The sequence below is a fragment of the Sandaracinobacter sp. T42 genome, from assembly GCF_059115405.1.
In genome coordinates, this window is record NZ_CM181101.1 from 2,025,200 (window position 1) to 2,080,911 (window position 55,712).

A 55,712-nucleotide genomic window follows, 5' to 3' on the forward strand; every position below is an offset into this window, starting at 1 on the left:
GCAACCACGTCGGCGCCGGCATCCAGCCCTTCCACATCAGCCCCCATGCGCGCCAGCGGCTCTGTCAGAAGGCCGGCGCCGCAGCCGATGTCCAGCGCCTTCAAGCCTGCCAGCGCATGGCGTTTGCGGGGATCCAGCCCGAAATGCCCGGTCAGCCGTTCGCGGACGAAGGCGAGGCGGGTGGGATTGATGCGGTGCAGCAATCGTGATGAGCCATCGGGATCCCACCAGTCCGCCGCGAGCGTGGCGAAAAGGGCGACATTCTCAGGATCGCGGGTGGTAGCTTGCATTTCGTGCAGATAGCCTGCGCGGGGCCCTCAGTCGACCTTCGCGAACAGGCGACGTTCCGCCGCAGCCTGTTGTCTGGGCATGAGACGCCAGCCATGAGGGGTCAGCATTTCGAGCGGGCTGAATCGCCGTTTGTAATCCATGCGCGGACTGCCATCGACCCAGTAGCCGAGATAGACATAGCGCATGCCCACCTGCGCTGCCCGCACGACATGATCCAGGATCATGAAGGTGCCGAGCCCCGGGCGTGCACCCGGCCCGGTTTCATAGAAGCTGTAGACCATGGACAGGCCATCGGACTGCTTGTCCGTAAGGCAGGCACCGATCAGCCGGCCCGGCCGGCCGTCCACGCCAGGCTCCCGATACTCGACCACGACGGTGTCGACCGGTGACGTCTCGATCATCTCGGCAAAGTCATAGCCGTCCATGCCTGCCATGCCGCCTTGCGGGTGGCGATCCTTCAGGTAACGACGCAGCAGATCGAACTGTTCTTCGGTCGCCCAGGCGTCGCAGGCGGCGACATCCAGATCTGCGTTGCGCTTCAGCAGGCGACGATGGGATTGGGAAGGCTGGAACTGGCTGGCCACGATCCGCACGGAGACGCAGGCATTGCAGCCGTCGCAACTGGGGCGATAGACCACATTCTGGCTGCGACGGAATCCGATGCGGCCCAGCCCTTCGCTCATCCGCTGGGCATCAGGCCCGCGGAGTTCCGCAAAGACCTTTCGTTCCGTCCGCCCGGGCAGATAGGGGCAGGGGCTTTCCGCCGTCACGAAGAAGCGAGGGAAGCGGGTCGGTTGTTCCGTCATGCCATTGCCTTGCGGGCAACAGCCTTCTCGCCCGGAATAAACGCCGAACGGCCCGACTGCCGGTTCCAGACGAAGATATCAGTGCCGACCGTCACGACAGGACCGTTCCCGACTCCATCCAACTGCTCCCGATCTGGGTAATGATGCACATTGGGTGGAGTTGAGGCAACGGACAGCAGCACGGAAATGGGGCCTTTGGCCACCATTAACCCTGCCTTTGGCGGTTCCTGCCGTTTCCGACGCGACGGGCCCCGTCCTGATCCGATGCGGCCCCTCCGCCGCTGAGGACAGAGAAGTAGCCGGGATGGATTGCGGTGGACAAGCGGTGGCAGCCGTTGGTGCATCCGGAACGGACCAATCGTCCGGGCCGGATCAGCCCAGTTCCACCTTGGTCACTTCATAGCCGGCGCCGCGCAGGGCTTCGATCAGCCTGTCCAGATGATCGCCGCCGCGCGTCTCGCACTCGATCTCGGTCATCAGGCCCTTGGCGGGCAGGTTGGTGAAGATGCGGTGGTGCGAAACTTCCAGGATGTTCACCTGTTGCTGATCAAAGATGCGCGCCACGCCATAGAGCTGACCGTGCCGGTCCTTCAGCCGGATCCGCAGCCGGGCGAGCCGACCGTTGCGGGCAAGATCGCGCAGCAGCACGTTCGCCAGCAGGCGCGTATCGATGTTGCCGCCCGTCAGCACCATGCCCACGGTGCGCCCGCGGAACCGGCGCGGGTGGGCCAGCAGGGCCGCCAGACCGGCCGCCCCCGCGCCTTCGACCACCGTCTTCTCGATGGAGAGCAGCATGGAAACGGCGCGCTCCATGTCGCGCTCGCCCACCAGAAGCACGTCGGAAACCAGCTTGCGGACGATCGGCACCGTGTTGGTGCCGGGAAACTTCACGGCGATGCCTTCGGCCAGCGTGTCGCCGTCCGCGACGATGGGATCGCCCATCAGCGTCGCCTTCATGCTGGGGTAGAGTTCTGCCTGAACGCCCACGATGTCGCACTTCGGCGCCACGCGGGAAGCCGCAACGGCGCAGCCGGAAATCAGCCCGCCGCCGCCCACAGGCACCACCAGCGTGTCGATGTCGGGTGCATCCTCGAACATCTCCAGCGCAACGGTGCCCTGGCCGGCCATCACCAGCGGATCGTCGAACGGATGTACGAACACAAGTCCCCGCCGCTCGGCGATCATGTGGGCGTGGGCGCTCGATTCCTCCAGCTTCTCGCCATGGAGGACGACTTCGGCGTCGTGGCCCTCGGTCTGCTGCACCTTCACCATCGGCGTGAAGCGCGGCATCACGATGGTGGCGGGAATGCCCAGCCGCCGGGCATGATAGGCCAGGCCCTGCGCATGGTTGCCCGCGCTCATCGCGATCACACCCCGCTGCCGTTCCTCCGGCGTCAGCGCCAGCAGGCGATTCAGCGCCCCACGTTCCTTGTAGGCGGCGGTGAACTGAAGGTTTTCGAACTTCAGGTAAACCTTGGCGCCCGTCAGCTCGCCAAGGGTGCGGCTTTCGAGCGTGGGGGTGCGAACAACCTGTCCCGCAATGCGCGCGGCCGCTGCCTCCACATCTCCGGGTGTGATGGCGAGTGTGTCGGGCAGGTCGGCGGTTGCGGGCAAGGCGGTCATTTCGGTTCCCGTTTCTGGACGTCGCGGCATAGACTTCGCTTTGCGCCCCGGCAAGCTTTGCGCCCGACCGCGAGAATCGCCCTTCCGGCAGGGCGAATGGCGCATTAAGCGCATGGGCCCATGGCACGTATCGCATTCGTCGGACTGGGCGTGATGGGCTGGCCCATGGCGCGTCACCTCGTCACCGCCGGGCATGAGCTCAGGTTGTTCAACCGGACGGCGGAAAAGGCCGTGCGTTTTGCCGCCGCCTATGGCGGCAGCCCGGCCGCCACCGTGGCAGAGGCCGCGGACGGCGCGGACGCGCTGATCACTTGCGTGGGCAACGACACGGATGTGCAGCAGGTGACCGAAGGGCAGGGCGGCGGGTTCGCGACTCTGCCCGACGGTGCGCTGTTCATCGATCACAGCACCGCTTCCGCCGCGCTGGCGCGTGCCCTGGCTGAACGCAATCCGCGGCTGCGCTGCATCGATGCGCCCGTATCCGGCGGCCAGGCCGGTGCGGAAGCCGGGCAGCTGGCGATCATGTGCGGCGGCGGGGCCGACGCGGTCGAGGCCGCGCGGCCGATCCTTTCCTGCTATGGGCGGCGTATCGTCCGGATCGGGCCTTCGGGCCATGGGCAGCTCGCCAAGATGTCGAACCAGATCGCGATCGCGGGCGTGGTGCAGGGGCTTGCCGAGTCGCTGCACTTCGCGATGAAGGCCGGGCTGGATACCGATGCGCTTCTGGATGCGATCGGGCAGGGTGCGGCGCAAAGCTGGCAGATGGACAATCGGGCCCGCACCATGGTGGAGGGGCGCTTCGACTTCGGCTTCGCGGTGGATCTGATGCGCAAGGATCTGGGCCTTGTGCTGGATGAAGCCCGCCGAAACGGCGCGAGCCTGCCTGTCGCGGCGCTGGTGGACCAGTTCTATGGCGATGTGCAGAAGCTTGGCGGCAACCGCGACGATACCAGTTCGCTGATCCGGAGGCTGAAATGAAGCGCCTGCTGTTGGCCGCGACGGCGCTGCTGCTGGCAGGCCCGGCCGATGCCGCCAAGACACTGGTTGTCAACGCCAACGGATATACCCTTGATACAGAAGGGAACATGCGTCGGTTTTCCACCCTGTTCGTGGGGGATGACGGGAAGGTTCTCGCCATTCTGCCCAAGGGGGCTGCGGAACCGAAGCTGGTGGCCGGTGATTTCAAGCTGGATGCCAGGGGTCGCACGCTGATCCCGGGCCTGATCGACGCGCACGGGCATGTGATGGCCCTGGGGCTGGGGTTGCGCCAGCTTGATCTGTCGTCGGCGGGCAGCCTTGCGGAGGCGCAGGCGAAGATCGCGGAGCATGCCGCGCGCGACACATCGACCGGGTGGATCCGTGGCCGTGGCTGGAACCAGGTGAGCTGGGGCCTTGGCCGGATGCCGACTGCGGCCGAACTGGATGCCGCCCATTCCGCCCGCCCCGTGTGGCTGTCGCGCGTGGATGGCCATGCCGGATGGGCCAACAGCGCGGCCCTGAAGGCGGCGGGGATCACGAAGGCGACCAGGGATCCCGCCGGCGGCCGCATCCTGCGCGATGCGGCCGGCAATCCCACTGGCGTGCTGATCGATTCCGCGATGGATCTGGTGGACAAGGTCGCGCCGCCGCCATCCGCCGGAGAGCGGGAGAAGGCGTTCGAAGCCGCGCTGGACCATCTGGCCTCCGTTGGGCTGACGGGCGTACACGACATGGGCACAAGCGCGGACGACTGGGCCCTGTTCCGCACCTTCGGCGACGAGGGGCGGCTGACGCTGCGGATCACCGCCTATGCGGCCGGGATGCCGGCGATGGAGGCGATCAGTCCGCTGCGGCCGACGCCCTGGCTGTATGGCGGGCGCCTGAAGCTGCAGGGGATCAAGCTGTACACCGACGGGGCGCTGGGTAGCCGGGGGGCGTTTCTGCTGAAGCCCTATTCCGACGAATCCGGCACGCGGGGCCTGCAGTTCCTGGATGAGGCCAAGATCAAGAACCTGTTCAGCCGGTCCAACTTCCTTGGCTATCAGGTGGCGGCCCATGCCATCGGCGATGCGGCGAACCGGCAGGCGCTGGACGCCTTTGCCGAAATCCGCCCGGCCTATGGCGACAGGTTCCGCAATCGCATCGAACATGCGCAGGTGATCGACTCCGCCGACATTCCGCGCTTTGCGGACCTGCAGGTCATCGCCTCTGTCCAGCCCACCCATGCCACGTCGGACAAGGCGATGGCAGGCGAGCGGCTGGGCGACTCAAGGCTCGAGGGCGCCTATGCCTGGGTGCGCCTGCGGCAGGCGGGGGTGAAGCTGGCGCTGGGATCCGACTTTCCTGTTGAGCCGGCAAACCCATTCTATGGCCTGCACGCCGCCGTGACCCGGCAGGACCGACAGAACCAGCCGCCCGGCGGCTGGCGACCGCAGGAGGCCCTGACGATGCAGCAGGCCTTCGCCGGCTTCACGACGGACGCTGCATGGGCCGGGGGCATGGAAGGGAAGGTCGGCGTGCTGCAGGAAGGCGCACATGCCGATTTCCTGCTGCTGGATCGTGACCCGTTCGCCATCCCGGCGACCGATCTGCCGCAGGTTTCCGTTGAGGAAACCTGGGTGGATGGACGCCGAGTTTATGTGAAGAAGTCTCGTTAAGAAGCTTCAGAAAAAGAAGATTGACCACTTCTGTCGATGACGAGCCGTGCGCAGCCCGGCGTCAGCTTCGGCAGGGCTTCGGCAATGGCGTCGGCCACGGCTTCCGGGGCCTTCAGCGTCATCGGATCCTCGCCCGGGAACGCCCTTGCGCGCATCTGAGTCCGCGTTCCGCCCGGATCGACGACAAGGGCGTTGACGCCCAGATTGCGCATTTCCGCCGCATAGACGCCAACGAGATTCTCGAGCGCCGCCTTCGATGCGGAATAGGGGCCCCAATAAGCCTCTGCCCGGCCCGCGACCGAGGATGTGACGGCGATCACGGTGCCGCGCCCCAGCCGCAACAGGCCGTCGAAGGCCCGGATCAGCCGCCACTGGGCGGTCACATTCAGGGCCATCACCGCCTCGAACTCCTTCGGAGAGGCGTGGGCAAGGGGAGACAATGTACCCAGCATGGCGGCATTCAGCACCAGCAGGTCGAGCCCCGGCCAGCGGCCGGAAATGGCCGCCGCGAGCCGGTCGATCTCCTCGCCCTTGGTCAGGTCGAGAGGGGCGATCGTCGCGGTTCCGCCGATGGCGTGGATGGCGTCCTCAGTCGCGATCAGGCCCGATTCACCGCGGGCCGTCAGGATCACATGATAGCCTTCCCGCGCGAGGCGGATGGCGGTGGCGGCGCCGATTCCGCGGCTGGCGCCGGTGACCAGGGCGAGTTTTTGCCGGGCTTCGTCCATCAGCCGCGCCTTTCCGAAAGAAGCCCAAACTGGGCAGGGACTTCGGCGGCTTCATGATCGGTCAGGCGGGTCGGATAATCGCCCGTGAAACAGGCGTCGCAGAATTGCGGGGCGTTCGGGATGCGCGCCGTTTCGCCCAGCGCCCGGTAGAGGCCGTCGATGGAGATGAAGGCGAGGCTGTCGCACCCGATGTAGTTGCGCATGGCTTCCACATTCATCTGGGCGGCCAGCAGCTTGTGGCGTTCCGGCGTATCCACGCCATAGAAGCAGCTGTTGGTGGTGGGCGGGCTGGCGATGCGCAGATGCACTTCGGCGGCGCCTGCTTCGCGCAGCATGTGCACGATCTTCACGCTGGTGGTGCCACGCACAACGGAATCGTCAATCAGCACCAGCTTCTTGCCCTGGATCATCGCCCGGTTGGCGTTGTGCTTCAGCTTCACGCCAAGGTGGCGGATCTGGTCGCCCGGCTGGATGAAGGTGCGGCCCACATAATGGCTGCGGATGATCCCCAGTTCGAACGGGATGCCGGCCGCCTGCGCATAGCCGATCGCTGCGGGCGTGCCTGAATCGGGAACCGGCACCACCATGTCGGCGTCCACAGGTGATTCGGCGGCGAGCTCGGCCCCGATCGACTTGCGGACCTGATAGACGGAAAGCCCGTCGGAAAAGCTGTCAGGCCTTGAAAAATAGACCTGCTCGAAGATGCAGGGACGCGACTTGACCGGCGCGAAGGGCTTCAGGCTGCGCAGGCCTTCCTCGTTGATGACGACAAGCTCGCCCGGCTCGATCGAGCGGATGAAGCTGGCGCCCACGATGTCGAGTGCCACGGTTTCCGAAGCGAGAATCCAGGCTTCGCCCAGCTTGCCCAGCACCAGCGGGCGGATGCCCAGCGGGTCGCGGCAGGCGATCAGCCCTTCCTTCGTGAGGCAGATCAGCGAATAGGCGCCTTCAACCTGCTTAAGTGCGTCGATGAAGCGGTCCAGCAGGGTGCGGAAGCTGGAGGTTGCGACCAGGTGGATGATCACTTCCGTATCCGATGTGGACTGGAAGATGGAGCCGCGCCGGATCAGCTCGGCCTTCAGGGTCATCGCATTGGAAAGATTGCCGTTATGGGCAACCGCGAAACCGCCCGCCGCAAGATCGGCATAGAGCGGCTGAACATTCCGCAGCGCGGTCTCGCCGGTGGTGGAATAGCGGTTGTGGCCGATGGCGGCGATTCCCGGCAGCGCGTCGATCACGTCGGGCCGATCGAAGTTGCCGGCCACATGGCCCATGGCGCGGTGGACATGGAACTCCTCGCCGTCGTAGCTGAGGATGCCGGCGGCCTCCTGCCCCCGGTGCTGAAGCGCGTGAAGGCCAAGGGCCACCATCGCCGACGCCTGCGACGCGCCCCAGACGCCGAACACGCCGCACTCCTCGCGCAGCTTGTCGTCGTCGAATGGGTTTGTCGTAAGCTGGCCCGCCCGAATATCGTCAGCCGCCTCTGCCATGGAATCCTGCCTGTCTTGTGAGCCGCTCGCGCGGCCGGCATGTAGGCCCTTCAAACACGTTTGTCGCTACCTCTGTTGTCACCGAAAGGTCATCAAGCATCGCATGGCTGACATGTTCAAACCGAAACTCGACGCAAACGGGCTGCTGACGGCTGTCGTCACCCATGCGGATACGGGCGAAATCCTGATGGTGGCCCATATGAATGAAACCGCGATCGCGCTAACGCGGGAAACGGGCAGGGCGCATTTCTGGTCCCGAAGCCGTCAGTCCCTGTGGCTGAAGGGGGAAACATCGGGCCATTTCCTCAATGTTGCCGAAATCCTGGTCGATTGCGACCAGGACTGCCTGTGGCTGAAAGCGCTGCCCGAAGGTCCTGCCTGCCACACCGGCGCGCCCGGCTGTTTTTTCCGCCGGCTGACAGCGCAAGGGCTGGAGCCGTTGTGAGGATCCTGCTGGCGGGCGCCACGGGCCTTGTAGGCAGCCGGCTGCTGCCGCTGCTGCTGGCAGACGGGCATGAGGTTGTTTCCCTGGGGCGCCGGCCATGCGGTGTTGTCCATCCCGGCCTGCAAGAAATCCGGACGGATTTCGCCGCCATCCCGCCGTTGGGCGTTGCAGATGCCGCGATCTGCGCGCTGGGAACCACGATGGCGAAGGCGGGCAGTCAAACGGCGTTCCGCGCCGTGGATGAGGACGCCGTGCTGGCCTTTGCCCGCGCAGCGTATTCCGCCCCATGTCCGCACTTTCTGGCGGTCAGCGCGGTTGGCGCCGATCCGCGGTCGCGCGCCTTTTACAGCCGGGTGAAGGGGGAAGTCGAAGCCCGGCTTCAGAGGATCGGATTCGATCGGCTCGATCTGCTGCGGCCCGGCCTTATCATCGGGCCCAGGACAGAGCGGCGGCCGATCGAATCGATCGCGCAGAAGCTGGCGCCCGTTCTGGATCTTCTGCTTTTCGGTGGGCTGGCGAAATATGGCTCCATTCCGGCGGGCGAAGTGGCGCTTGCGCTGGCCAGCCTGGTGCGGGCGGAGGGCCAGGGGGTATTTATCCACCACAATCCCCGGATGCGGCGCCTTTCCGCCGCCTGAGCACAGCCGAGGTCACGATTCGTGACTAAACAAATCGGCCGGATTGGCGTATCAGCCGGGCAGGTGGCAGTGCCTGAACGTCGCGCAGGCCATTTCACTTTTTCAGGGTCGGACATCACCGTCCCGCCGCCCATTGGCTGATGGCCTGGGCGGCGGGCGGCAGATGCCTTTGCGACAGCTTGCAGTTCATATCGAATTGACGTGAACGTAAGGGTTAGATATTTGGCGGCCATGGGAACGGGAGGTCTCGATATCGGCCATTCGGCCCTGAAAGACGGCGATTGCGGGCCGGAGCAGGCCGTGTTCACGATCACGGATCTGGCCCGTGAATTCGGGGTCACGCCACGGACCCTCCGCTTCTACGAGGACGAGGGGCTCATCCACCCGAAACGGCGCGGCACAACGCGCCTCTATTCCCGCGCGGACAGGGCACGGCTGGCGTGGATCCTGCGGGGCCGTTCGGTGGGGTTCAGCCTGGCCGACATCCGCGACCTGCTGGACATGTATGCCCCCGGTCCCGCCCGCCGCATCCAGATCGAGGCGACCCTGGCCAAGAGCCGGGAGCGGATCGCCGCGCTGGCCGGTCAGCGCGCCGCGATCGACGCGACCATCGCCGAACTGGAACAATTCTGTCGCACAATCGAGCAAGAGCTCGAGCGCTCTTAAGGAGATTCTGATGCCCGCCACCTATCGCGCCCCGGTGAAGGACACCCAGTATGTCCTGAAGCATGTCGTCGGGCTTGATCGATATCAGGCCCTGCCCGGTTTCGCGGAAGCGACGCCCGACATGGTGAGCGCCATCCTGGAAGAGGGCGCGAAGTTCGTGGAAGGGGTGATCCACCCGCTGAACCAGAGCGGGGACCAGCAGGGCTGCACCCGCAATGCCGATGGCAGCGTGACCGCGCCGGACGGTTTCAAGGCGGCCTACAAGGCCTTCGTGGAGGGCGGCTGGGGAACGCTGATGGCGCCGAAGGAATATGGCGGGCAGGCGCTGCCGCATGTACTGGGGTCCGCCTTCGAGGAGTTCCAGTCCTCCGCCAACATGGCCTTCAGCATGTATCCGGGCCTGACGCAGGGCGCTGTCAGCGCCATCCTGGTGACCGGGTCGGAGGAACAGAAGGCGAAGTATCTGCCCAACATGATCGGTGGCCGCTGGACCGGCACGATGAACCTGACGGAGCCGCACGCCGGCACGGACCTGGGCCTGATCAAGACACGTGCGGAACCGCAGGCCGATGGCAGCTATCGCATCACCGGCACCAAGATCTTCATTTCCGCCGGCGAACATGACCTGTCCGAAAACATCATCCACCTTGTGCTGGCAAAGACGCCGAACGCGCCGGACAGCGTGAAGGGCATTTCGCTGTTCATCGTGCCCAAGTTCCTGGTGAACGAGGACGGCTCGCTTGGCGCACGAAACAGCCTTTCCTGCGGCTCCATCGAGCACAAGATGGGCATTCACGGCAACGCGACCTGCGTGATGAACTATGACGGTGCGACGGGTTACCTGATCGGCGAGGAGATGAAGGGCCTTAGGGCCATGTTCATCATGATGAACGTGGCGCGCCTGGGCGTCGGCGTGCAGGGCCTCGCCCAGTCCGAGATCGCCTATCAGAACGCCGTGGCCTATGCGAAGGACAGGCTGCAGGGCCGGTCGCTGACAGGGCCGAAGAATCCGGAGGGCAAGGCCGATTCCATTCTGGTCCACCCCGATGTGCGCCGCATGCTTCTGAACGCGAAGGCCTTCAACGAAGGCGGGCGGGCGCTGGCGCTTTGGGCGGCGCTGCAGGCGGATCTGTCGCACAAGGCGGAAACGGCCGAAGCGCGCGAACTGGCCGATGACCTGCTGTCACTGCTGACGCCGGTGATCAAGGCCTACTTGACGGACGAGGGCTATGCCCACGCCACCAACGCCCAGCAGGTGTTCGGCGGGCATGGCTATATCGCCGAATGGGGCATGGAACAGTTCGTGCGCGATGCCCGGATCGCGATGATCTACGAAGGCGCAAACGGCATCCAGGCGCTGGATCTGGTGGGGCGCAAGCTGGCGCAGAATGGCGGCAGGGGCCTGCGCGCGTTCCTGGCGCTGCTGGATGAAGGAATCGCGGAGGCGCGCGGCATCGAGGCGTTGAAGCCGCACGCCGATGCGCTGGCGAATGCCAAGGGCGCGCTGGAAGGCGCGACCTTCTGGCTGATGCAGAATGCGATGACCAATCCGGATCATGCGGGCGCCGGCTCGATGGCCTATCTGCGGCTGATGGGGCTGGTGGCGCTGGGTCATTTCTGGCTGCAGATGGCGCGCGCCAGCACGGCGGCGCTTGCGGGCGACCCAAGCGATTTCGGGGCGGATTTCCACCAGGCAAAGCTGATCACGGCGCGCCATTTCTTCGAACGGCAACTGCCGGCCGCCCACACCCATGCCGCCGAAGTGCAGGTGGGGGCCGATACGCTGATGGCGATGCCGGCGGACTGCTTCTGACGCGGGATTATCTGACGATAGCATGAGCTTGCCCCGATATGGGGCGAACGTAACGCAAACGGGTTCCTATCCAAGGAGATTGAAGATGGCCGAAGCCTATATCTACGACGCCGTGCGGACCCCGCGCGGCAAGGGCCGCAAGGACGGCAAGCTGCACGAAATTACGCCCATCCAGCTGGCGACGCAGGTGCTTCAGGCCATTCGCGACCGCAGCGGCATCGACACGAAGGACGTGGACGATGTGGTGCTGGGCTGCGTTTCCCCGGTGGGTGAGCAGGGGGCCGACATCGCCCGCGTCGCCGTGCTGAACGCGGATTATGCGGAAACGACAGCGGGCGTGCAGGTCAACCGCTTCTGCGCGTCCGGCCTTGAGGCCGTGAACATGGCGGCCGCCAAGGTGATCGCGGGCGAAGCCGAATTCGCCATCGGTGGCGGCGTGGAAAGCATGAGCCGCGTGCCGATGGGCTCTGACGGCGGCGCCTGGGCGATGGACCCGGCGGTTGCCTTCAAGGCCTATTTCGCCCCGCAGGGCATCGGCGCGGACCTGATCGCCACGTTGGACGGCTTTTCCCGCGACGATGTGGACGCCTATGCCGTGGAATCTCAGCGCAGGGCCGCAAAGGCCTGGGAAGAAAAGCGGTTTGCGAAATCGATCATCCCCGTCCGCGACGTGATCGGGGAAGTCGTGCTGGGCCATGACGAATATATGCGTCCGCAAACGGACATGCAGTCGCTGGCGTCGCTTCAGCCAAGCTTCCAGGCGATGGGCGAGCAGATGCCGGGTTTCGACGAGATCGCGAAGCTGAAATACCCCGAGATCGAGCGCGTGAACCATGTGCACCATGCCGGCAATTCGTCCGGGATCGTGGACGGCGCCTCAGCCGTTCTGGTCGGCAACAAGGAGATCGGCGTGAAATACGGCCTGAAGCCGCGCGCCCGCATCCGCGGCATGGCCTCCATCGGCTCTGAGCCGCTGATCATGCTGACCGGCCCGACCTATGTGACCCAGAAGCTGCTGAAGCGGCTGGGCATGACGGTGAACGACATCGACCTGTTCGAACTGAACGAGGCGTTCGCGAGCGTCGTGCTGCGCATGATGAAGCATCTGGATATTCCGCACGAGAAGATGAACGTGAACGGCGGCTCGATCGCGATGGGCCACCCGCTGGGCGCCACCGGTGGCATGATCATCGGCACCGCGCTGGACGAGCTGGAGCGCACCGGCAAGCAGACCGCGCTTGTCACCCTGTGCGTCGGCGCCGGCATGGGCACCGCCACCGTCATTGAACGCATCTGATTTTCCGGAGGAACCCATGACTGAACAAGCAATCCGCCAGGAGCTGGATTCCGACGGCATCCTGCTGCTCACCATCGACTGCCCGGGGCTGTCGATGAACGTGATCAACGAAGCCCTCACGCGCGATCTCGTCGCCGCCGTTGAGCGCATCCGCACCGACGAGGCCGTGAAGGGCGCCGTCCTCACCTCCGGCAAGCCCAGCGGCTTTGTCGCGGGCGCTGACCTGAAGGGCATGAACTTTTCCGGGGGCGGCAGCGGCGCCGCATCGGGCAAGTCGAAGATGGCGCAACTGTATGAAGGCGTCTTCACGCTGAACAAGCTGCTGCGGGATCTTGAAACCTGCGGCAAGCCGGTTGCTTCCGCCGTGAACGGCCTGGCCCTTGGCGGCGGGCTGGAGATCGTGCTGGCGACCCACCATCGCGTCATCGCGGACAATCCGAAGATCACGCTGGGCCTTCCCGAAGTGCTGGTGGGCCTGTTCCCCGGCGCGGGCGGCACCCAGCGCCTGCCGCGCCTGATCGGCGTGCAGCCGGCGCTGATGTTCCTGCTGCAGGGCAAGAACATGAGCCCGCAGGAAGCGCTGGGCCTGGGCGTCGCGCAGGCGGTGGTTCCGCTGGACCAGATCGTGGAGACGGCGAAGGCCTGGGTGAAGGCCAATCCGAACGGCGGCGTGCAGCCCTGGGACCAGAAGAACTTCAAGTTCCCCGGCGGCGTGGGCGGCTTCAACCCGGCTTTCGCGCAGACGTTCGTGGGCGGTGTCGCCATGGCGCACAAGCAGACCAACGGCAACATGAACCAGGTGAAGGCCATCCTGTCGGCCGTCTATGAAGGCGCGCAGCTGCCGATGGACACCGCGATCCGGGTGGAATCCAAATATTTCGCCAAGGTCGTTGCCGATCCGCAGGCCGGCAACATGATCCGCTCGCTGTTCGTTTCCAAGCAGGCGGCTGAAAAGGGCGCGCGCCGCCCGGCCAACATTCCGCCGATGAAGACGAAGAAGGTCGGGATGCTGGGCGCCGGCCTGATGGGCGCAGGGATCGCGATGGTTTCGGCGCAGGCCGGGATCGAAGTGGTGCTGCTGGACCGCGACCTGGCCGCAGCCGAGAAGGGCAAGCAATATACCGCCGATCGCCTCGCCAAGAAGCGGATGGCCCCGGAAAAGGCGGCCGAGATCCTGAACCGGATCAAGCCGACGGCGGACTATGCCGACCTGAAGGGTTGCGACCTGATCATCGAAGCCGTGTTCGAAACCCGCGAAATCAAGGCCGACGTGACGAAGGCGACTGAGGCGGTCGTCGGCGCGGACACGATCTTCGGCTCCAACACCTCCACGCTGCCGATCACCGGCCTTGCAGAAGCCTGGAGCAAGCCGGAGAACTTCATCGGCATTCACTTCTTCTCGCCGGTCGAGAAGATGCCGCTGGTCGAAATCATCGTCGGCAAGAAGACTGGCCCGGAAGCCATTGCGAAGGCTCTGGATTATGTCTCCCAGATCCGCAAGACGCCGATCGTCGTCAACGACAGCCGCGGTTTCTACACCAGCCGCTGCTTCGGCACCTATGTGCAGGAAGGCCTGACCCTGCTGGGCGAGGGCGTGAAGCCGGCGCTCATCGAGAATATCGGCAAGCAGATGGGCATGCCCGTGGGCGCGCTGGCGGTGAACGACGAAGTCGGCCTGGACCTTTCCTACAAGGTTGCGCAGCAGACGAAGAAGGACCTGGGCGACGCCTACAAGCCGGGGGCCGGCGAAGCCGTTATCGAGAAGATGATCGAGCTGGGCCGCCATGGCCGCAAGAACGGCAAGGGCTTCTACGCCTATCCGGAGGATGGCAGCCCCAAGCATCTGTGGCCGGAACTGTCCGCCCACTTCCCCGTCGCCGCGCAGCAGCCGACCCCTGCCGAGGTGAAGGAGCGGCTGCTCTATCGCCAGCTGGTGGAAACCGCCCGCTGCTTCGCGGAAGGCGTGCTGGAAACGCCGGAGGACGGCGACCTGGGCGCCATCTTCGGCTGGGGCTTCGCGCCCTTCACCGGCGGTCCGTTCAGCGCGATGGACACCATCGGGATTGCCGATGTGGTCCGGACGCTGGACCGACTGGCGCAGGCCCATGGGGAACGCTTCGCGCCGCCCCAGATGCTGCGTGACATGGCCACGAAGGGCGAGACCTTCTACGGCAACGCCGCGAAGAAGAAGGCCGCCTGACCACAGGGCCAGGCTGAAGGATGGGCGGGCGTTCCGGTCAGGGCGTCCGCCCTCTTCATTTTCGGCATCCTCCCAAAAGCCTAGGTTGTCTGGTTGCTGCCGGCATGGCTTCACGGACCATCACAGAATGAGATTGAGGGACAATTCGATGATCAAGACGCCTCTTTGCGCCCAGCTCGGCGTGGAACATCCGATCATGCTCGCCGGCATGGGCGGCGTTTCCTATGCGGAGGTCGTGGCGGCTGTGTCCAACGCGGGCGGCTTCGGCACGCTGGGGATGGCGGGAACCAGCGCAAAGTTCATCGAAGGCCAGATGCAGAAGGTCCGCGAGCTGACGGACAAGCCCTTCGGTGTCGATCTTCTGTCCGCCCAGCCGGAATCGCTGACGTCCGCCATCGAAGTGATCATCGCGAACGGCGCCAAGGCGTTCGTCGCAGGTCTGGGCGTGCCCTATCCGATCGTGAAGCAGCTGAAGGACGCGGGCGTCCTGGTGTTCGCGGTGATCGGCAAGGTGGATCACGCCATCAAGGCCGAGCAGGCCGGATGCGACGGCGTGATCGCGCAAGGGACCGAGGGCGGCGGCCATACGGGCAGCGTCGCCTCTGTCGCGCTCTGGCCGCAGGTCGTGGATGCGGTGAAGATCCCGGTGGTGGCTGCAGGCGGTCTTTATGATGGCCGGGGCCTAGCCGCCGCGCTCGCCATGGGCTGCCAGGGTGTCTGGATGGGCACGCGGTTCATCGCCTCGAAGGAAGCGCACGCCGGACAGGCCTACAAGGACGCGATCGTGGAAATGTCGGAATCCGATACCACCATCTCGCGCGGGTTCACCGGCAAGACACTTCGGGCGCTGAAGAACGACACCACCGACAAGTATGAGAAGGAGCCCGCCAAGCCCTTCCCGGCGCAAGCGATGGAATCCGCCCAGCTGAACCGTCTGGGTCCGATCGCGGGCGTGACCGACAATCTGGATCGAAACTTCCAGTGCTTTGCCGTGGGGCAGGGCGGCGGCGGCGTGCGCGAGGTGCTGAGCTGCGCGGACATCGTGGCGAACACCGTTGCCGAAGCGGAAGCGACGCTGAAGCGCATCGGCAAGCTGACGGCCTGACCGTGTCAGCCTGAGAGGCAGGGGATGGGCGGGGGCAAGCCCCCGCCAGCTAGTCTGCGAGCTTCAGCAGGCGTCGGGCAGCCGGCGCCAACACCGAAGCAAGGTCGTTGCCGCGCTTCAGGGTCTGCCCCGCTTCCCCGATCAGGCTGTACTGGCCCTGCTTCATCCGCAGGGCCGGGTCCTTGATCAGCCGGAACTCCGGCCGTTCGCTGGCGCGCCGAAACACGGAAAAGACCGCCTGCCGGTTCGAGAAATCAATCGCATAGTCCCGCCATTCGCCGGCAGCCACCATTCGGCCATACAGTTGCAGCACATGCTCCAGTTCAGCCCGGTCGAAGACGATCTGCCCACCGACCGGAAGCGGAATGACGCTCAAGCCGCCTCGCCGCCCGACTTGCGGGTTTCGCGTTCATAGGCATCGAGCCGCGCGCGAAGCGTTTCCATTTCGCACTTCAGAAGCTCGAACTTCTGCGTGGCGGGATCGAACTTGTCGGAGCAGGGGGTGCCATAGGGAACGAAGGCCGGTTCCTCCTTCACCAGCACGGGCACTGGCTTTGCCGGTATACCGATCATGGTCGCGCCGGCGGGCACATCCTTCGTGACGACGGCATTGGCGCCGACCTTTGCGCCTTCCCCCACCAGGATCGGCCCCAGCACGGCGGCACCCAGGGAAATCACCACATTGTCGCCGATGGTCGGGTGCCGTTTCCCGCCGATGCCGTTGGTCGGATTGGTGCCCCCCAGGGTTGCGCCCTGGTAGATCGTCACATTGTCGCCGATCACGGACGTTTCGCCGATCACCACGAATCCATGGTCGATGAACAGGTTGCGGCCGATCTTCGCGCCGGGATGAATGTCGATGGCGGTCAGGAACCGGCTGAAATGATTGACCATTCGGGCCAGCAGGAACAGATCCGCCCGATAGAGCGCATGCGCGATGCGATGGAGGCCGACAGCCCAGACCCCGGGGTAAGTCAGGATTTCCCACCGGCTGCGCGGCGCGGGATCGCGCGCGCGGATGCTGGACAGATAGGAAGTGAGTGTGCCGAACATCCCCTGGCGCGCCTTGTCCTGTTGAACCTGTCACATAATCCCAAGTGCGGCTCAATTCCAGATGGTGCGGCAAGGGCAGCAACGCCCCGGTTTGCACGCCGCGCCAAGGGCGGGCAGAACGGCAGCCGATGGAAATCGATTCCGTTCTGATCCTGTTTGCGCTGGTCGGGTTCGTCGCCCAGCTGATCGACAGCGCGCTGGGCGGCGGGTTCGGGATCATCTCGTCGTCGGTTCTGATCGCTACCGGTGTTCCGCCGGCTTCCGCTTCGGCTGGAATTCATGTTGTGAAGGTGGTGACGGCGCCGATTTCCGGCTTCAGCCACGCGCTGGCCGGCAATGTGGACTGGCGGCTGTTCTGGCGGCTGGCGATCCCCGGCGTGATCGGAGCGGTAGCCGGGGCCTGGCTGCTGACCGGCCTGCCGATCGAGACGGCGAAGCTGCTGATTCAGATCTACCTGGGAATCCTTGGCATGGTGCTCATCCTGCGACGGCCCATGCGACATGGACATCATGGCGATCCGAAAGTCGTCGGGCCGCTCGGGCTGGCCGCCGGCTTCCTCGATTCGGCAGGCGGCGGCGGGTGGGGGCCGATCGCCACGCCCAACCTGATCATCCAGGGGGCCTGGCCTCGCAAGGCGGTCGGCACCGTCAACATGGCGGAATTCCTCGTCGCGCTGGCCAGTTCGATCACCTTTCTAATGGCGCTTGGCTGGGAATCTCTGGGCCGGGCCATCATCGGCCTTCTGGCCGGGGCAGTCGTGGCGGCGCCGCTGGGGGCGCTGCTGGCGCGCAGGCTGTCTCCGGGACTGCTCGTCCGGCTGGTCGGCGGGCTGCTGCTGCTCACGAGCGTTGCCGGTTTCGCACAGGTTATTTTCTAGCTGATAGCTGGAATATTCTCGCGCACAGCCCAGCTTGCTTGCCGATTGGCGTCGGGCCTGCCACCAATCGCGTATGGAACTGGGGCCCGACTTCTTCACCTTCATGATCGTCGGCTTCCTGGCGCAGCTGGTGGACGGCGCGCTGGGCATGGCCTTCGGCGTGATTTCCACCAGCGCGCTGGTTGCTCTCGGCGTGCCGCCGGCCGCCGCTTCGGCAGGCGTGCATGCGGTGGAAACCGTGACGACTGCCGTTTCGGGCACCAGTCACGCCATCGCGCGGAACATCGACTGGAAGCTGTTCGGCCGAATCGCGATTCCCGGCATCATCGGGGCGGTGCTGGGCGCCTATCTCCTCACCAGCATCCCAGCGGACAAGGCCAAGCCCCTGATCCAGGCCTATCTGGGGCTGCTGGGCCTGTGGATCTTCTGGCGCGGATTCCGCCATATCCATGTGGAGCGCGAGCCGAAGGTGGTGGAACCGCTGGGCCTTGCCGGCGGCTTCCTTGATGCCGCCGGCGGCGGAGGGTGGGGCCCGATCGTCACCTCCAACCTGCTGGTGCAGGGGAAATCCCCGCGCCACACCGTGGGAACGGTGAACGCAGCGGAGTTCCTGGTGACGACCAGTGCCGCCATCACCTTCATCTGGCACCTCGGCTGGGAAGTCGTGACGACGGCGACTCTGGGCCTGCTGGCGGGCGGCGTGATCGCGGCCCCCTTCGGTGCGATCCTGGCCAAGCGGCTGAAACCCGACCTGCTGATGACGCTTGTCGGCTCTGTACTGATCCTGACAAGCGCGTTCGGGATCTGGCGCTATTTCGCCTGAGGCGCGCGCCTGAGCGGCGGCATCAGATTGCAGATATCGGCCCCGCCGGCCGGCCTGTTGAAGAAGGCATCCCGCCGGTTGGCGCGCACATCGGCCCATTTCGCAAGGCTTGCGCCGGTCAACACCTGAAACCTCGGCTGGTCGGCCGATGGCAGATCAGTTGCCAGCCGCGCGGACAGCAGCGGGATCTGCTGATTCGGTCGTTCATACAGGCCAAGGGCCGCCGTGCCGCGAGGCAGGGCGGACAGGTTCTCGATCCCTTCCAGCACCCGCCCGGCCAGCGCGATGTTGCGATCCAGATGCCGGGGCCCATGCCCGATCACGACATAGAGTTCCGCCCCCGTACCGGTATCGGGGGCCATGTTGCGCCCCACGCCCAGCATCCCGGGGCAATGCGGAAGCCAGTGGGCCTGCCGATCCGTCGCGACCGGCCAGCCACCCGCATGGCCGACGATCGCGCCATAGGCGTCAGGCCAGGGCAGGGGGCTGAACCCTCCCGGCATGCCGGCCTGTTCATAGCCATCTGCCGGGCGGGCAACGATTTCGCGGGGGATCGGCGCCTTTTCCGTGGGATCTCCCCATTGCGCCACATAATTTTCCTGCACGCGAACGATCCGGGCGTGGCGGACGAACCAGCCATCCCGCACCAGCGCCCGGATGTTGGCGACGTGGGTCGGCGCGAAGGCCGGGGCCAGTTGCAGAATGACATGACGGTTCCCCGCAAACTCCAGCAGCAGGATGTCCGCGGCCGGGATTTCCAGCCAGTCGGCGGCCGGCGCCGCAGCGATCACGTCGCCGGGCGAAAGCGCCGGAGCAGGCTGGGCTGTGGCGGCGGATGCCGCGAGCAGGGCCGTAACCAGACCGGTGAGCAGACGGGCGCGAATGGCATGTTTCATGCCCCGAACCTGCCAGCTTGCGGCCGGTTCCGCCAGCGCCCTGTTATCGATTGGGTTCGCCAGAACCGTTGAATTTATCGACAGGGGCACTTAATCAGGAAGGCGATGATCTACCTCCCCACCATAAAACAGCTCCAGTATCTCGTCGCGCTCCACCGCACCCGCCACTTCGGCAAGGCGGCGGAAGCCTGTTATGTCACCCAGTCCACCCTGTCGGCCGGTCTGCGCGAACTTGAGACGCTGCTTGGCGTGACACTGGTGGAACGGAATCGCCGCGTGGTGCGGTTCACGCCGCTGGGCGAAGCCGTGGTGCAACGCGCCTGGCGGCTGCTGGCGGAAGCTGATTCGATCGCGGAACTGGCGCGCGCGGCCGGCAAGCCGCTGGCCAGCGAACTGCGGCTCGGGGTGATTCCCACGATTGCCCCCTTTCTGCTGCCGTCTCTGCTGCCGAAACTGCGCGCGCAATGGCCTGACCTGAAGCTGTTCCTGCGTGAGGAACAATCCGGCCCTGCCTGCGAGGCGCTTGGGCGCGGACAACTGGACTGCCTGCTGCTGGCGCTGCCCTACAATTGCGGGGAGATCGAGGCTGAGCCGCTGTTCGACGACCCGATCCGATTCGCCTTCCACCCGGATGATCTGCCGAACCCGCCGCAGACGGTCGCGCCGGACGGGATCGACGAGGCGCGCCTGCTGCTGCTGGAGGACGGGCATTGCCTGAAGGATCATGCGCTGGCCGCGTGCAGCCGCGCCACCTTCCGCCCGGATCAGACAGTGCTTGGCACATCGCTGCATACGCTGGTGCAGATGGTGGAAAACCGCATCGGCATGACGTTGCTGCCACAAATGGCGATCGATGCCGGCATTCTTGCCAACACGTCCATCGAAACGCGCCCGCTGGCCAGCCCGGATGCGAAGCGCACCATCGCCCTGGCCTGGCGGCCGTCCAGCCCGCGCGCGGATGAATATCGGCTGTTCGCCCGCGCCCTGAAGGAGGCCCGGGGTCTCTAGCGTCGCTTCGCCGCCTTCAGATCGGCAAGGAGCGCCTTGGCGGCGATCGGTGGCGCACCGGCTTCGGCCGCCTTCACCAACGCCAGAAGTCGGGCATTGACCGGGGCTGTCCGGCCCAGCCGCGCCGCCAGCCGCACCAGTTCACCCTGCAGATAATCGACCTCGGTTGGCCGCCCGCGCAGCAGATCGTCCGCCATGGAGGAACGCGCATGCGGATCGACCCGCGTCTTGCTGCCGCCCCCTGCCGCCATCACATAGCCATAGATGGCATCCGGCAGGCTCATGATCCGGGGCATCAGCTTCAGCGGCATGGCGACGGCGTCGGCAGGGTCGATCCCTGCAGCCTTCAGCAATTGCAGCCCTTCAGTCATGGCCAGCGCCCAGGATCGGCGGTAATCCCGTTGGCGGAACTCCTCCGCCAGGCTCACGCCAGACAGGGCGTTGATCGCATTGTTCAGATTTACAAGCAGTTTGCCCCACTGAATTTCGACGATATCTGAACTTTTTTTCAATTCGAACGAGCGCCCCAGAACAGCCTCGAAGGGGGCAAGGGCGGGGCTGTCCTCCACCACGAGGCCGCCGCCGGTTCCCCGATGGTAGTGGTTCGGCGCCCGCTGGGCGACATTGAACGGAACCATGCCCGCAAGAACCGTGCGGCCCGCAAGGCGGCTGCGCAGAAGTTCCGGATTGGAGACACCGTTCTGGAAGCTGATCACCAGCGCGTCGGCCGGCGCATGGGCCGCGATCGCGTCGGCTGCTTCCGCAGTCTGCATGCTCTTAACCGTCACCAGGACAAGATCGGACCCCTCAAGCGCAGCCGGATCCGTTGTTCGCGCAAAATCCGTGACGGTTTCGTCCAGCCCGTCCACGTCTGTCAGCCGCAAACCGCCATTCAGCGGATCCAGCATGGATGGGCGGCCGATCAACGTCACGTCGGCGTCGCGCGCAAGCAGCCCGCCCACGTAGAGACCGATCATTCCGGCCCCGAATACTGCGATTTTTGGGCGTCCGCTCACCATTGCCTCCCCACCGGTCTCATGCCTATCTGCCCGCCAATGGAGCGAGGGAGAAGCTGATGAAAGCGCTGCTTTGTGTGGAGCATGGGCCGCCGGAGAAGCTGGTGGTGCAGGACATCCCGGAGCCGCAGCCCGGCAAGGGCGAAGTGCGGATCGCGATGAAGGCGGCCGGGGTGAACTTCCCGGACGTGCTGATCATCCAGAACCTCTACCAGTTCAAGCCGCCGCTGCCGTTCAGCCCGGGCGGCGAAGCCGCCGGCGTGGTGGACGCCGTGGGCGAGGGCGTCACCCGCTACAAGGTGGGGGACAAGGTGATCGCGATGATCGGCAATGGCGCCTTCCGCGAGAAGTTCACGGCAAACGAACGGCAGGTGATCCCGATCGTGGGCGACATGCCCTTCGATGTCGCCGCCGGCTTCACCATGACATACGGCACATCCCACCATGCCCTGAAGCAGCGGGCGCGGCTGCAGCCGGGGGAAACGCTGCTGGTGCTTGGCGCGGCCGGCGGCGTGGGACTGGCCGCGGTGGAACTGGGCAAGGTGATGGGCGCGAAGGTGATCGCCGCCGCCTCGTCCGATGAAAAGCTGGCGCTGACCCGCGAATATGGCGCGGACGAGACGATCAACTATTCGACGGAGGATCTGAAGGAACGGGTCAAGGAGCTGACGGGCGGCAGGGGCGTGGACGTGATCTATGATCCCGTCGGCGACAAATATGCCGAACCCGCCTTCCGCTCCATCGCCTGGAACGGCCGATACCTGGTGGTGGGTTTCGCCGCCGGGGAGATCCCGAAGCTGCCGCTGAACCTTCCGCTGATCAAGGGCGCGTCCATCGTGGGTGTGTTCTGGGGCGCCTTCACCGCACACGAGCCGAAGCTGCACGAGGCGAACATGGCCGAACTGCTGCAATGGTTTGCGGAAGGAAAGCTGAAACCGCATGTGTCCGCGCATCTGCCGCTGGAACGCGGGGCGGAAGCCATCCGCCAGCTGATGGACCGCAAGGCGAAGGGCAAGGTGATCTTGACGGCCTGACGGGTCAGCCCCAGCGCGCGGCGGCCTCCTCGTCGCTGTCGCGCGCGCCGACCCATCCGCCTGCTTCCTTCTTCCAGAAGGGCGCGCGCGTCTTGAGCCAGTCCATCAGATAGTCCGCTGCTTCGAATGCGTCCCGTCGGTGGCTGCTGGCCGTCAGCACCAGCACGATGGGCGCGCCCACCTCAAGCCGGCCATGACGATGGACGATGATGGCACCCAGCAGCGGCCAGCGCCCGCGCGCACCGTCCAGCAGTGCCTGAAGCTCGCGCTCGGCCATGCCGGGATAATGTTCCAGTTCAAGCACTTCGCCGCGCACCTGGCCGGTGAAGCTGACGATCGCGCCCACTTCCGGCCCCAGTGCCGACAGGCGGGCCTGTTCGGTGGCAAGATCGAAGGCCTGCGCCTGTACACGGGCTTCGAACAGGCTCATCCGCCTGTCACCGGGGGAAAGATCGCCACTTCGTCGCCGGGGTTCACGATGGCATCCCGGCCGACATGGGCCTGGTTCAGGGCAAAGCGCAAACGTGACGGATCCGCAAGGGCAAGGCCGTGGCCGGGGCTTCGATCCTTCAGCCGCTCCACCAGTTCGGCGATGGGCAGCGGCGCTGAAAGCCCGATGTCTTCCGATTGCACCCCGATCCGTTCCCGCACCCAGGCGAAATAGAGGAGGTGGACGGTCATGCCTCGTCGGTCATGTGCTTCAGGCCGACGCGCAGATAATCCCAGCCGGTGATCATCGTGAGGAAGCCGGCCAGCCACAGCGTGACAAGCCCGACGGGCTGCGAGGGAAGGGCGGGCCACCAGTGGGCGCTGGCCGGGGCCAGGATGAGCGCACCCAGAGAGACCATCTGGAACGTCGTTTTCCACTTCGCAAGCTGGCTGACCGGCAGGCTGACGCGCGCCGTGGCCAGGAATTCGCGCAGGCCCGAAACGGTGATCTCGCGCAGGATGATGACAAGGGCCGGGATCACATGCCAGCCCGCGATATGGTCGTTATGGATCAGCATCACGATCACGGCGACGACCATGATCTTGTCCGCCACGGGATCGAGGAACACGCCCAGCTTCGAAACGGTGCCCTGCGCCCGCGCCAGATACCCATCGATATAGTCGGTGATGCCGGCCACGCAGTAGAGGACGAAGGCGGCCGTGTAGCCCGCCCATCCGGCGTTCCACATCAGGATCACGAACAGCGGAACCGCGAGAATCCGGCTGAGAGTCAGCAGATTGGGGAGGCTGGACAGCATGGCACACCCTTAGGCAATCCGGGCGGCGCGAACAACCATGGGGAATTTCAGGATGACAGCCGCCAAGTCCGTCTCTGACGCCGTCGCCAGCCGCCGTTCCGTGCGCGGCTTCCTGCCCACCCCGGTCGATCCGGCCGTGATCCGCCGGGTGGTGGAAAAGGCGGCGCGTGCGCCATCGGGTGGCAATCTTCAGCCCTGGCATATCGATGTGGTCGGGGGCGCAAGGCTGGACGAGCTGAAGACCATCATGGCGAAGCGTGTGCCCGAAGCCCCGAAGGGCGAACCGACGGAGTATCACATCTACCCGGAGGTGCTGAACAGCCCCTACAAGGACTATCGCTTCCAGGTGGGCGAGGACCTCTATGGCGCGCTGGGCATCCCGCGCGAGGACAGGATGGCGCGGATGATGTGGTTCGCCCGCAACTTCCAGTTCTTCGGCGCGCCCGTGGCGCTGTTCTGTTCTATCGCGCGCACCATGGGGCCGCCGCAATGGTCTGACATGGGCATGTATCTTCAGACGCTGATGCTGCTGCTGCGTGAAGAGGGGTTGGACAGCTGCGCGCAGGAATGTTTCGCCATCTATCCGCAGACGATCGGCCAGTTCCTGAACCTGCCGGAAGACCGCATGCTGTTCTGCGGCATGTCCATCGGCTTCGCGGACGAGGCCGACAAGGCCAACCAGTTCCAGTCCAGGCGGGCACCGCTGGAGGCGTTCGCGACGTTCCACGGGCTATGAGCTAGAGATCGGGCCGATTGCCTGCCCCGCGCCTCGTGCCTATCCTTACCGGGTCGGCAGGAGGGGCGCTTTGGCGGGATCGCTCAACGATATGGGCCGTCATCAGGGCATGGGCTGCGCCCATCGCCCCCACGCGCCGCTTCCCGAACGGGGCCAGGTGAAGGATCCCGTTTGCGGGATGATGGTAAGCCCGACTGAATCGCCGCATCACGCCATTCACGACGATAAAGATTATCATTTCTGCAGCGCGGGTTGCAGGGAAAGGTTCATTTCGAATCCCGGCAGATATGCGGGCGCGGCGCCACCCGCACCGCATGCGCACGAAGGGACGGTCTGGACCTGCCTGATGCACCCCGAAATCCGGCGGGAGCAGCCGGGCAGTTGCCCCATCTGCGGCATGGCGCTGGAGCCGTTGCGGATCTCAGCCGATAGCGGGCCGAACCCGGAACTGGCCGACATGACCCGCCGGTTCCGGATTGCGCTGGCGCTGGCGCTGCCGGTGTTCCTGCTGGAAATGGGCGGGCATCTGATCCCGGCCCTGCATCATGCGGTGCCGCCGCGCCTGTCGGGCTGGATACAGTTCCTGCTTGCGACGCCAGTGGTTCTCTGGGCCGGCTGGCCCTTCTTTCAGCGCGGGTGGGTGTCGCTGAAAACGCGCAATCTCAACATGTTCACGCTGATCGCCATGGGAACGGGCGTGGCCTGGGCCTACAGCATGGTCGCGCTGTTCGCGCCGGGTTTCTTCCCCGGAACCTTTCGGTCCGCGGATGGTGCTGTTGCCCTCTATTTCGAAGCGGCGGCCGTGATTACCGTGCTGGTTCTGCTGGGTCAGGTGCTGGAACTTCGCGCGCGGGAGCAGACATCGGGCGCGATCCGGGCGCTCCTGGATCTCGCGCCGAAGACCGCGCGGCGCATTGCAGCGGACGGCAGCGAGTCGGACGTTGCGCTCGGGGACCTGCTTGCGGGCGACAGGCTGCGGGTGCGGCCTGGCGAGAAGGTGCCGGTGGACGGCCTGGTTGAAGCGGGGCGCTCCTCCGTGGATGAATCGCTTCTGACGGGTGAATCCATGCCCGTCAGTCGCACGGTCGGGGACAGGGTGATCGCCGGCACGCTGAACCAGACGGGGGCCCTGGTGATCCGGGCCGAGGGCGTGGGGGCGGACACCCTGCTTGCCCGCATCGTCCGGATGGTTGCGGATGCACAGCGATCCCGCGCGCCGATCCAGCGGCTCGCCGATCAGGTTGCGGGCTGGTTCGTGCCGGCCGTGATCCTGATCGCGCTGGCAGCCTTCGCGGCCTGGGGAATCTGGGGGCCGGAACCGCGCCTTGCCCATGGGCTGGTGGCTGCTGTTGCGGTGCTGATCATCGCCTGCCCCTGCGCGCTGGGGCTGGCGACCCCCATGTCGATCATGGTCGGCGTGGGTCGCGGCGCGCAGTTGGGCGTGCTGGTGCGCAATGCCGAGGCACTTGAGCGGATGGAAAAGATCGACACCCTTCTGATCGACAAGACCGGCACGTTGACAGAGGGGCGTCCGGCGCTGGTTTCCATGACGACCGAGCCCGGCTTCGACACGGAGGAGGTGCTGCGCCTTGCCGCTGCAGTCGAGGCGGCGTCGGAACATCCCCTCGGGCTGGCGGTGGTGGAGGCTGCGAAGGCGCGGGGGCTGGTGCCGCCGCCCGTTGCCGGGTTCGATTCCCCCGTTGGCCTTGGGGTGAGCGGGGTGGTGGAAGGCCATGTGATCCGGCTGGGCAATGACCGCTTCCTCCAGGAGGCAGGCATCGACACATCCGCGCTGTCCGAAGCGGCCGAAATGCGGCGCAGGCAGGGCGCGACGGCAATCCTGATGGCCGTCGACGCACGGGCGGCCGCCGTGCTCGCCATCGCGGATCCGGTGAAGGCCGGCACGCCCGAGGCGCTGAACGCGTTGCGAGCAGAGGGAATCCGCATTGTCATGCTGACAGGGGACAATCGCACAACTGCGGAAGCCGTCGCGGCGACACTGGGGATCGATGCCGTCGAGGCCGACGTGCTTCCGGACGGAAAAAGCGCTGTTGTCGCACGGCTGAGGGTGCAGGGCAGGGTGGTGGCGATGGCCGGGGACGGGGTGAACGACGCCCCGGCGCTGGCGGTGGCGGACGTCGGCATCGCCATGGGCACAGGCACGGATGTCGCCATCGAAAGCGCGGGCGTGACCCTGCCAAGAGGCGATCTGGGCGGCATCGTGCGGGCGCGCCGGCTTTCGCGGGCGACCATGTCCAACATCCGTCAGAATCTGCTGTTCGCCTTCCTCTACAATGCCGCCGGCGTGCCCGTGGCGGCGGGGCTGCTCTATCCGCAGTTCGGTATCCTGCTGTCGCCGGTGGTGGCTGCCGCCGCCATGTCGCTCTCCTCCGTCAGTGTGGTGGGCAATGCGCTGCGGCTGAGGAACCAGCCGCTTTAGGCAGCCATGCAGCGCTGCGCGTTGCCCCGGATGCCCTGACCGCCTATGTGCGCTGCATGAGCGATCAGCCCATAGCGACACCCCGCGCCCGCAAGCCGGACTGGCTGCGCGTGCGGGCGCCCACCTCCGCTGCAATCACGGAAACGCGCCAGCTGATGCGGCGGCTGAACCTGAACACCGTGTGCGAGGAAGCGGCCTGCCCAAACCTGGGCGAATGCTGGCAGCAGAAGCACGCGACCGTGATGATCCTGGGCGACACCTGCACCCGGGCCTGCGCCTTCTGCAACGTGAAGACGGGCATGCCGAACAAGCTGGACCCGCTTGAACCCGTGCATGTGGCCGAAGCCTGCGGCGAAATGGGGCTGAAGCATATCGTGATCACCTCGGTCGACCGGGACGACCTGCCCGACGGCGGGGCGACGCAGTTCGTTCGGGTGATCGAGGAGCTCCGCAAGCGCTCGCCGGGGACCACGATCGAGATCCTGACCCCGGATTTCCGCAACAAGGCGGCCGAAGCGGTTGCCCGCATCGTGGATGCCCGGCCCGACGTCTACAACCACAATCTGGAAACGGTCCCCAGGCTGTATCCGACGATCCGGCCCGGCGCCCGCTACTATCACTCGCTGCGCTTGCTGGAGCAGGTGAAGCGCCTGGACCCGACGATCTTCACCAAATCCGGCCTGATGGTGGGCCTGGGCGAAGAACGGATGGAACTGCATCAGGTGATGGACGACATGCGGACCGCCGACATCGACTTCCTGACGATCGGCCAATATCTGCAGCCCACGCCGCGCCACGCGAAGGTGGTGGAATTCGTGGAGCCGAAAACCTTTGCCAGCTATGCCGCGATTGGGCGCGCAAAGGGCTTTCTGCTGGTCGCCGCGAGCCCGCTGACCCGCTCGAGCTATCATGCGGGTGATGATTTCGCAAAACTTCAGGCCGCGCGGCGGGCGAAGCATGCCGCGAAGGACGGCGCGCTTGCCACGGCATAGCGAAACGCGCGTCCTTCCCTGGAGCCCGCAGGAAATGTTCGATCTCGTGGCCGACGTGAAGCGGTACCCCGAATTCCTGCCCTGGGTGGTCGCCGTGCGGCCGCGCCAGCAATCGGACGATCTCACGGTATGGGACATGTCCGTCGGCTTCCGGAGCCTGCGGGAAACCTTCACCAGCCGGGTCCGGCTGGACAGGCCCGGACACATCGACGTCGATTATGTTTCCGGCCCGCTGAAGCACCTTCATAACGACTGGCGTTTCCACGCCGCGCCGGGCGGCGCGACACGGCTGGAATTCAGCGTCGATTTCGAATTCAGATCAAATATTTTCGAACGACTTGCGGGGACTTTCTTTCACGAAGCCTTCAAACGGATGGTGGCCAGCTTCGAAGCCCGCGCCGCAAAGCTCTACGGCAGCAGAAGCCTCAGCGCGACAAGCGCCGCCTGACGGCGGATCTCGGCCCGGCCCAGGTCCCCGAAATGGTGGGTATCCGCCACGACAGGCCCCTGCGTCTGGTCGCGGATGGCGCGGGCAAAGACAACGGTGCCGACCGGCTTCTTCTCCGATCCGCCGCCCGGGCCCGCAATGCCTGAAACGGCCACTGCCACGTCCGCATGGCTTTTTGCCAGCGCGCCCTGCGCCATGGCCCAGGCCGTCGCCTCGGATACGGCCCCCAGGGTGCTCAGGATATCGTCAGAAACGCCGAGCATTTCCGTCTTCGCCTCGTTGGAATAGGTAACGAAGGCGCGGTCCACGACATCGGATGCGCCCGCAATTTCCGTCAGCGCAGCGGCGACAAGGCCGCCCGTGCAACTTTCGGCGGTCGCCACCCTGCGACCGGCGGCGCGATTTTCTTCAATGACTTTTCTTGCAAGTTCAACAAGTTCAGAATCAATACTCATTTTATGCTCCAGCCGGGCAGGCGAATGGTCGCCAAGGCCTGTGCGGCAATTCCTTCGCGGCGCCCGGTAAAGCCCAGGCCTTCCGTTGTCGTCGCCTTCACGCTGATGCGCGGGGCGTGGGATTCAAGGATTTCCGCGATGCGTGCCGTCATCGCGGACCGGTGCGGGCCAACCTTCGGCGCTTCGCAGATGATCGTCACGTCGCAATGCAGGATGCGTCCGCCCGCAGCGGCCACCAGTGATGCGGCATGCGCCAGGAACCGGTCGGAACTGGCCCCCTTCCACTGCGGATCGGATGGCGGGAAATGGGTGCCGATATCGCCATCGCCCAACGCGCCCAGGATCGCATCGGTCAGCGCGTGAAGCCCTACATCGGCATCGCTGTGCCCGATCAGGCCCTGTGAATGGGGCACGGCGATCCCGCACAACCACAGATGATCGCCCGGGCCGAAACGATGCACATCATATCCGGATCCGCTCAGCGTCACCCAGTCGAGCATTCGTTCGGCGGTTTCGAAATCCTGGGGCAGGGTCACTTTCATCGCCTTTTCATCCCCTGGCACAAGCCGCACGGCATGGCCTGCCGCGCGCAGCACCTCTGCATCATCGGTGGCGCCGGCCCGGGCAGCGGCATGAGCGGCCCGGATCAGCCCGAAATCGAATCCCTGCGGAGTCTGCACCCGCCACAGGCCATCACGTGGCACTTCGCCTTCGATGTTCTCGGTGCCCCGACGCAGGCTGTCCACCACGGGCAGGGCGGGGCAGCTTCCCGGGGCATCGGTGAGGCCCTGAAGCACCCTGTCGATCAGGTCGGCCGAAAGAAGGGGGCGCGCGGCATCGTGGATCAGAACCCGCCCGGGGGCATGGGCCGCCAGCTGTTCCAGGCCCAGGCGCACCGAATCCTGCCGTGTTGCACCCCCTTGGCCGACGATTACCGGCAGGCCCTGCAGGATTTCGGCGGCGCGGGCTTCCTCACCTTCGGCCACCACCACAAGGACCGGCCCGATTCCCGGATGTCGGGCAAAGGCTTCGGCCGACCAGCGCAGGATCGGCTTTCCGCCAAGGGCGCGATACTGTTTCGGCAGGTCGCCGCCGGCACGCACGCTGCGTCCGGCCGCCACGATCAGGGCGGCAACCGGCGCGGAAGGGTCGGGGCTGTTCATCGCGCCGCCATAGGCGCTCCCGCTCTTGCCGAAAAGGGGTGGGTCGCCTATGTGCGTGCCTCATTTTTAGGCAGACCATGACAAAGCTCGCCCCCCTCCAGATCGGCCCCGTCCGGATCGACAGCCCGGTTGTCCTTGCGCCCATGACAGGCGTGACGGACCGGCCCTTCCGCACGCTGGTGAAACGCCATGGCGCCGGCCTGACCGTGACGGAGATGATCGCTTCCGAAGCGATGGTGCGCGAAACGCGGCAATCCCTGCAGAAGGCCGCCTGGGATCCCAGCGAAGAGCCTGTCTCGATGCAGCTTGCCGGGTGCGAGCCGCGGGTCATGGCCGAAGCTGCGAAGCTGAACGAGCAGCGCGGGGCGGCCATCATCGATATCAACATGGGTTGCCCGGTGAAGAAGATCGTGAACGGTCATGCCGGATCACACCTGATGCGGGATCTTCCGCTTGCTGCACAACTGATTGAATCAACTGTCAAAGCGGTATCGGTGCCCGTCACGCTGAAGATGCGGATGGGGTGGTGCCACGAAAGCCTGAATGCGCCCGAACTGGCGCGCATCGCCGAGGATCTGGGCGTGAAGCTGATCACGGTTCATGGCCGCACCCGCAACCAGCTCTATTCCGGCACGGCCGACTGGGCCTTTGTGGCGAAGGTGAAGCAGGCGGTATCCCTGCCGGTGATCGTGAACGGCGACATCAACTCGCCTGCCGACGCGCTGGAGGCGCTGCGCCAGTCCGGTGCTGATGGAGTGATGGTGGGGCGGGGCGCCTATGGCAAGCCATGGCTTCTGTCGCAGGTCATGGCCGCGCTGGATGGCGCGCCCGTTCCCGATGCGCCGACGCTGGCCGAGCAGCGCGACCTTGTTCTGGAACATTATGAAGCGATGCTGGAACTCTATGGCCGCGAACATGGCGTTGGCATCGCGCGGAAACATCTGGGCTGGTACACGAAGGGACTGCCTTCCTCCGCCGAATTCCGCAACAAGGTCAACATGATTGCGGATGCGGGCCAGGTTCTGTCGATGCTGCGGGACTTTTATGCGGCCCAGCTGGACCGCGCCGCGCAGCCGGTCGGCCTCGCCGCGTGACAGACGGCGCTGCTGGGCCCGCCCGTCCGCGCGCCGCGCTGCTGCCGCCCCCGACAGACATCTGGAATGCCCTGCCGTCGCCCATGCTGCTGCTGGGCCCGGACGATCGGGTCGCGCTGGCCAATTCGGCGGCGGAAACCTTCCTGAACATGTCGCAGACGCTGATGATGGAGAAGGGGTGGGCCCAGCTGTTTCCGGATGACAGCCCGGTTCGCGCCTTGGTGGACGAGGCCCGGAGCAGCCGGACCGACATCGCAGCCTATGATCTGGTGATCGAGTTCACCGGCGGCCGGCGCGCGCGCGCGGACGTGCTGGTGGGCCGCCTGCCGGATACGGATGGCTGGCTGGCGATGAGCTTCCAGCCGCGTGCCGTGACGTCACTCGTGGACAGGCAGAAGGGGCAACAGAGCGCAGCCCGTTCCGCGGAAGGCGTGGCGGCAATGCTGGCGCACGAGATCAAGAATCCGCTGTCCGGCATCCGGGGCGCCGCGCAACTTCTGGGGGAAGCGCTGGACCGCGACGGGCAGGAACTGACCGGGCTGATCATTTCCGAAGTGGATCGGGTGCGGGCGCTGATCGACCGGATGGAAGGCTTCACCGATACGCGCCCGCCGACCCTTGCAAAGGAAAACATCCATGCCGTGCTTGGGCATGTCCGCATGCTGGCGGAAGCAGGGTTCGGCAAGGATGTTCAGTTCCGCGAACGTTATGATCCGTCCCTGCCGCCTGTGCTCGGCAACCGGGATGCGCTGATCCAGGCTTTCCTGAACCTGGTTAAGAATGCGGTGGAGGCTTCGCCTGCGGGCGGAACCGTCACGCTGACCACGGCCTTCCGGCAGGGATTCCGGGTGCGGGCGCATGCGACCGGCGCGCGTGTGTCGCTGCCACTGGAGGTTTGCGTGATCGACGAGGGCGAGGGGCCGCCACCGATGATCGCCGACCATCTGTTCGAACCCTTCGTCAGCGCCAGGCCTGGCGGCACCGGGCTGGGGCTCGCGCTGGTCGCAAAGGTCGTGGGCGACCATGGCGGCATCGTGGAATGCGACCGGCAGCAGGGGCGGACGATCTTCCGCATCCTTCTTCCCCTGGCGGCGGAGCCGAGATGAGCGAACCAGCCACCATCATCGTCGTCGACGACGACGCCGGCATCCGCACCGTGGTGCGGCAAGCCCTGCAGCGTTCCGGCCATATCGTCCGCACCACGGACAGCGCGGCGGGGCTCTGGAAACTGATCGAGGAAGGCGTTGGCGACGTGCTGGTCACGGACGTGCTTCTGCCCGATGCCAATGGGCTGGACATGATTCCGCTGGTCGCCGCGCGTCGCCCGGATCTGCCCGTGATCGTGATGAGCGCGCAGAACACCCTCTCCACGGCCGTTCGCGCGACCGAGCAGGGCGCTTTCGATTATCTCCCAAAACCATTTGATCTGAATGAGCTGACGAGAACCGTTCAGAGTGCATTGGAAAAGAAAGGTGCGCCTGCGCCATCCCAGAACGGCGCTGAGGAAGGCGAGCAGCTACCGATGATCGGCCGCTCGGCCGCCATGCAGGAGGTCTACCGGACGCTCGCCCGGGTAATCCCGACCGACCTGACTGTCATGGTGCTGGGCGAAAGCGGAACCGGCAAGGAACTGGTGGCCAGGGCCCTGCACGATCTGGGGCCGCGCCGCACCGGCCCCTTCGTGGCGATCAACATGGCCGCAATCCCGCGCGAGCTGATCGAGACGGAGTTGTTCGGCCATGAACGCGGGGCCTTCACAGGCGCTGCCGCGCGCTCGACTGGCCGCTTCGAACAGGCGCAGGGCGGAACGCTGTTCCTGGACGAGATCGGCGACATGCCGATGGACGCCCAGACCCGGCTGCTGCGCGTGCTGCAATCCGGCGAATATATGATGGTGGGCGGCACCCGGGCGATGAAGGCCGATGTGCGGATCGTGGCCGCCACCCACAAGGATCTGCGCCAGCTGATCGATGCGGGCATGTTCCGCGAGGATCTCTATTACCGGCTGAACGTGGTGCCGATCCGCCTGCCGCCGCTGCGCGCCAGACGCGAGGACATCCCGGAACTGGCGCGCCATTTCCTGGACAAGGCGGCCTCCGAAGGTCTGCCGCGCAAGACGCTGGATGCCAGCGCCGTCGCCTGGCTGATGGAACAGGTCTGGCCGGGGAATGTGCGCGAGCTTGAGAACGCCATGCGTCGGCTGGCCGCGCTGGCGCGTGACGAACTGGTGTCTGCAGCCGTGGCAGAGCTTTGGATCGCGCGCGCAGATCTGCCATCCGGTCGGCCCGTCGCATCCGGCGCGCCCGCGATTGGCAATGCCTCGCTGGAATCGCTGGTGGCGCAGTGGCTGGAACGCAATGTGACCCAATCCGCGCAGCCACCGGAAGACGGGCTGTACGACCGTCTGCTGGCAGAGTTCGAGCGTCCGCTGCTGGAAACCGCGCTGACACTGACCCGTGGGAACCAGCTGAAGGCCGCCAAGTTGCTGGGCGTGAACCGGAATACGCTTCGCAAGATGCTGTCCGATCGCGGCGTTGAACCGCAGGCAGTCCGGCGGAGCGCCTGAAGCAACTTCGCGCAGACCGACAGGAGTCGCCCATTCGTCGCAGTGTGACGAAAACTGTGTTTATTCGGCAACGATGCTCTGCTAACAGTCTGCCATGCCCCCAGCCGGCGGATCCCTGAGGCAGCGCGCCGCACTGAGATTCCGGCTCGCGCGCCGCAGATTCGGCCGCTGGGCCGCCAATCCCGATCAGTTTCCCGCGCTGGAAATCGTGTTCGCGGCCGTCGCCGTGGCCGTCGGCCTTGCTTCCTATGCCGTGCTGACAGGGCAACGGGCGCCGGCCGCAGGCTTCTCGCCCCAGCTTGTCACGCTCCTGCTCGTCGCGAACCTTCTGCCGCTTCTCGCGCTGTTGCTGCTGATCGGTCGGCGGGTCGCGATCCTGATCGCCAACAGAAGGGCGGGGCGGGCGGGAGCCCAGCTGCATGTCCGCCTGGTGGCGCTGTTCGCGGCGCTCGCCGCGGCGCCGACGATCCTCGTCGTTGTCTTCGCCTCGCTTCTGTTCCAGTTCGGCGTGCAGTTCTGGTTTTCCGATCAGGCGAAGACGGTTCTGGACAATGCCGACCGCGTCGCCCAGGCCTATGTGGACGAGAATAAGAGCCGCATCCTCGCCGACATCGTCGCGATGGGTGGCGACCTGTCCAACTACTCGACGGATTTCGGCCTTGGGACGGAAGCCTTCCGGGAAGGGCTGGCGTTCCAGGTGGCGGCGCGCAACCTGTCGGAGGCGGCCGTGTTTCGCCCTGACGCGAAGGGGCCGATTATTCTGGCTGAAGAAAGCCTTGATTCACCGCCACTTGCTGTCAGAACTTCATCCATTAATTTTGATGGAATCCGCCCGGGGGATGCCCTCGTCGTCGCCTCGGCGCGGGACAGGGTCGAAGCTGTCGTCCGCCTGACGACGCCGCAGCCCATCTATGTCTACACCAGCCGCAAGGTCGAACCTCGCGTGCTGGAACAGGTGGCCCGAACCCAGACGGCGCTGACGGACTACAAGGCGCTCACGGACCGTTCGCGTGTGCTGCAATGGCGCTTCAACCTGATCCTGCTCGTGGTGTCCCTGCTGATCGTCGCGGCCGCGGTATGGTTCGCCATCCTGCTGGCCTCCCGGATCGTCTCGCCCATTGGTGAACTGGCCGAAGCAGCCGAACGGGTGGGCGAGGGGGATCTGGATGCCCGCGTCAATCCGCAGGGCACCGGCGACGAGATCGGCGAGCTGGCCCGCAGTTTCAACCGGATGACTGCCCAGCTGAAAGCGCAGCAGCAGGCGCTGATTTCAGCCAATAGCCAGTCCGAACAGCGCAGCCGCTTCATCGAAGCCGTTCTGTCGGGTGTTTCGGCGGGGGTTCTCTCCATTGATTCGATGGGGGTGATCCGCCTCTCGAATGCCCGGGCCGAAGCGCTGCTCGATTGCGGGCCGCAAGGGCTTGCCGGGCGGTTGCTTGCCGAAGCAGTTCCGGAATTCGCGGAGCTGCTGGAAACGGCACGGGCAGAAGGCATCGCCGCTTCCGAGATCAATCGCCTGCGCCCGCATGGCAGGGCCGGCGCCGAAACACAGACCCTGGCCGTCCGGTTGACGGCCGACGCCGGGCAGGGCCGCAGCAACTATATCCTGACCTTCGATGACATCTCTCAGCAGCTGTCGGATCAGCGCCGGGCAGCCTGGTCGGATGTCGCGCGGCGGATCGCGCATGAGATCAAGAACCCGCTGACCCCGATCGTGCTTTCCGCCGAGCGCTTGAAGCGACGCTTCGGCCCTTCCGTGGGGGACGGGCGTGAGACATTCAATGAACTGACCGACACGATCGTGCGACAAGTGGGCGATCTGCGGCGGATGGTTGACGAGTTTTCCGCTTTCGCCCGAATGCCGACGCCGACGTTCCGGCTGGAAAACATCTCGGAAATCGCGCGCCAGGCGATGTTCCTGTCAGAGGTGGCGTCGCCCAACGTGCGCTTTGCCTTTCATGCGGATGATCAGCTCCCGCTGTTCGTATGCGATCGGCGTCAATTGGGGCAGGCATTCACGAATCTTCTCAAAAACGCATCCGAAGCCATTGCATCAAAAGGGGATGGCGTAACGGGATCGATCGATATGTCGATCGTGCGCCGGGGCGACACGCTGCTCGTGGAAGTGGCGGACGACGGATGCGGCGTTCCCGGCGAATTGCGGGCCCGTCTGTTCGAACCCTATGTCACGACCCGTCCGCGCGGAACCGGGCTCGGCCTCGCCATCGTGAAACGGATCATCGAGGATCACCACGGCCGGCTCGATCTGGTGAACCGGGATCCCGCCGGCGCCATTGCCCGCATGGAATTCGACCTGGCTGCCAACCGCGGCCTGCTCCCCCACCCAGAACCCGCAACGTCAGATCCTGAACAGGTAAGAAGCTAGATGCCGCTGGACATTCTCGTCGTCGATGACGAAGCCGATATCAGAAGCCTGATGGCAGGCGTGCTGGAGGACGAAGGTTATCGCCCCCGGACCGCAGCCGACAGCGACGCAGCGCTTGCCGCGCTGGCGGAACGGCGGCCCGCGTTGCTGATCCTGGACATCTGGCTTCAGGGCTCCCGCATGGACGGGCTCGAACTGCTGGATGCGGTGAAGGCAAAGGATCCGGGTCTGCCGGTCCTCATCATCTCCGGCCACGGCAACCTGGATACCGCCGTCGCCGCGATCAAGCGCGGCGCCTGGGATTTCATCGAGAAGCCCTTCCAGGCGGATCAGCTGCTGATGGCCGTTGCCCGCGCGACCGAGACGGAACGACTGCGGCGCGAAGTGGACGAGCTTCGCTCGCTTGCGGGGATCGAGAACGAGCTGACGGGCTCCAGCCAGCAGATCAACGCTGTGCGTGCCACGATCAAGCGCGTGGGGGCAACGGGAAGCCGGGTGCTGATCCAGGGGCCTGCCGGTTCCGGCAAGGAAGTCGCCGCCCGCCTGCTGCACAGCTGGTCAAGCCGGGCGGACCGACCCTTCGTGGTGGTCGCGGCTGCCCGTATGGAACCGGAACGGGTCGAGGAGGAACTGTTCGGGGAAGAGCAGGGCGGTGAACTTGTGCGCCCCGGTCTGCTGGAAGTGGCGGACGGCGGCACCCTGTTCATCGACGAAGTGTCCGACATGCCGCTGACGACGCAGGCCAAGATCCTGCGGGTGCTGACGGACCAGAGCTTCCAGCGGGTAGGCGGCACACGCGCGATCAAGGTGGACGTGCGGGTGGTTTCCGCGACCGCGCGGGACCTTTCGGGTGAAATCGCTGCTGGTCGCTTCCGCGAGGATCTCTATTATCGGCTGAACGTGGTGCCGGTGCGGTTGCCGCCGCTGGCCGAACGGCGGGAGGATATCCCGCATCTCGCCGAATATTTCCTTGCCCGACTGGCGGCGGAGCGGCGCGTGAAGACGCCGGCGATCACTCCGGACGCGATTGCGGCGTTGCAGGCCTTCAGTTGGCCCGGCAATGTGCGCCAACTGCGGAACATCGTGGAACGCACCCTGATCCTGGCGCCGACCAACAGCACCGATCGCATCGATCTGGAACATCTGCCCCCCGAACTGACGGCGGAGCCCGCACGGCTGCTGCCGGACCAGGCGGCGCGATCCATCATGGGTACACCGCTGAGGGAGGCGCGGGAGGCCTTCGAGCGGGAGTATCTGAAGGTTCAGATTCGCCGCTTTTCGGGGAATATCAGCCGTACGGCCGCGTTCATCGGAATGGAGCGCTCAGCCCTTCACAGGAAGCTGAAGGCGCTGGGCATCGCGGAAACGGATCGCGATGATCCGGAAGGCAGCTAACCCTGCGCGGTTAACTCGATCTTCGCCTGCAACTCCGTCTTGTGTGGCGGCACCTCTCGTCATACATGGTGTGGCAGGCAGGCCTGTGCCTGTCGGCCGACCCCGGGCAACGGAGCGGGTGCGGGCGCCACTGCCCGCCAATATTTCAAGAAGGCAGTCTCAAATGGCCGAGAAGGCAAAGGCGAACGACAAGGCGAACAACCTGCAGGACGTTTTCCTGAATGCGGTTCGCAAGCAGAAGATTCCGGTTACGATGTTCCTGGTGAACGGCGTGAAGCTTCAAGGAGTCATCACCTGGTTCGACAACTTCTCGGTTCTGCTCCGTCGCGATGGCCATTCGCAGCTTGTCTACAAGCATGCGATTTCCACTGTGATGCCCGCGGCGCCTGTGCAGTTGTTCGATCCTGAGAAGGCGGACGACGAGGATTGATGGAACAGATTGACGCGCCGGCGGTCGATCGGCGCGGTTTCGACCAGTCGCTGGGGACCAGCTTTGGTGCCCCGGCGATCGTGGTGCACCCCGTGCTGCCCGGAAAGCCCGGCGCCGAGGCTCGGTCGCCGGAAGCAAAGCTTCTGGAAATCGAAGGACTTGCGGCTGCCATCCGCCTGGATGTGCGTGACCGGGAGCTTGTGCGCCTGCGCGCCATGTCGCCCGCGACCCTGCTGGGCAAGGGACAGCTTGAACGGCTGGCCGCCGCAGTGCAGGCGCATCAGGCGGAGGTGGTGATCATGGATGCCGCCATCACGCCCATCCAGCAGAAGAATCTGGAAAAGGCCCTGAAGGCCAAGGTGATCGACCGGACCGGTCTGATCCTCGAGATTTTCGGGGAACGCGCCGCGACGGCCGAAGGCCGGCTGCAGGTGGAACTGGCGCACCTGGAATATCAGGCCGGGCGTCTCGTGCGAAGCTGGACCCACCTGGAACGGCAACGCGGGGGCTTCGGCTTCCTTGGCGGCCCCGGCGAAACCCAGATCGAAACCGACAGGCGCCTGCTGCGCGATCGCATTGCCAGGCTCAAGAAGGAGCTGGAGGCCGTTCGCCGCACGCGCACCCTGCACCGGGCACGGCGGCAACGCGCCCCGAACCCGGTGATCGCGCTGGTTGGTTACACCAACGCCGGAAAATCCACGCTTTTCAACCGGCTGACAGGCGCCGATGTGATGGCGAAGGATCTGTTGTTCGCCACGCTGGATCCCACAATGCGCGCCATCCATCTGCCTGGCGCTACCCCCGGCGGAATGAAGGTGATCCTCTCGGACACCGTCGGTTTCATCTCGGATCTGCCGACGGAGCTGGTCGCGGCCTTCCGGGCGACGCTGGAAGAAGTCATCGAAGCCGACTTGCTGGTGCATGTGCGCGACCTCTCTCACCCCGATACGGATGCGCAGGCGGCCGATGTTCGGGAAATCCTGGGATCGCTTGGCGTGCTCGAAGGGGAAGGGCGGGTTCCCCTGATCGAGGCGCTGAACAAGGCCGACAGGCTCGATCCGGAAACGCATGCGGCCGCCATCGAACGGGCTTCCCGTGATCCGGATGTGATACTTGTATCCGCCCTTACGGGCGAGGGCATTCCGGAATTGAAGGCGCTGCTGGCCGATCGGCTTCAGGGGCCTGGCGAGCTACAGGAGATCCGCCTTCATCCGTCAGACGGGAAGCGCCTCGCCTGGCTCCATGCCAACGGCGAGGTGATCAGCCAGACCGATAGCGGAGGGGAAATCCGGGTGCAGGTTCGCCTGACGCCGGATGACGAACGCCGATTTCGTGCGCTCTGATGAACAGCAGCGGGGCTAGTCCGTCTGCTTGGCGGATTGCCAGAGCCCCTCCTTTTCTTCCAGAGACATTTCTTTAAATCCAGAAACTTGTTCGATTTTTCTGAATCTTTGCTCGAATTTTCTGTTTGCCCTCCGAAGGGCCTCTTCCGGATCGATACCCAGCTTGCGCGCATAGTTGGCCGCCGCGAACAGCAGGTCGCCGGCTTCTTCCATCTGCTGGTCGCAAGTGTCGGCGGCTGCGATCTCGGCAAGCTCCTCGTGGATCTTCGCAAGCGGCCCGGCGGCATCGGGCCAGTCGAACCCCTTTCGGGCAGCCCGGCTCGCAAGCTTTTCGGCCCGGGTCAGCGCGGGCAGGGCAAGGGCAATGCCGTCCAGGATCGACTCCCTGGGCCTCTCGGCCGCCTTGATCTCTTCCCATGTGGCACGCACCTCATCGGCGCGGGCAGGGCGGGCATTCGGCCCGAAGATATGCGGATGGCGTCGCTCCATCTTGGCGCAGATGGCATTGCCGACGTCGGCCAGGGTGAAATGCCCTTCCTCGGCCGCCATACGGGCATGGAAAACCACCTGCAGCAACAGGTCGCCCAGTTCCTCGCACAGATCGGCCATATCGCCCCGCGCAATCGCATCGGCCACTTCATGGGCTTCTTCAAGCGTGTAGGGCGCAATGGTCGCAAATGTCTGGGCCCGATCCCATTCGCAACCGCCGGGGCCACGTAGCCGGTCCATGATGTCGGCCAGTCTGCCGATTGCGGAAAGGGCCTGGTCCCTGTCGGTCGCGGTCATGGCTTCCTGCTGGCTGAGATTGAACGGATGACTTTCATGCCAAAAGCCATGGCAAAGCCAACGAAAATCTCCATACGCCAAGGATGGCGGGCAGGGCGCCGAACAGCCTGCCGCGTGGTCAGGGTTATCCCGCCTTTGCCGCCATCATTGCCTCCAGCTGGGCCTTCATAAGCTGGTGCACATGGTTAACCGCCTTGAGCGGGCGAACCATGACCTTGAAATGGATGATCTTTCCATCCTGATCGAAACGGATCATGTCGATGCCGTTCACCTCGATGCCATCCAGCGTGTTGGTGAACTCCAGGATTGCACCGCTCTCGTTCAGCCATTCGCCTACATAGCGAAAGCCTTCACCGCCCAGCACCTTGTCGGCACTGGCCAGATATTTGAAGGTGATATCCCGTCCGCGCTGGGGCGTGTGAACCACCGGGCTTTCAAAGACGACATCGGGGTGCAGCATGTCCCAAAGGGCCTGCTTGTCGTGCGATTTCAGGATGTAGTCGTGCCAACGATCCAGGCACGCGCGGCTGTGCGATGTATCTCCCATGTCACGAAGGCTAGCCGAACATCGCGACCAGCGGGACTGGCAAAGAGAAGGGCCCGGAAGCGCCCCCTACATAAGTCCGATAATCTATATTATGTTAAGCTTGAGAATTTTACCGCAGCCATTGAGGCCGGCAGGCAGACCTGGCGTGTCGATTTGTCACTCTTGCCACGATTCGCAAACAGGCCGCCTTTCGCAAAAAATCATGCGGCTCGACACGCTTTTCCAACCAGAAGAGTTGTATTTCCAAAGGCCGAGACGGAACCTTTTTCTGCAAAGGGCCGATAATCCGAAGGACATTCTGCATTCTGCGGAAACTTCCGAAACACAATCTGTACGTTTCATGAATAGACTGTCGCATCCGCAGAAACAGCGTCGGATGCAGGAAAGAACAGAACATCCTGCAAAACTCAACCAGAGGGTCAGGAGATTCTACGATGTCAGGGGGATGTAAACGCAAACTGTGCCACCTTCGCTGGGTCGGGTTCCTGGGTGGAACGGCCCTTGCGGCCGGAATGTTCGCGCCGGCGGCCTTCGCGCAATCGAGCAGTTCCTCGGGCTCTGAAGATGAAATCATCGTCACCGCCCTGCGTCGCGATACGAATCTGCAGGATACGCCGATCGCGATCTCGGTCGCCACGGGCGTTGCGCTGGAACGCAGCGGCACCACCAGCTTCACCGATCTAACGCGCACGGCCCCTTCCCTGCGCATCGTGGATTCCGGCCCCGGCAATCGCCGCGTTCTGATCCGCGGCATCCAGTCGTCCGGCGAACCGACCGTCGGCGTCTATTATGACGAAGTGCCCGTTTCCGGGTCTGTTTCGACATCATCGGATTCCGCCGGCACTACCCCTGATTTTCGCCTTTTCGATGTCGAGCGCGCTGAAGTTCTGCGGGGTCCTCAGGGCACGCTGTTCGGCTCCGGATCGATGGGCGGAACGATGCGCATCATCTTCAAGAAGCCGGATGCCACCGGCATCGATGCCGCAATCTCCAGCAGCATCTCCAGCGTGAAGGGCGGCAATCCCGGCATGTCGATCGATTCCATGGTGAATCTGCCGATCGTGACGGACAAGCTTGCAATCAGACTTGTCGGCAGCTTCAATCAGTTCGCTGGCTTTGTTGACAATAATTACTACGGCTATCGCAACATCAACGATGGCCACAGCTATGGCGGCCGCGCCCTGCTTCGCTGGGAACCTGTCGAGGATCTGACGATCGACCTCGCCGCTTTCTACGAGAAGGTGGCGACGGACAGTCCGCGCTGGATCCAGGAAGTGGGCCAACGCTACGTCACCAATGGCCGGGCGGAATCAGGAAACTACGATACCAACCGCATCTATTCCGGCACGCTGAAATATGATTTCGGCCCGGTTTCCATGACCGCGATGACCGCCTGGTTCGATCGTGACCGGATCGCCGTTGGCGATGTGTCCGACACCTTCAACGGCCGGGATACAGTGGCCGGTTGCCAGCGCTATCTGCTGCTGAATGCACGGCCCTGCACGCCGACGGAACTGTCCGGCTATCTGCAATCCACGCGCGAAATCCAGACGTCCAGCCTCTGGCAGCCGCAGACGGTGAAGAACTGGGTCAGCGAACTTCGCTTCAACTCCACATCGGATGGCCCGTTCCAGTGGACTGTCGGCGCCTTCCACGAAAAGCGCGACACGGTCGTCCGCTCCACCCTGCTGATGGCGGATCCGCAGACGGGATGGCTTCTGGATCCGAACGATCCCTACAACATCCGTTATGACCGGACGATCAACGACTATCTGCGCCAGAAGGCGCTCTATGCCGAAATCAGCTATAAACTGTTCGACCAGCTGACGCTGACGGCCGGCACCCGCTACTACAACTTCAAGAAGACGGTCGGCGGCCGGATCGACGTGGGTCAGATTCACTACAGCTCCAAAGTGACGCCCTATACCGAGGTAACGAACAAGGAAGACGGCTTCATCTACAAGTTCAACGCCTCGTGGGAGGCGAAGGACGGGCTGATGATCTATGCTCAGGCCGCCCAGGGCTTCCGGCCGGGTGGCGTGAACCAGGTGATCGGCCTGCCCGCCGCACTGGCCGGATACAGCTCCGACAGCCTGTGGAACTATGAACTGGGCGCAAAGACCACGCTGGCGCCAGGCGTGTACTTCAATGTCGCAGGCTACCGGATCGACTGGAACGACATGCAGGTGTCGGCGCGGACGGCCGGCACGGGATCGGTTTTCGGCCTGATCTCCAATGTCGGCTCCTCCCGGATCTGGGGTGCCGAAGCCGAACTGTCCGTCCGGATCACGCCCGAACTCTCGTTCAACGGCAACCTGGGGTACACGGATGCCACACTGTCGGAAGATCAGGTCAGCACCATCGTCGTCGCCTCCGGGCGCAAGGGAGACCGGCTCGTGGCCGTTCCGCGCTGGACCGCGGGCGCAACGCTGGAATATCTGAAGCCCGTCAGCGACACGATCGACCTGCTGGGCAGGTTGGATTTCGCCCATGTCGGCAACAGCTACTCGACGCTGTCCGCAACCGACATCTATCGTCGGGAAAACCCGGCATATCAGATGGTCAATTTCAGGATCGGCCTGCAAGGCTCTGAAAATGAATGGAATGCGGCCCTGTTCGTGAACAACGTGTTCGATGTGCTCGCCATCAACAGCATCGGCTCATCGTCCAACACGGGCGGTCTCACCACCGTCTACAGTTCGCCGCCGCGCACCATCGGCCTCAGCCTCGGCCGGCGCTTCTAGCGCCGGCCCCTCCCCTGCTGAATCCGCCCGGACCATCCCGGCCGGTCGACCTTGAAAGGTGAAATTCATGCGCCTTGCGAAACTTCTGTCCCCGAAGCTGCTGTGCGCAGCCTCGCTGATCGCTTCTGTCGCGGCCGCTCCGCTGCTTGCGGCCACCAATGTCCCTGCCCCGCCCCGCAAGCAGGACGAAGGCGTGGGCCCGTTCAACCGGATGGTCATCCGCGGCGCGACATTGATCGATGGCTCCGGCGCGCCGCCGCGCGGCCCTGTCGACATTGTCGTGGAACGAAACCGGATCGTGGAAATCCGCCAGGCGGGCACACCCGGTCTTCCCATGCAGGCCGGGCGGGAACCCCGGAATGTCGATTATGAACTGGATGCGACCGGCATGTACGTGATGCCGGGCTTTATCGACATGCACGTCCATGCCTCCGGCGACGACAAGGCCCCGGACATGAGCTATTCCTACAAGCTCTGGCTGGCGCATGGCGTGACGACCGTTCGTGGGGTCGGCCTGGCACCGATGGACATCTCCCTGTCCGAACAGCGGCGCTCGGCAGCGAACCAGATCGTCGCGCCCCGGATCTTCACCTGCGCTCGCCCGGGTGAAGGCGGTGGATGGGCGAAGAAGCCCACCGACACCCCAGCCACGATGCGGTCCTGGGTGCAATATGCCGCGAAGGCAGGGATCGATTGCATCAAGTTCGGAATCGGCGTCGATCAGGGCCCCGAAGCCTACAAGGCGGCGCTTGATGAAGCGAAGAAGCTGGGAATCGGCACCGTCACCCACCACTCGCAGATCGGCGTGCCGCGCATGAATGCCCGCCAGTCGGGCGAAGCCGGGCTCGGAACAGTGACCCACTATTATGGTCACTTCGAATCCCTCTTGAAGAATTACAAGATTCAGCCACTCACGCCGGAATATAATTTCAACGACGAACAATATCGCTTCGGTGAAGTTGCCGACATCTGGAATGAAATATATGAACCAGGCTCAGAGCAATGGTTCGAGTATCTTAAATTCCAGAAGGAGCATAATGTTACCTTTGATCCGACGATGACAATCTATCTCGCAAGCCGAGATTTGTCGCGGGCCAGGAACGATGAGTGGCACGACACATACACGATGCCGCAGCTCTGGGAATTCTTCCAGTCCAGCCGGATCAATCACGGCAGCTACTTCTTTGACTGGACAACGCGGCGCGAGGTGCAGTGGCGCAACTTCTACCAGCGCTTCATGCGGCTCCTCAACGATTACAAGAATATGGGCGGCCGCGTGACTGTCGGCACCGATTCCGGCTTCATCTTCAAGACCTATGGTTTCGGTTATCCCGAAGAACTGGAACTGCTGCAGGAAGCGGGCTTCAACCCGCATGAGGTGATCCAGGCAGCCACGCTGAACGGCGCGCTCACGCTCTATGAACCCAAGGGAGTTGTGGATCCGCCGATCGGTCAGGTGCGTGTGGGCAAACTCGCCGATCTGGTGATCGTGAAGGAAAACCCGCTGCAGAATTTCAAGACGCTTTACGGCACGGGCACCCTTCGCCTGAACGAGAAAACACAAAAGCTGGAACGTGTCGGCGGGGTATCCTACACGGTGAAGGATGGAATCGTATACGACGCCAAGAAGCTGCTGGCCGATGTTGCCGAGCAGGTGAAGGAAGAGAAGCGCAAGCGGGGCCTGCCCGAACAGGGCGTACCGCGCAGTTGACGCCGCCGGCGCAGGCCGGCCTCCCGTCGGGTCGCGGCCGGCCTGCAAGGCGTACAGGATGAATCAAGGGGATAAGAATGCGGAAGTTGACGTGGAAGCGAGGCGCCCTTCTGGCTGGCGCGATGGTTGCTCTTCAGCTGGCGGCCACGCCGGCACTGGCCCAGGCCCAGAAAGTGCAGGGTGCGCCCGCCCGCACGGCCGAGGAAAGCATGGGGCCCTTCCGCAAGCTGGTGATCCGCAACGTGACCCTGATCGACGGCACCGGCGCACCGCCGCGCAGCCGCTTCGACATCGTGATCGAAGGCAACCGCATCACCTCCGTCAAGCAGTCCGGCTGGCCCGGCCTGCCCTCCAAACCCGGCCGGGAACCAACGGACGCCGATCATGAGATCGATGGAACCGGCATGTATGTGATGCCTGGCTTCACCGACATGCACGTCCACCTGCCCGGCCCGGACAAGGCGCCCGACGCCTCCTACGCCTACAAGCTGTGGCTTGCACATGGCGTGACGACGGTTCGTGGCGTCCCGCTGGCCACCAACGATGTGGCGGTCTCCGAAAAGGCCCGCTCCGCTCGTAACGAAATCGCCGCGCCGCGCATTTTCAACTACCAGACGCCCGGTTCGGGCTGGTCCGGCGGCACGGTGGACAGCGTCGCCAAGGCGCGCGCCTGGGTGCAATGGGCGGCCAAGAACGGGATCGACGGCATCAAGTTCTTCAACGCCCCGAACGAGACGCCGGAGATCTTCGCTGCGCTGATCGACGAAGCACACAAGAACCGCATGGGCACCACCGCCCACCTGTCGCAGATGGGGGTCGCCAATTTCAACGCACGTCAGGCGGCGGCTGCCGGGCTCGACACGATCACCCACTATTACGGCCATATGGAATCCCTGCTGAAGGATCGCACGATCCAGGATTTCCCGGCCGATTACGATTACAACAACGAACAGCACCGCTTCGGCGAAGTGGCTGAAATCTGGAATCAGGTGTACGAGCCCGGCTCGCCCGAATGGAAAGCCTATCTGGAGGACCAGAAGAAGACTGGCGTCGCCTTCGACCCCACCTTCAACATCTACGCGGCCTCCCGCGATCTGATGCGCGCGCGCACGGCTGAATGGCACTCGACCTACACCACGCCACAGCTCTGGAGCTACTTCCAGTCCTCGCGTGACAATCACGGCAGCTACTTCTTCGACTGGTCAACCGAGAATGAGTTCGCCTGGAAGAAGTTCTATGGCCGTTTCTTCAATATCGTGAATGACTACAAGAATATCGGTGGACGTGTGACCGTCGGCACCGACAGCGGCTTCATCTACAAGACCTACGGGTTCGGCTATGTCGAAGAACTTGAGCTTCTGCGCGAGGCGGGCTTCTCGCCCCTCGAGATCATCCGTTCGGCGACGATGTGGGGCGCGGACAATCTCTACAAGCATCTGGGCGGAAACGCCCCGATGGGCGTCGTGCGTCCGGGAATGCTGGCGGACCTGGTGATCACCACCGAAAACCCGTTGCAGAACCTGAAGACTCTCTATGGCACCAAGGCCCTGCGCCTCGACGACAAGACCGGCAAGCTGGAGCGTGTTGGTGGCGTTCGCTACACCATCAAGGACGGGATCATCTATGATGCCCCCAAGCTGCTGGAGCAGGTCGCGACGATGGTGAAGTCCGAACGGGCGCGCCTGTCCGCGCCCATCCCGAACGATCCGGTCGCTGCAAGGCCCTGATGATGGAAAGCCGGGACGGTCAGATTGGAATGGCCGTCCCGGATTTCACTTCTTCCAGAACCGCATAGGTGCGGGTTTCACGGACCCCAGGCATGGTGGTGAGCGAATCCCCAAGGAAGCGGCGATAGGCGGCCATGTCGGCCACGCGAACTTTAAGAAGATAATCGAAACCACCTGCAACCATATGACATTCCATGATTTCAGGCATGCGCTTCATCGCATCAGCGAACTGCTCGAACACATTGTTCGTTGTGCGGTCGAGCAGGACTTCGATGAAGACGAGCAACGATCGGTTCAGAAGCGCCGGGTCCAGAAGGGCGACAATCCCCTTCACATAGCCCTGCTCTCGAAGCTTGCGGAGACGATCGAAGCAGGCCGAGGGCGAGATGCCGGATGCGGCCGCCAGTTCCTGATAGGTAATGCGTCCGTCCGCTTGCAGCGTTCGAAGAATATTCCGGTCAATCACATCAAGCATCGAAGATCCTCCGGAATGCACATCTACAATCGATATGCCGCCGGGAAAAGCCCTTTCATCGGTGTTGGAGAGATCGCATGAGCTGGAACAGTCGCAAATCCTTCGGATCCGTCGCCGATGTGCATGAACATCATCGTCTCACGCCCAGCCTCAGCTGGCCGCATCTGGTCGGGCTCGGCGTGGGCGCGATCGTCGGAACCGGCATCCTCACCCTGATCGGCGTCGGCGCCGACAAGGCCGGGCCGTCCGTGATCCTCTCCTTCGTGATCGCCGGCCTGATCTGCGCCTGCGCCGCGCTCTGCTACGCCGAAATGGCCGTGATGATCCCGGCATCTGGCAGCGCCTACACCTACAGCTATGTCGTGATCGGCGAACTGTTCGCCTGGATCATCGGGTGGAGCCTGATCCTGGAATACAGCCTCGTCGTCAGCGCTGTCGCCGTCGGCTGGTCAGGCTATGCCGCGCCGCTTCTGCAGGCGACATTCGCAATACCAATGGAATTCATGCAGGCGCCAGAGCTTGGCGGCCTCATCAACCTGCCGGCGATCCTGATCATCGGCGTCGTGGCCGGGTTGCTGATGGTCGGCACCAGAGAAAGCGCCACGCTCAACGCCTTCTTGGTTGTCGTGAAGATCGTGGCGCTGATCGTGTTCGTGGCCGTTGCCATGCCTGCCTTCAATTCCGCCAATCTCCAGCCCTTCATGCCCTTCGGCTTCGCGAAGTCCATGGGCCCCGACGGGGTGGAACGCGGCGTGATGGCGGCGGCCGCCATCATCTTCTTCGCCTTCTACGGCTTCGACGCCATCGCCACGGCGGCGGAAGAGACGAAGGATCCGGGCCGCAACCTGCCGCGCGGGATCGTCGGCTCGATGATCGCCTGCATCCTCATCTACATGGCGGTCGCCGCGGTCGCGGTGGGCGCCCTGCCCTTCCAGCAATTTGCAAACAGCCCCGAACCGCTCGCGCTGATCCTGCGCGAACTGAACAAGCCCTGGGCTGCAACCTATCTCGCCGGCTCGGCGGTGATCGCTCTCCCCACAGTGATCCTCGCCTTTTTTTATGGTCAAAGCCGCATCTTCTTCGTCATGGCGCGCGACGGTCTGCTGCCGCGCGGCATGGCGAAGGTGTCGAAGCGTGGCACGCCAGTGCGGATCACCCTGTTCACCGCCGTTCTCGTCGCGGTGATCGCAGGGTTGTTCCCGCTGGCGGAGATCGCGGCCCTGGCCAATGCCGGCACGCTCGCGGCCTTTGTCGCCGTTGCCATCTGCATGCTCGTGATGCGCAGGCGGGAACCCGATGCCCATCGGCTGTTCCGCACGCCGGCCGCGCCGCTGGTGGGCGGTATCGCGATCCTGGGCTGCCTCTATCTGTTCATCAGCCTGCCCGGCACTACCCAGATCTATTTCCTGATCTGGAACCTGGTGGGGCTGCTCCTCTACGCCCTCTTCGCGCGACGGCGCAGCCGCGCGGCCTGATATGATATTCGACATTTTCCTCAAACGCCGGACAGATTCCGAGATTCTCAAAAAGATGGCAAAAGACTTCCTGTATTGATCCCGTTATATGGAGATCGTTCGGTATCGGAGATCATGATGTCTGCTTATTCCCCCCAGCCGACTCCGTCGGGGTCGGCTGCCCCCCTGTCCGCCCTGTCCTGGGATCCGCTGGACGACGGCAAATACGCCGATGAACAGAAGGTCGTGCGCGACCTGCTCGGCTCCAGCCCCCTGTCCGTCCGAGAGCGGCAGGATATCGTGGCCTCGGCCACGAAGCTCGTCGAACAGGCCCGGAAATCGAACAAGAAGCAGGGCGTGGTGGAAAGCTTCCTCCAGCAGTTCTCGCTGGGCACCCAGGAAGGTCTTGCGCTCATGTGCCTCGCTGAGGCGCTGCTGCGCATCCCGGACGCGAAAACGAAAAGCCTGCTGATCTCCGAGAAGATTTCCGCCGGAGACTGGGAGGCCCATCTGGGCCAGTCGGACAGCCTGCTGGTGAACGCGTCCACCTGGGGGCTCATGCTGACCCAGCGCTTCGTCGATGTCGATGCAGAGGCAAAGAAGGATCCCGTCGCCTGGATGCGCCGCATCACAGGGCAGCTGGGGCAGCCTGTCGTGCGCACAGCGGTGGGAACGGCCGTCCGCATCATGGGCGAGCAGTTCGTCATGGGCCGCACGATCGGGGATGCGCTGAAGCGCGCCGAAAAGGAAAAGACGCTCTGTTCCTTCGACATGCTCGGCGAAGGCGCCCGCACCGAAGCGGATGCCGCGCGGTATGAGCGCATCTATAACGACGCCATTGTCGCGGTGGGGGAAGCGCGCGGCGGACGCCTGCCGCCGGAAGACGGCCATGGCGTCTCGGTCAAGCTCTCCGCGCTCTGCCCGCGCTATCAGGCCGTCCAGGAAGAACGCGTCTGGGAAACGCTCTATCCGCGCCTGCGCCGGCTCGCGGAATCCGCGGCCGGCTACAATCTCAATCTCACCATCGATGCCGAGGAAGCCGATCGCCTCGTCCTCTCCCTGAAACTGGTCGATCGCCTGTCACGCGAAGAATCGCTTGGCGAATGGACAGGCCTCGGCGTGGTCGTGCAGGCCTATCAGAAGCGGGCCGTGGATGTCATCGCGGCGCTGAAGGCGCTGTCCCTGTCCAGCGGGCGCCGGCTGATGGTGCGCCTGGTGAAGGGCGCCTACTGGGATACGGAAATCAAGCTGGCGCAGATGAACGGCCGGCCGGACTATCCCGTGTTCACCACCAAGCCGGCCACGGATCTGAACTATCTGGTTGCAGCCGAAGCGCTGATCCTTGCGGCCCCGCACCTCTATCCCCAGTTCGCCACCCACAATGCGCACACGCTGGTCGCTGTCGGTCACATGGCGGAACGGCGCGGCGTGCGCATCGAACACCAGCGCCTGCATGGCATGGGCGAAGCGCTGTACGAAGCTGCGGGCCTGGCCCAGAAGGTGCGGGCCTACGCCCCCGTGGGCAGCCATGAAGAACTGCTGCCCTATCTTGTGCGACGCCTGCTGGAAAACGGCGCCAACTCCAGCTTTGTCCATGCCCTGCTGGATGAACGTGTGCCGGCTGCAATGGTGGTGGCCGATCCGATCTCGGCCGTCGAATCCGCCCCGGGGCGTCATCCGAAGATCCCGACGCCCGCCGATCTCTATGGCCAGCACCGGCTGAACCCGCTGGGCCGGGATTACAGCATCCGGGCCGCCCGTGACGTGGCGGCGGCGGCGACCGCCTCGCTGGGAACCATCATCGCCGGTCCGATCATCGGCGGCGAGCTGGTGACGACAGCCCCCTCCGTACCGATCGCGAGCCCGGCCGACACCGATAGCCTGGCCGGCTTGGTCCATCCGTCGACAACTGCCGACATCGATCGCGCCGCCGGCCTCGCCAGAGAGGCTTTCCCGTCATGGGATGAAGCCGGCGGGCCTGCCCGTGCCGCAGTGCTTCGCCGCACCGCGGATCTGCTCGAGGCCGATATGGACCGGCTGGTGGCGCTGCTGTCGCGGGAAGGCGGCAAGACGCTGAACGACGGCGTCGCCGAAGTGCGGGAAGCGGTTGATTTCTGTCGCTATTATGCCCGCCTCGCCGAACGGCAGTTCGGGGCGGCAAAGGCCCTGCCCGGGCCTGTCGGGGAAACCAATTCGCTGGCGCTTGCCGGCCGCGGCACCTTCGTCTGCATTTCTCCCTGGAACTTCCCGCTGGCGATCTTCACCGGTCAGGTGGCGGCTGCGCTGGCCGCGGGCAACGCGGTTCTTGCAAAGCCGGCGGAACAGACTCCGCTGATCGCGGCAGAGGCAGTGCGCGCATTCCACAACGCGGGCCTTGATCCGCGTCTGCTGGCACTGCTGCCCGGCGATGGCGCCACCGTCGGCGCGGCGCTCGTCTCGCATCCACAGGTGGATGGAGTCGCCTTCACCGGCGGCACGGAAACGGCCTGGGCCATCAACCGATCCCTGGCGGCGCGCCCCGGTCCCATCCTGCCCTTCATCGCGGAAACCGGCGGCCTCAATGCCATGTTCGTCGATACGTCCGCCTTGAAGGAACAGGTGGTGGACGATGTGCTGCTGTCGGCCTTCGGATCGGCCGGCCAGCGCTGTTCTGCGCTGCGCATCCTCTATCTCCCGGACGAATCGGCGGATCTGCTGATCGAAACCCTGCTGGGCGCGATGGAGGAGTTGCAGATCGGCGATCCGGCCGATCCGCGCACCGATGTCGGCCCGGTCATCGATGCAGACGCGCGCACGGCGCTTGAAACCCACCTCGCCCGGCTCCGGCAGGAAGCCCGGATTCTCGGCAGACTCGAACCCGGCGCGGCCCTGACGAAAGGCAGCTTCTTCGGACCGGTCATCGCCGAAATCCCGTCCCCCGATTTCCTCGAGCGAGAGGTGTTCGGTCCGATCCTGCATGTCTACCGCTACAAGGCCGATGAACTGGACGAGATCGGCAGGCGCCTGGCCGCGCGCGGCTATGGCCTTACGCTGGGCATCCACAGCCGCACGGATCGCTTCGTCGAACGCATTCGCGCGCTGGTGCCAGCGGGCAACTGCTATGTGAACCGGTCCATGACAGGCGCAGTCGTTGGCGTGCAGCCTTTTGGCGGAGAAGGGCTTTCCGGCACCGGCCCCAAGGCCGGCGGTCCGCATGCGCTGATCCGCTACGCCACAGAACGGACGCTTACGGTGAACATCGCGGCAACCGGCGGTGACCCAGCCATCCTGAACCTCTGACGGCCGTTCAGTAGCCCAGATACTTCAGGATCAGCACCAGGCCCAGAATGATGGCGGTCCAGATGCCCAGCATCTGGGCCACCTTCGTCGGCCCGAGCGCATTCAAGCGGCGCCAGTTCAGCGCCAGGATCAGCGCAAGGCTGGCCAGCAGGCTCACAAGGGCGAAGGTCATGCCGTAGCCTCCCAGATGCGGCCGTCCCAGCCGGGGCTGATCCGGGGTGGAAGTTCCGCCACCAGTTCGTCATGGTCCATGCTCTGGTCCATGTGGGTCAACCAGGCTTCGCGCGGCTGCACCCGCCCGATCCAGTCCAGGGTCTTCGCCAGATGGCTGTGGGTGGGATGCGGGTTGCGCCGAAGGGCATCGACCACCCACAGGTCCAGCCCTTCCAGCAAGGGCCAGCTTTCAGCCGGAAAATCGCTGACGTCGGTGGAATAGGCGATGGAAACGCCTTCCGCTTCAAAGCGATAGCCAATGGAATATATGGGCCCATGATGCTGCCGGAACGGGCGGACGGTGATCGGCCCGAACTGCATCACATCCCGGATCAGATGCGCCTTCGCTGTTGGCGGATACCCCTGCCTGCCAGCGAACACATAGCGGAATCGCGTCCGAAGGCCGGCCCGCGTCGCCTCATCCATATAGCAGTCGATTTCCGTGCCCGACGCATGGAACAACGGCCTTAGATCGTCGATGCCATGGCTGTGATCGGCATGGTCATGGGTGTACAGAACGGCGGTCAGCCAGTCGACACGCGCATCCAGCAACTGTTCGCGCAGATCCGGCCCGGTATCGACCAGCAGCCGGGTATCTCCCGCCTCCACCAGGATGGAAACCCGCCGCCGCCGGTTGCGCGGGTTGGCGGGATCGCAACGTCCCCAGTCGCTGCCGATGCGCGGCACACCCGAAGACGTGCCACAGCCCAGCATCACCAGTCGCATCAGAAATCCATTTTAGAAAAAAGTTTCAGTGTGTTTCTGCCCGTTGTTTCCATCAGTTCTTCGGCTTCCACGCCCCGCAGCCCTGCCAGAAACGCCGCCGTGTGCGCCACATGGGCCGGCTCGCAGACCTTGCCGCGCATCGGCACAGGCGCAAGGAAGGGCGCATCGGTTTCGATCAGCAGACGATCGGCGGGAATGGTCTTTGCCGTCTCCTGCAGGTCGCGGGCATTCTTGAATGTGACGATGCCCGACAGCGACACATAGGCCCCCAGCTCCAGGCAGGCGGCCGCCAGACGCGCCGATCCGGTGAAGCAGTGGATCACCATGGGAAAGGCGCCCTTCCCCGTTTCGCGGCCCAGCATCTCGATGGTGTCGTCTTCCGCATCGCGCGTATGCACCACAAGCGGCAACTGCGTCTCGCGCGCGGCAGCGATATGAGACAGGAACGAACGGCGCTGCCGCTCCCTGTCCGACTTGTCATAGTAATAATCCAGGCCGGATTCCCCGATGCCCACCACTTTCGGATGCGCTGCCGCAGCGACAAGCCTTGCCGTGTCGATATCCGGGTGCTGGTCCGCCTCATGCGGGTGAATGCCCACGGTCGCAAACACCCCGGCATGCCGCTCCGCGCCGGCGATCACGTCCGCCCATTCCTTCTCCCGCGTGGAGATGGAAATCATGGCCGACAGCCCGGCCTGCCGCGCCCGCTCGATCACGCCCGCCTCATCCTCGACAAGGCCCGGATAGTTCAGGTGGCAATGGGAATCGATCAGCATGGATCTCATGTGGCCTGTCCGGTTCCGGGTTTCAATCTCGGCGCGACAGGCTAGAAACTGCATATGCTGCGCAAGATCCCTTCAGAGGCCTGGCCCGGAATCGTCCTTCTGCTCTCGGCCGTCACCGCCATGGTCATCGCCAATTCCGCCTGGGCGCCGATGCAGAGCGAGCTTCTGCAAAGTGTCGGCACCGTCAGCTTCGGCAGCCTCGAAATCTCCATGACGCTGACAGAGTGGGTGAAAAACCTGCTGATGGCGATCTTCTTCTTCTACGTCGGGCTGGAACTGAAGCGCGAGTTGACGGAAGGTGCACTCTCCAGCGTCTCGACCGCCATGCTGCCCCTGGTCGCGGCGCTGGGCGGGGTTCTTCTGCCGGCCGGCATCTATCTGCTTGTCACCCGCGGCACCGGCTTCGAACATGGCTGGGCCATTCCCGCCGCCACGGACATCGCCTTTGCGCTGGGCGTCGTGGCGCTGCTGGGCAGCCGCGTGCCGGCCGCCATGAAGGTGTTCCTGCTGGCCATTGCCGTGGTGGACGATCTGATCGCCATTCTGGTGATCGCCTTTTTCTATACCGAAACCCTGCACATCGGCTGGCTGGCCGGCGTGGCAGCCTTCTACATCCCGATGCTGGTCCTCACCCGCCGCCGGAAGAACTGGCACGGCATGTACATGCTTCTGGCGATGCCCATGTGGGTGTGCATGCAGATGTCGGGCGTGAACCCCACGATCGCGGGCGTGCTGGCGGCTCTGGCCATCCCGATGCGCAACGATCAGGGCGAATCCCTGCTGATCGATCTGGAACACAGCATGCGTCCCTATGTACATTATGGGGTGATGCCGGCCTTCGCGCTCGCCAGCGCCGGTGCGGCCGTGGGCAGCGGGTTCGCCGCCGCCGTCGCGCATCCCGTCAGCATCGGTATCGGGCTGGGCCTGATCCTCGGCAAGCCGGTCGGAATCACGCTCGGCACGCTGCTGGGCGGCTTCCTGTTCAAGGCGAAGCGGCCGGGCTCCCTGCCCTCCATCATCGGCATGGGCTGCGTCGCCGGCATCGGCTTCACCATGAGCCTGTTTATCGGAAAGCTCGCCTTCCACGGGAACGGTGTGGAACTGGCCGTGAAGATGGGTGTCTATGGCGGCTCGCTGGTGTCGGCAGTGCTGGGCCTTGCGATCCTGGCCTTCGTGCACCGCGCCCCCACGTCCGATGCCGACGAAGCCGACATCTTCACCGGCGGCGGAGACGCTGCGCACTTCCGCTAGGCGCGCGCAGCATCAGCTTTCGTCGTCGACGGGCTCCACCCAGCGCGGGAACACGCCCTGCGGCGCCGGCAACGGCGTGCCCGGCACAAGACGGGCATCAAACGCGCCGAAACTGCGGGCTTCCTCCGCAACTGCCAGCTGATCCAACATCTTCGCGGCGCTTTCCGGCATGGCCGGCTGCACCAGCAACGCAAGGCGGCGGATGCACTCGGCGGCATGGTACAGCACGACGTCGGCACGTGCCGGGTCGCTCTTTCGCAAGGCCCAGGGGGCCATTTCGTTCAGATAGGCGTTCACCGCGCCCACCCGCGCCCAGATGGCATCCAGCGCCACATCGGGCCGCACTTCGGCATGTGCCGCACGGGCCTCTGCCAGCATCCCGGAAACCGCCGCCATCAGCGCCGCATCCGCCTCGGTCGCGGGTCCGTCGGCGGGCACTGCGCCGCCGCAGTTCTTGGCGATCATGCTCAGCGTCCGCTGCGCAAGGTTGCCCAGGTCGTTCGCCAGGTCGGCGTTGATCCGCCGTCCGATGGCCTCATGGCTCCATTCGCCATCCTGCCCGAACTGGATCGCCCGCAGCAGGTAATAACGCAGGGGGTCCACTCCGAAGGTATCGGACAGACCCATCGGCTCCACGATGTTGCCCAGCGATTTCGACATCTTCGCACCGCGATTCAGCACGAATCCATGGCCGAAAACCTTCTTCGGCAGCGGCAGCCCGGCGGACATCAGGAAGGCCGGCCAGTAGATGGCGTGGAAGCGCACCACATCCTTGCCGATCACATGCAGGTCGGCCGGCCATTTCGCCTCCCACCCGGCGGCTGGCCAGCCCGAAGGGGTCAGGTAATTGGTCAGCGCGTCCAGCCACACATA

General features: G+C 64.7%; 51 protein-coding genes and 1 pseudogene (2 of these 52 running past the window's edge). 30 read left to right on the forward strand and 22 right to left on the reverse strand.

The features are described 5' to 3' along the window. From ubiG to ACW9TV_RS09845, 4 genes are all read right to left on the reverse strand, one after another. Nucleotides 1-290: the start of a bifunctional 2-polyprenyl-6-hydroxyphenol methylase/3-demethylubiquinol 3-O-methyltransferase UbiG gene (gene ubiG / locus ACW9TV_RS09830; protein ID WP_494303301.1), read on the reverse strand. The gene continues 445 nt to the left of window position 1, outside the view; the window shows 290 of its 735 coding nt (coding positions 1-290); it begins with the start codon at nucleotides 288-290; the stop codon falls past the left edge of the window. A 27-nt stretch (nucleotides 291-317) separates the two neighbouring features. Then, nucleotides 318-1,097, reverse strand: coding sequence for an arginyltransferase (locus ACW9TV_RS09835; RefSeq protein WP_494303302.1), 780 nt, complete (start codon nucleotides 1,095-1,097; stop codon nucleotides 318-320). Then, complete coding sequence (locus ACW9TV_RS09840) at nucleotides 1,094-1,303, reverse strand: hypothetical protein (RefSeq protein ID WP_494303303.1); 210 nt, start codon at nucleotides 1,301-1,303, stop codon at nucleotides 1,094-1,096. The genes ACW9TV_RS09835 and ACW9TV_RS09840 overlap by 4 nt, the downstream gene beginning before the upstream one ends. Before the next feature lie 166 nt (nucleotides 1,304-1,469). Next, nucleotides 1,470-2,720: a threonine ammonia-lyase gene (locus ACW9TV_RS09845; protein WP_494303304.1), complete on the reverse strand. Its 1,251-nt coding sequence runs from the start codon at nucleotides 2,718-2,720 to the stop codon at nucleotides 1,470-1,472. Between the two features lie 120 nt (nucleotides 2,721-2,840). On the opposite strand from ACW9TV_RS09845, the gene ACW9TV_RS09850 reads away from it, so the two are divergent. Together ACW9TV_RS09850 and ACW9TV_RS09855 are read left to right on the forward strand one after the other, a co-directional pair. Then, entirely contained in the window at nucleotides 2,841-3,698 is an 858-nt protein-coding gene (locus ACW9TV_RS09850) for an NAD(P)-dependent oxidoreductase (protein ID WP_494303305.1), read from the forward strand. Further along, nucleotides 3,695-5,356 (forward strand): amidohydrolase, encoded by a 1,662-nt coding sequence (locus ACW9TV_RS09855; RefSeq protein WP_494303306.1) that lies wholly within the window; start codon nucleotides 3,695-3,697, stop codon nucleotides 5,354-5,356. Before ACW9TV_RS09850 ends, ACW9TV_RS09855 begins: the two co-directional genes overlap by 4 nt. Here ACW9TV_RS09855 and ACW9TV_RS09860 read toward each other — a convergent pair. Both ACW9TV_RS09860 and purF read right to left on the reverse strand, forming a co-directional pair. Continuing rightward, nucleotides 5,353-6,084 (reverse strand): SDR family NAD(P)-dependent oxidoreductase, encoded by a 732-nt coding sequence (locus ACW9TV_RS09860; protein WP_494303307.1) that lies wholly within the window; start codon nucleotides 6,082-6,084, stop codon nucleotides 5,353-5,355. The two genes, ACW9TV_RS09855 and ACW9TV_RS09860, sit on opposite strands and share 4 nt — an antisense overlap. Continuing rightward, a complete protein-coding gene (gene purF, locus ACW9TV_RS09865) occupies nucleotides 6,084-7,574 on the reverse strand; it encodes an amidophosphoribosyltransferase (protein ID WP_494303308.1) in 1,491 nt (496 codons plus the stop codon). Before purF ends, ACW9TV_RS09860 begins: the two co-directional genes overlap by 1 nt. Nucleotides 7,575-7,677: 103 nt before the next feature. On the opposite strand from purF, the gene hisI reads away from it, so the two are divergent. The 7 genes from hisI to ACW9TV_RS09900 all read left to right on the forward strand — a co-directional run bounded on the left by hisI (nucleotide 7,678) and on the right by ACW9TV_RS09900 (nucleotide 15,738). Then, entirely contained in the window at nucleotides 7,678-8,019 is a 342-nt protein-coding gene (gene hisI / locus ACW9TV_RS09870; RefSeq protein WP_494303309.1) for a phosphoribosyl-AMP cyclohydrolase, read from the forward strand. Then, the gene (locus ACW9TV_RS09875; RefSeq protein WP_494303310.1) at nucleotides 8,016-8,657 is read left to right on the forward strand and encodes an NAD-dependent epimerase/dehydratase family protein; all 642 of its coding nucleotides are present in this window, start codon (nucleotides 8,016-8,018) and stop codon (nucleotides 8,655-8,657) included. Before hisI ends, ACW9TV_RS09875 begins: the two co-directional genes overlap by 4 nt. A gap of 231 nt (nucleotides 8,658-8,888) precedes the next feature. Beyond that, complete coding sequence (locus ACW9TV_RS09880; RefSeq protein WP_494303311.1) at nucleotides 8,889-9,323, forward strand: MerR family transcriptional regulator; 435 nt, start codon at nucleotides 8,889-8,891, stop codon at nucleotides 9,321-9,323. A gap of 10 nt (nucleotides 9,324-9,333) precedes the next feature. Continuing rightward, nucleotides 9,334-11,136 (forward strand): acyl-CoA dehydrogenase C-terminal domain-containing protein, encoded by a 1,803-nt coding sequence (locus ACW9TV_RS09885; RefSeq protein ID WP_494303312.1) that lies wholly within the window; start codon nucleotides 9,334-9,336, stop codon nucleotides 11,134-11,136. An 85-nt stretch (nucleotides 11,137-11,221) separates the two neighbouring features. Beyond that, nucleotides 11,222-12,433, forward strand: coding sequence for an acetyl-CoA C-acetyltransferase (locus ACW9TV_RS09890; protein ID WP_494303313.1), 1,212 nt, complete (start codon nucleotides 11,222-11,224; stop codon nucleotides 12,431-12,433). Nucleotides 12,434-12,449: 16 nt separating this feature from the next. Then, nucleotides 12,450-14,633, forward strand: a complete 2,184-nt coding sequence (locus ACW9TV_RS09895; RefSeq protein ID WP_494303314.1) for a 3-hydroxyacyl-CoA dehydrogenase NAD-binding domain-containing protein — start codon at nucleotides 12,450-12,452, stop codon at nucleotides 14,631-14,633. A 148-nt stretch (nucleotides 14,634-14,781) separates the two neighbouring features. Next, nucleotides 14,782-15,738, forward strand: coding sequence for an NAD(P)H-dependent flavin oxidoreductase (locus tag ACW9TV_RS09900; RefSeq protein ID WP_494303315.1), 957 nt, complete (start codon nucleotides 14,782-14,784; stop codon nucleotides 15,736-15,738). A gap of 49 nt (nucleotides 15,739-15,787) precedes the next feature. On the opposite strand, the gene ACW9TV_RS09905 is transcribed toward ACW9TV_RS09900, so the two are convergent. Continuing rightward, nucleotides 15,788-16,114: a DUF2794 domain-containing protein gene (locus tag ACW9TV_RS09905; RefSeq protein WP_494303316.1), complete on the reverse strand. Its 327-nt coding sequence runs from the start codon at nucleotides 16,112-16,114 to the stop codon at nucleotides 15,788-15,790. Continuing rightward, entirely contained in the window at nucleotides 16,111-16,791 is a 681-nt protein-coding gene (gene epsC, locus ACW9TV_RS09910) for a serine O-acetyltransferase EpsC (RefSeq protein WP_494303317.1), read from the reverse strand. Before epsC ends, ACW9TV_RS09905 begins: the two co-directional genes overlap by 4 nt. Nucleotides 16,792-16,919: 128 nt before the next feature. On the opposite strand from epsC, the gene ACW9TV_RS09915 reads away from it, so the two are divergent. Together ACW9TV_RS09915 and ACW9TV_RS09920 are read left to right on the forward strand one after the other, a co-directional pair. Further along, a complete protein-coding gene (locus ACW9TV_RS09915) occupies nucleotides 16,920-17,669 on the forward strand; it encodes a sulfite exporter TauE/SafE family protein (protein WP_494303318.1) in 750 nt (249 codons plus the stop codon). Between the two features lie 73 nt (nucleotides 17,670-17,742). After that, nucleotides 17,743-18,492, forward strand: a complete 750-nt coding sequence (locus ACW9TV_RS09920) for a sulfite exporter TauE/SafE family protein (RefSeq protein ID WP_494303319.1) — start codon at nucleotides 17,743-17,745, stop codon at nucleotides 18,490-18,492. On the opposite strand, the gene ACW9TV_RS09925 is transcribed toward ACW9TV_RS09920, so the two are convergent. Then, nucleotides 18,480-19,388, reverse strand: coding sequence for a peptidylprolyl isomerase (locus ACW9TV_RS09925; protein WP_494303320.1), 909 nt, complete (start codon nucleotides 19,386-19,388; stop codon nucleotides 18,480-18,482). The two genes, ACW9TV_RS09920 and ACW9TV_RS09925, sit on opposite strands and share 13 nt — an antisense overlap. A gap of 105 nt (nucleotides 19,389-19,493) precedes the next feature. Between ACW9TV_RS09925 and ACW9TV_RS09930 the strand changes: the two genes are divergently transcribed. Continuing rightward, nucleotides 19,494-20,396, forward strand: a complete 903-nt coding sequence (locus ACW9TV_RS09930) for a hydrogen peroxide-inducible genes activator (protein ID WP_494303321.1) — start codon at nucleotides 19,494-19,496, stop codon at nucleotides 20,394-20,396. On the opposite strand, the gene ACW9TV_RS09935 is transcribed toward ACW9TV_RS09930, so the two are convergent. After that, on the reverse strand, nucleotides 20,393-21,373 hold the full coding sequence (locus ACW9TV_RS09935) for a 2-dehydropantoate 2-reductase (RefSeq protein ID WP_494303322.1): 981 nt from the start codon (nucleotides 21,371-21,373) through the stop codon (nucleotides 20,393-20,395). The genes ACW9TV_RS09930 and ACW9TV_RS09935 overlap by 4 nt on opposite strands. Nucleotides 21,374-21,471: 98 nt before the next feature. Here ACW9TV_RS09935 and ACW9TV_RS09940 point away from each other — a divergent pair, with 98 nt between their 5' ends. Beyond that, nucleotides 21,472-22,446, forward strand: coding sequence for an NADPH:quinone oxidoreductase family protein (locus ACW9TV_RS09940; RefSeq protein WP_494303323.1), 975 nt, complete (start codon nucleotides 21,472-21,474; stop codon nucleotides 22,444-22,446). A 4-nt stretch (nucleotides 22,447-22,450) separates the two neighbouring features. On the opposite strand, the gene ACW9TV_RS09945 is transcribed toward ACW9TV_RS09940, so the two are convergent. From ACW9TV_RS09945 to pgsA, 3 genes are read right to left on the reverse strand one after another with little or no spacing between them, the layout of a single operon-like run. Continuing rightward, nucleotides 22,451-22,876 carry a molybdenum cofactor biosynthesis protein MoaE gene (locus tag ACW9TV_RS09945; protein WP_494303324.1) on the reverse strand — a complete coding sequence of 142 codons (426 nt, stop codon included), beginning with the start codon at nucleotides 22,874-22,876 and terminating at the stop codon, nucleotides 22,451-22,453. Further along, nucleotides 22,873-23,127: a molybdopterin converting factor subunit 1 gene (gene moaD, locus ACW9TV_RS09950; RefSeq protein WP_494303325.1), complete on the reverse strand. Its 255-nt coding sequence runs from the start codon at nucleotides 23,125-23,127 to the stop codon at nucleotides 22,873-22,875. The genes ACW9TV_RS09945 and moaD overlap by 4 nt, the downstream gene beginning before the upstream one ends. Beyond that, on the reverse strand, nucleotides 23,124-23,690 hold the full coding sequence (gene pgsA / locus ACW9TV_RS09955; protein ID WP_494305077.1) for a CDP-diacylglycerol--glycerol-3-phosphate 3-phosphatidyltransferase: 567 nt from the start codon (nucleotides 23,688-23,690) through the stop codon (nucleotides 23,124-23,126). Before pgsA ends, moaD begins: the two co-directional genes overlap by 4 nt. Nucleotides 23,691-23,745: 55 nt before the next feature. On the opposite strand from pgsA, the gene ACW9TV_RS09960 reads away from it, so the two are divergent. The 4 genes from ACW9TV_RS09960 (at nucleotide 23,746) to ACW9TV_RS09975 (ending at nucleotide 28,309) form a co-directional block, all read left to right on the forward strand. After that, nucleotides 23,746-24,429: a nitroreductase gene (locus tag ACW9TV_RS09960; protein ID WP_494303326.1), complete on the forward strand. Its 684-nt coding sequence runs from the start codon at nucleotides 23,746-23,748 to the stop codon at nucleotides 24,427-24,429. Nucleotides 24,430-24,538: 109 nt separating this feature from the next. Continuing rightward, nucleotides 24,539-26,869, forward strand: a complete 2,331-nt coding sequence (locus ACW9TV_RS09965) for a heavy metal translocating P-type ATPase (protein ID WP_494305078.1) — start codon at nucleotides 24,539-24,541, stop codon at nucleotides 26,867-26,869. A 56-nt stretch (nucleotides 26,870-26,925) separates the two neighbouring features. Beyond that, nucleotides 26,926-27,861: a lipoyl synthase gene (lipA, locus tag ACW9TV_RS09970; RefSeq protein WP_494303327.1), complete on the forward strand. Its 936-nt coding sequence runs from the start codon at nucleotides 26,926-26,928 to the stop codon at nucleotides 27,859-27,861. Further along, nucleotides 27,848-28,309: a type II toxin-antitoxin system RatA family toxin gene (locus tag ACW9TV_RS09975; protein ID WP_494303328.1), complete on the forward strand. Its 462-nt coding sequence runs from the start codon at nucleotides 27,848-27,850 to the stop codon at nucleotides 28,307-28,309. The genes lipA and ACW9TV_RS09975 overlap by 14 nt, the downstream gene beginning before the upstream one ends. Here ACW9TV_RS09975 and ACW9TV_RS09980 read toward each other — a convergent pair. Further along, complete coding sequence (locus ACW9TV_RS09980) at nucleotides 28,270-28,764, reverse strand: CinA family protein (RefSeq protein ID WP_494303329.1); 495 nt, start codon at nucleotides 28,762-28,764, stop codon at nucleotides 28,270-28,272. The genes ACW9TV_RS09975 and ACW9TV_RS09980 overlap by 40 nt on opposite strands. Continuing rightward, complete coding sequence (locus ACW9TV_RS09985; protein WP_494303330.1) at nucleotides 28,761-29,927, reverse strand: bifunctional 2-C-methyl-D-erythritol 4-phosphate cytidylyltransferase/2-C-methyl-D-erythritol 2,4-cyclodiphosphate synthase; 1,167 nt, start codon at nucleotides 29,925-29,927, stop codon at nucleotides 28,761-28,763. The genes ACW9TV_RS09980 and ACW9TV_RS09985 overlap by 4 nt, the downstream gene beginning before the upstream one ends. A 77-nt stretch (nucleotides 29,928-30,004) precedes the next feature. Here ACW9TV_RS09985 and dusB point away from each other — a divergent pair, with 77 nt between their 5' ends. The 7 genes and pseudogenes from dusB (at nucleotide 30,005) to hflX (ending at nucleotide 39,141) form a co-directional block, all read left to right on the forward strand. Further along, nucleotides 30,005-31,021 carry a tRNA dihydrouridine synthase DusB gene (gene dusB / locus ACW9TV_RS09990; RefSeq protein ID WP_494303331.1) on the forward strand — a complete coding sequence of 339 codons (1,017 nt, stop codon included), beginning with the start codon at nucleotides 30,005-30,007 and terminating at the stop codon, nucleotides 31,019-31,021. After that, the gene (locus ACW9TV_RS09995; protein ID WP_494303332.1) at nucleotides 31,018-32,127 is read left to right on the forward strand and encodes a two-component system sensor histidine kinase NtrB; all 1,110 of its coding nucleotides are present in this window, start codon (nucleotides 31,018-31,020) and stop codon (nucleotides 32,125-32,127) included. The genes dusB and ACW9TV_RS09995 overlap by 4 nt, the downstream gene beginning before the upstream one ends. Next, entirely contained in the window at nucleotides 32,124-33,587 is a 1,464-nt protein-coding gene (gene ntrC, locus ACW9TV_RS10000; protein WP_494303333.1) for a nitrogen regulation protein NR(I), read from the forward strand. Before ACW9TV_RS09995 ends, ntrC begins: the two co-directional genes overlap by 4 nt. Before the next feature lie 94 nt (nucleotides 33,588-33,681). Then, nucleotides 33,682-35,973 (forward strand): sensor histidine kinase NtrY-like, encoded by a 2,292-nt coding sequence (locus ACW9TV_RS10005; protein WP_494303334.1) that lies wholly within the window; start codon nucleotides 33,682-33,684, stop codon nucleotides 35,971-35,973. Continuing rightward, nucleotides 35,974-37,368, forward strand: coding sequence for a nitrogen assimilation response regulator NtrX (gene ntrX, locus ACW9TV_RS10010; protein WP_494303335.1), 1,395 nt, complete (start codon nucleotides 35,974-35,976; stop codon nucleotides 37,366-37,368). It abuts the gene before it with no gap. A 163-nt stretch (nucleotides 37,369-37,531) separates the two neighbouring features. Continuing rightward, nucleotides 37,532-37,789, forward strand: a pseudogene (gene hfq, locus ACW9TV_RS10015) (RNA chaperone Hfq); the annotation flags it as partial. A gap of 8 nt (nucleotides 37,790-37,797) precedes the next feature. Then, nucleotides 37,798-39,141, forward strand: coding sequence for a GTPase HflX (gene hflX / locus ACW9TV_RS10020; protein ID WP_494303336.1), 1,344 nt, complete (start codon nucleotides 37,798-37,800; stop codon nucleotides 39,139-39,141). Between the two features lie 15 nt (nucleotides 39,142-39,156). On the opposite strand, the gene mazG is transcribed toward hflX, so the two are convergent. Then, entirely contained in the window at nucleotides 39,157-39,927 is a 771-nt protein-coding gene (mazG, locus tag ACW9TV_RS10025; protein ID WP_494303337.1) for a nucleoside triphosphate pyrophosphohydrolase, read from the reverse strand. Between the two features lie 124 nt (nucleotides 39,928-40,051). After that, on the reverse strand, nucleotides 40,052-40,474 hold the full coding sequence (locus ACW9TV_RS10030) for a nuclear transport factor 2 family protein (protein WP_494303338.1): 423 nt from the start codon (nucleotides 40,472-40,474) through the stop codon (nucleotides 40,052-40,054). A gap of 512 nt (nucleotides 40,475-40,986) precedes the next feature. On the opposite strand from ACW9TV_RS10030, the gene ACW9TV_RS10035 reads away from it, so the two are divergent. From ACW9TV_RS10035 to ACW9TV_RS10045, 3 genes are all read left to right on the forward strand, one after another. Further along, nucleotides 40,987-43,218, forward strand: a complete 2,232-nt coding sequence (locus tag ACW9TV_RS10035) for a TonB-dependent receptor (RefSeq protein ID WP_494303339.1) — start codon at nucleotides 40,987-40,989, stop codon at nucleotides 43,216-43,218. Nucleotides 43,219-43,285: 67 nt separating this feature from the next. Further along, nucleotides 43,286-44,929, forward strand: a complete 1,644-nt coding sequence (locus tag ACW9TV_RS10040; protein ID WP_494303340.1) for an amidohydrolase family protein — start codon at nucleotides 43,286-43,288, stop codon at nucleotides 44,927-44,929. 122 nt (nucleotides 44,930-45,051) lie between these two features. After that, nucleotides 45,052-46,656: an amidohydrolase family protein gene (locus ACW9TV_RS10045; RefSeq protein WP_494303341.1), complete on the forward strand. Its 1,605-nt coding sequence runs from the start codon at nucleotides 45,052-45,054 to the stop codon at nucleotides 46,654-46,656. 19 nt (nucleotides 46,657-46,675) lie between these two features. Here the strand turns inward: ACW9TV_RS10045 and ACW9TV_RS10050 are convergent, their stop codons facing one another. Then, nucleotides 46,676-47,131: an Lrp/AsnC ligand binding domain-containing protein gene (locus tag ACW9TV_RS10050; RefSeq protein ID WP_494303342.1), complete on the reverse strand. Its 456-nt coding sequence runs from the start codon at nucleotides 47,129-47,131 to the stop codon at nucleotides 46,676-46,678. Between the two features lie 77 nt (nucleotides 47,132-47,208). Between ACW9TV_RS10050 and ACW9TV_RS10055 the strand changes: the two genes are divergently transcribed. Both ACW9TV_RS10055 and putA read left to right on the forward strand, forming a co-directional pair. Beyond that, a complete protein-coding gene (locus tag ACW9TV_RS10055) occupies nucleotides 47,209-48,606 on the forward strand; it encodes an amino acid permease (RefSeq protein ID WP_494303343.1) in 1,398 nt (465 codons plus the stop codon). A 117-nt stretch (nucleotides 48,607-48,723) separates the two neighbouring features. Then, a complete protein-coding gene (putA, locus tag ACW9TV_RS10060; protein ID WP_494303344.1) occupies nucleotides 48,724-51,864 on the forward strand; it encodes a bifunctional proline dehydrogenase/L-glutamate gamma-semialdehyde dehydrogenase PutA in 3,141 nt (1,046 codons plus the stop codon). Nucleotides 51,865-51,871: 7 nt separating this feature from the next. Here the strand turns inward: putA and ACW9TV_RS10065 are convergent, their stop codons facing one another. The 3 genes from ACW9TV_RS10065 to ACW9TV_RS10075 are packed head-to-tail and all read right to left on the reverse strand — an operon-like array spanning nucleotide 51,872 to nucleotide 53,579. Further along, nucleotides 51,872-52,036, reverse strand: coding sequence for a hypothetical protein (locus ACW9TV_RS10065; RefSeq protein ID WP_494303345.1), 165 nt, complete (start codon nucleotides 52,034-52,036; stop codon nucleotides 51,872-51,874). Then, nucleotides 52,033-52,803, reverse strand: a complete 771-nt coding sequence (locus ACW9TV_RS10070; RefSeq protein ID WP_494303346.1) for an MBL fold metallo-hydrolase — start codon at nucleotides 52,801-52,803, stop codon at nucleotides 52,033-52,035. The genes ACW9TV_RS10065 and ACW9TV_RS10070 overlap by 4 nt, the downstream gene beginning before the upstream one ends. Then, complete coding sequence (locus ACW9TV_RS10075; RefSeq protein WP_494303347.1) at nucleotides 52,803-53,579, reverse strand: TatD family hydrolase; 777 nt, start codon at nucleotides 53,577-53,579, stop codon at nucleotides 52,803-52,805. The genes ACW9TV_RS10070 and ACW9TV_RS10075 overlap by 1 nt, the downstream gene beginning before the upstream one ends. A 63-nt stretch (nucleotides 53,580-53,642) precedes the next feature. On the opposite strand from ACW9TV_RS10075, the gene nhaA reads away from it, so the two are divergent. Continuing rightward, the gene (gene nhaA / locus ACW9TV_RS10080; protein WP_494303348.1) at nucleotides 53,643-54,839 is read left to right on the forward strand and encodes a Na+/H+ antiporter NhaA; all 1,197 of its coding nucleotides are present in this window, start codon (nucleotides 53,643-53,645) and stop codon (nucleotides 54,837-54,839) included. A 12-nt stretch (nucleotides 54,840-54,851) separates the two neighbouring features. On the opposite strand, the gene metG is transcribed toward nhaA, so the two are convergent. Next, on the reverse strand, nucleotides 54,852-55,712 hold the 3' portion of the coding sequence (gene metG, locus ACW9TV_RS10085; RefSeq protein WP_494303349.1) for a methionine--tRNA ligase. 675 nt of this gene lie beyond the right edge of the window; 861 of the gene's 1,536 nt are visible here — the last part of the coding sequence; the start codon falls outside the window, past its right edge; the stop codon is at nucleotides 54,852-54,854.

Excerpts from the sequence above, each read along its gene's own strand:
- ACW9TV_RS09915 (WP_494303318.1), top strand. The coding sequence starts at position 16,920 with ATGGAAATCGATTCCGTTCTGATCCTGTTTGCGCTGGTCGGGTTCGTC.
- purF (WP_494303308.1), bottom strand. The coding sequence starts at position 7,574 with ATGGCAGAGGCGGCTGACGATATTCGGGCGGGCCAGCTTACGACAAAC.
- ACW9TV_RS09890 (WP_494303313.1), top strand. The coding sequence starts at position 11,222 with ATGGCCGAAGCCTATATCTACGACGCCGTGCGGACCCCGCGCGGCAAG.
- ACW9TV_RS10075 (WP_494303347.1), bottom strand. The coding sequence starts at position 53,579 with ATGCTGATCGATTCCCATTGCCACCTGAACTATCCGGGCCTTGTCGAG.
- ACW9TV_RS09845 (WP_494303304.1), bottom strand. The coding sequence starts at position 2,720 with ATGACCGCCTTGCCCGCAACCGCCGACCTGCCCGACACACTCGCCATC.
- ACW9TV_RS09900 (WP_494303315.1), top strand. The coding sequence starts at position 14,782 with ATGATCAAGACGCCTCTTTGCGCCCAGCTCGGCGTGGAACATCCGATC.
- ntrX (WP_494303335.1), top strand. The coding sequence starts at position 35,974 with ATGCCGCTGGACATTCTCGTCGTCGATGACGAAGCCGATATCAGAAGC.
- dusB (WP_494303331.1), top strand. The coding sequence starts at position 30,005 with ATGACAAAGCTCGCCCCCCTCCAGATCGGCCCCGTCCGGATCGACAGC.
- ACW9TV_RS09980 (WP_494303329.1), bottom strand. The coding sequence starts at position 28,764 with ATGAGTATTGATTCTGAACTTGTTGAACTTGCAAGAAAAGTCATTGAA.
- ACW9TV_RS09840 (WP_494303303.1), bottom strand. The coding sequence starts at position 1,303 with ATGGTGGCCAAAGGCCCCATTTCCGTGCTGCTGTCCGTTGCCTCAACT.
- ACW9TV_RS09960 (WP_494303326.1), top strand. The coding sequence starts at position 23,746 with ATGACAGCCGCCAAGTCCGTCTCTGACGCCGTCGCCAGCCGCCGTTCC.
- putA (WP_494303344.1), top strand. The coding sequence starts at position 48,724 with ATGTCTGCTTATTCCCCCCAGCCGACTCCGTCGGGGTCGGCTGCCCCC.
- mazG (WP_494303337.1), bottom strand. The coding sequence starts at position 39,927 with ATGACCGCGACCGACAGGGACCAGGCCCTTTCCGCAATCGGCAGACTG.
- epsC (WP_494303317.1), bottom strand. The coding sequence starts at position 16,791 with ATGTTCGGCACACTCACTTCCTATCTGTCCAGCATCCGCGCGCGCGAT.
- ACW9TV_RS10030 (WP_494303338.1), bottom strand. The coding sequence starts at position 40,474 with ATGGGAGATACATCGCACAGCCGCGCGTGCCTGGATCGTTGGCACGAC.
- ACW9TV_RS09925 (WP_494303320.1), bottom strand. The coding sequence starts at position 19,388 with ATGAAACATGCCATTCGCGCCCGTCTGCTCACCGGTCTGGTTACGGCC.
- ACW9TV_RS09965 (WP_494305078.1), top strand. The coding sequence starts at position 24,539 with ATGGGCTGCGCCCATCGCCCCCACGCGCCGCTTCCCGAACGGGGCCAG.
- ACW9TV_RS10045 (WP_494303341.1), top strand. The coding sequence starts at position 45,052 with ATGGTTGCTCTTCAGCTGGCGGCCACGCCGGCACTGGCCCAGGCCCAG.
- hflX (WP_494303336.1), top strand. The coding sequence starts at position 37,798 with ATGGAACAGATTGACGCGCCGGCGGTCGATCGGCGCGGTTTCGACCAG.
- ACW9TV_RS09930 (WP_494303321.1), top strand. The coding sequence starts at position 19,494 with ATGATCTACCTCCCCACCATAAAACAGCTCCAGTATCTCGTCGCGCTC.
- ntrC (WP_494303333.1), top strand. The coding sequence starts at position 32,124 with ATGAGCGAACCAGCCACCATCATCGTCGTCGACGACGACGCCGGCATC.
- ACW9TV_RS09885 (WP_494303312.1), top strand. The coding sequence starts at position 9,334 with ATGCCCGCCACCTATCGCGCCCCGGTGAAGGACACCCAGTATGTCCTG.
- ACW9TV_RS09850 (WP_494303305.1), top strand. The coding sequence starts at position 2,841 with ATGGCACGTATCGCATTCGTCGGACTGGGCGTGATGGGCTGGCCCATG.
- ACW9TV_RS09940 (WP_494303323.1), top strand. The coding sequence starts at position 21,472 with ATGAAAGCGCTGCTTTGTGTGGAGCATGGGCCGCCGGAGAAGCTGGTG.
- ACW9TV_RS10065 (WP_494303345.1), bottom strand. The coding sequence starts at position 52,036 with ATGACCTTCGCCCTTGTGAGCCTGCTGGCCAGCCTTGCGCTGATCCTG.
- ACW9TV_RS09860 (WP_494303307.1), bottom strand. The coding sequence starts at position 6,084 with ATGGACGAAGCCCGGCAAAAACTCGCCCTGGTCACCGGCGCCAGCCGC.
- ACW9TV_RS10040 (WP_494303340.1), top strand. The coding sequence starts at position 43,286 with ATGCGCCTTGCGAAACTTCTGTCCCCGAAGCTGCTGTGCGCAGCCTCG.
- ACW9TV_RS09935 (WP_494303322.1), bottom strand. The coding sequence starts at position 21,373 with ATGATCGGTCTCTACGTGGGCGGGCTGCTTGCGCGCGACGCCGACGTG.
- ACW9TV_RS10005 (WP_494303334.1), top strand. The coding sequence starts at position 33,682 with ATGCCCCCAGCCGGCGGATCCCTGAGGCAGCGCGCCGCACTGAGATTC.
- ACW9TV_RS10055 (WP_494303343.1), top strand. The coding sequence starts at position 47,209 with ATGAGCTGGAACAGTCGCAAATCCTTCGGATCCGTCGCCGATGTGCAT.
- ACW9TV_RS09895 (WP_494303314.1), top strand. The coding sequence starts at position 12,450 with ATGACTGAACAAGCAATCCGCCAGGAGCTGGATTCCGACGGCATCCTG.
- ACW9TV_RS09880 (WP_494303311.1), top strand. The coding sequence starts at position 8,889 with ATGGGAACGGGAGGTCTCGATATCGGCCATTCGGCCCTGAAAGACGGC.
- ACW9TV_RS10070 (WP_494303346.1), bottom strand. The coding sequence starts at position 52,803 with ATGCGACTGGTGATGCTGGGCTGTGGCACGTCTTCGGGTGTGCCGCGC.
- nhaA (WP_494303348.1), top strand. The coding sequence starts at position 53,643 with ATGCTGCGCAAGATCCCTTCAGAGGCCTGGCCCGGAATCGTCCTTCTG.
- ACW9TV_RS10035 (WP_494303339.1), top strand. The coding sequence starts at position 40,987 with ATGTTCGCGCCGGCGGCCTTCGCGCAATCGAGCAGTTCCTCGGGCTCT.
- ACW9TV_RS10050 (WP_494303342.1), bottom strand. The coding sequence starts at position 47,131 with ATGCTTGATGTGATTGACCGGAATATTCTTCGAACGCTGCAAGCGGAC.
- ACW9TV_RS09835 (WP_494303302.1), bottom strand. The coding sequence starts at position 1,097 with ATGACGGAACAACCGACCCGCTTCCCTCGCTTCTTCGTGACGGCGGAA.
- ACW9TV_RS09985 (WP_494303330.1), bottom strand. The coding sequence starts at position 29,927 with ATGAACAGCCCCGACCCTTCCGCGCCGGTTGCCGCCCTGATCGTGGCG.
- moaD (WP_494303325.1), bottom strand. The coding sequence starts at position 23,127 with ATGACCGTCCACCTCCTCTATTTCGCCTGGGTGCGGGAACGGATCGGG.
- ACW9TV_RS09945 (WP_494303324.1), bottom strand. The coding sequence starts at position 22,876 with ATGAGCCTGTTCGAAGCCCGTGTACAGGCGCAGGCCTTCGATCTTGCC.
- lipA (WP_494303327.1), top strand. The coding sequence starts at position 26,926 with ATGAGCGATCAGCCCATAGCGACACCCCGCGCCCGCAAGCCGGACTGG.
- ACW9TV_RS09855 (WP_494303306.1), top strand. The coding sequence starts at position 3,695 with ATGAAGCGCCTGCTGTTGGCCGCGACGGCGCTGCTGCTGGCAGGCCCG.
- hisI (WP_494303309.1), top strand. The coding sequence starts at position 7,678 with ATGGCTGACATGTTCAAACCGAAACTCGACGCAAACGGGCTGCTGACG.
- ACW9TV_RS09920 (WP_494303319.1), top strand. The coding sequence starts at position 17,743 with ATGGAACTGGGGCCCGACTTCTTCACCTTCATGATCGTCGGCTTCCTG.